The 57,671-nt window shown below is 67.4% G+C and carries 45 protein-coding genes and 11 pseudogenes (1 of these 56 only partly in view); 28 read left to right on the top strand and 28 right to left on the bottom strand.

What is annotated here, in order from left to right; genetic code table 11:
- A pseudogene (locus tag ACFWJX_RS36185) lies at positions 1-393 on the bottom strand (hypothetical protein); the annotation flags it as partial.
- A 1,067-nt stretch (positions 394-1,460) separates the two neighbouring features.
- Between ACFWJX_RS36185 and ACFWJX_RS36190 the strand changes: the two are divergent.
- The 4 genes and pseudogenes from ACFWJX_RS36190 to ACFWJX_RS36205 form a co-directional block, all read left to right on the top strand.
- Positions 1,461-2,057, top strand: coding sequence for a hypothetical protein (locus ACFWJX_RS36190; protein ID WP_383250649.1), 597 nt, complete (start codon positions 1,461-1,463; stop codon positions 2,055-2,057).
- Positions 2,058-2,262: 205 nt separating this feature from the next.
- Positions 2,263-2,713 (top strand): annotated as a pseudogene (locus tag ACFWJX_RS36195) (IS110 family transposase); the annotation flags it as partial.
- Between the two features lie 62 nt (positions 2,714-2,775).
- Positions 2,776-3,531: pseudogene (locus tag ACFWJX_RS36200) on the top strand (ice-binding family protein); the annotation flags it as partial.
- A gap of 120 nt (positions 3,532-3,651) precedes the next feature.
- Positions 3,652-4,083, top strand: a pseudogene (locus ACFWJX_RS36205) (helix-turn-helix domain-containing protein); the annotation flags it as partial.
- 217 nt (positions 4,084-4,300) lie between these two features.
- Here the strand turns inward: ACFWJX_RS36205 and ACFWJX_RS36210 are convergent.
- Entirely contained in the window at positions 4,301-5,365 is a 1,065-nt protein-coding gene (locus ACFWJX_RS36210; RefSeq protein ID WP_383250651.1) for a GNAT family N-acetyltransferase, read from the bottom strand.
- 646 nt (positions 5,366-6,011) lie between these two features.
- On the opposite strand from ACFWJX_RS36210, the gene ACFWJX_RS36215 reads away from it, so the two are divergent.
- Positions 6,012-6,518, top strand: a complete 507-nt coding sequence (locus tag ACFWJX_RS36215; protein WP_383250653.1) for a hypothetical protein — start codon at positions 6,012-6,014, stop codon at positions 6,516-6,518.
- Positions 6,519-6,567: 49 nt separating this feature from the next.
- Here ACFWJX_RS36215 and ACFWJX_RS36220 read toward each other — a convergent pair whose 3' ends face one another.
- Positions 6,568-6,858, bottom strand: a complete 291-nt coding sequence (locus ACFWJX_RS36220) for a hypothetical protein (protein ID WP_383250655.1) — start codon at positions 6,856-6,858, stop codon at positions 6,568-6,570.
- Positions 6,859-7,102: 244 nt separating this feature from the next.
- Positions 7,103-7,837 (bottom strand): annotated as a pseudogene (locus ACFWJX_RS36225) (ISAs1 family transposase); the annotation flags it as partial.
- A 235-nt stretch (positions 7,838-8,072) separates the two neighbouring features.
- On the opposite strand from ACFWJX_RS36225, the pseudogene ACFWJX_RS36230 reads away from it, so the two are divergent.
- Positions 8,073-8,795, top strand: a pseudogene (locus ACFWJX_RS36230) (IS6 family transposase).
- Positions 8,796-8,930: 135 nt separating this feature from the next.
- On the opposite strand, the gene ACFWJX_RS36235 reads toward ACFWJX_RS36230, so the two are convergent.
- The 4 genes from ACFWJX_RS36235 to ACFWJX_RS36250 form a co-directional block, all read right to left on the bottom strand.
- On the bottom strand, positions 8,931-9,590 hold the full coding sequence (locus ACFWJX_RS36235) for a DUF5825 family protein (RefSeq protein WP_383250657.1): 660 nt from the start codon (positions 9,588-9,590) through the stop codon (positions 8,931-8,933).
- 32 nt (positions 9,591-9,622) lie between these two features.
- Entirely contained in the window at positions 9,623-11,524 is a 1,902-nt protein-coding gene (locus ACFWJX_RS36240) for a RiPP maturation radical SAM C-methyltransferase (RefSeq protein WP_383250659.1), read from the bottom strand.
- A gap of 308 nt (positions 11,525-11,832) precedes the next feature.
- The gene (locus ACFWJX_RS36245; RefSeq protein WP_383250661.1) at positions 11,833-13,662 is read right to left on the bottom strand and encodes a prolyl oligopeptidase family serine peptidase; all 1,830 of its coding nucleotides are present in this window, start codon (positions 13,660-13,662) and stop codon (positions 11,833-11,835) included.
- Positions 13,659-14,933 (bottom strand): MFS transporter, encoded by a 1,275-nt coding sequence (locus tag ACFWJX_RS36250; RefSeq protein WP_383250663.1) that lies wholly within the window; start codon positions 14,931-14,933, stop codon positions 13,659-13,661. The genes ACFWJX_RS36245 and ACFWJX_RS36250 overlap by 4 nt, the downstream gene beginning before the upstream one ends.
- A 500-nt stretch (positions 14,934-15,433) precedes the next feature.
- On the opposite strand from ACFWJX_RS36250, the gene ACFWJX_RS36255 reads away from it, so the two are divergent.
- Positions 15,434-15,898: a hypothetical protein gene (locus ACFWJX_RS36255; RefSeq protein WP_383250665.1), complete on the top strand. Its 465-nt coding sequence runs from the start codon at positions 15,434-15,436 to the stop codon at positions 15,896-15,898.
- 590 nt (positions 15,899-16,488) lie between these two features.
- On the opposite strand, the gene ACFWJX_RS36260 is transcribed toward ACFWJX_RS36255, so the two are convergent.
- The 5 genes and pseudogenes from ACFWJX_RS36260 to ACFWJX_RS36280 form a co-directional block, all read right to left on the bottom strand.
- Positions 16,489-17,667, bottom strand: a complete 1,179-nt coding sequence (locus ACFWJX_RS36260) for a dsDNA nuclease domain-containing protein (RefSeq protein ID WP_383250668.1) — start codon at positions 17,665-17,667, stop codon at positions 16,489-16,491.
- 244 nt (positions 17,668-17,911) lie between these two features.
- Positions 17,912-18,113: pseudogene (locus tag ACFWJX_RS36265) on the bottom strand (restriction endonuclease); the annotation flags it as partial.
- A gap of 80 nt (positions 18,114-18,193) precedes the next feature.
- Positions 18,194-19,339, bottom strand: coding sequence for a glutamate--cysteine ligase (locus ACFWJX_RS36270; protein WP_383250670.1), 1,146 nt, complete (start codon positions 19,337-19,339; stop codon positions 18,194-18,196).
- A 4-nt stretch (positions 19,340-19,343) separates the two neighbouring features.
- Positions 19,344-19,721, bottom strand: a complete 378-nt coding sequence (locus ACFWJX_RS36275) for a hypothetical protein (RefSeq protein ID WP_383250672.1) — start codon at positions 19,719-19,721, stop codon at positions 19,344-19,346.
- Between the two features lie 572 nt (positions 19,722-20,293).
- Positions 20,294-20,905 carry a ScbR family autoregulator-binding transcription factor gene (locus tag ACFWJX_RS36280; protein WP_383250674.1) on the bottom strand — a complete coding sequence of 204 codons (612 nt, stop codon included), beginning with the start codon at positions 20,903-20,905 and terminating at the stop codon, positions 20,294-20,296.
- Between the two features lie 391 nt (positions 20,906-21,296).
- Here ACFWJX_RS36280 and ACFWJX_RS36285 point away from each other — a divergent pair, with 391 nt between their 5' ends.
- A complete protein-coding gene (locus ACFWJX_RS36285) occupies positions 21,297-22,007 on the top strand; it encodes an HAD family hydrolase (RefSeq protein WP_383250676.1) in 711 nt (236 codons plus the stop codon).
- Between the two features lie 644 nt (positions 22,008-22,651).
- Positions 22,652-24,143: pseudogene (locus ACFWJX_RS36290) on the top strand (NF041680 family putative transposase).
- Between the two features lie 296 nt (positions 24,144-24,439).
- Here ACFWJX_RS36290 and ACFWJX_RS36295 read toward each other — a convergent pair.
- Positions 24,440-25,111 (bottom strand): annotated as a pseudogene (locus ACFWJX_RS36295) (AarF/UbiB family protein); the annotation flags it as partial.
- Positions 25,112-25,169: 58 nt separating this feature from the next.
- Positions 25,170-25,661 (bottom strand): hypothetical protein, encoded by a 492-nt coding sequence (locus tag ACFWJX_RS36300; RefSeq protein WP_383250678.1) that lies wholly within the window; start codon positions 25,659-25,661, stop codon positions 25,170-25,172.
- A gap of 294 nt (positions 25,662-25,955) precedes the next feature.
- Between ACFWJX_RS36300 and ACFWJX_RS36305 the strand changes: the two genes are divergently transcribed.
- The 6 genes and pseudogenes from ACFWJX_RS36305 to ACFWJX_RS36330 all read left to right on the top strand — a co-directional run.
- Positions 25,956-26,321: a hypothetical protein gene (locus ACFWJX_RS36305; protein WP_383250680.1), complete on the top strand. Its 366-nt coding sequence runs from the start codon at positions 25,956-25,958 to the stop codon at positions 26,319-26,321.
- 3 nt (positions 26,322-26,324) lie between these two features.
- Positions 26,325-27,578 carry a sigma-70 family RNA polymerase sigma factor gene (locus ACFWJX_RS36310; RefSeq protein ID WP_383250682.1) on the top strand — a complete coding sequence of 418 codons (1,254 nt, stop codon included), beginning with the start codon at positions 26,325-26,327 and terminating at the stop codon, positions 27,576-27,578.
- Positions 27,575-27,751, top strand: coding sequence for a hypothetical protein (locus tag ACFWJX_RS36315; protein ID WP_383250683.1), 177 nt, complete (start codon positions 27,575-27,577; stop codon positions 27,749-27,751). Before ACFWJX_RS36310 ends, ACFWJX_RS36315 begins: the two co-directional genes overlap by 4 nt.
- 475 nt (positions 27,752-28,226) lie before the next feature.
- On the top strand, positions 28,227-29,414 hold the full coding sequence (locus ACFWJX_RS36320) for a hypothetical protein (RefSeq protein WP_383250685.1): 1,188 nt from the start codon (positions 28,227-28,229) through the stop codon (positions 29,412-29,414).
- Positions 29,415-29,445: 31 nt separating this feature from the next.
- Positions 29,446-30,015 (top strand): hypothetical protein, encoded by a 570-nt coding sequence (locus tag ACFWJX_RS36325; RefSeq protein WP_383250687.1) that lies wholly within the window; start codon positions 29,446-29,448, stop codon positions 30,013-30,015.
- A 325-nt stretch (positions 30,016-30,340) separates the two neighbouring features.
- Positions 30,341-30,550: pseudogene (locus ACFWJX_RS36330) on the top strand (IS110 family transposase); the annotation flags it as partial.
- A 239-nt stretch (positions 30,551-30,789) separates the two neighbouring features.
- On the opposite strand, the gene ACFWJX_RS36335 reads toward ACFWJX_RS36330, so the two are convergent.
- A complete protein-coding gene (locus ACFWJX_RS36335; RefSeq protein WP_383250689.1) occupies positions 30,790-31,125 on the bottom strand; it encodes a YaaC family protein in 336 nt (111 codons plus the stop codon).
- Between the two features lie 131 nt (positions 31,126-31,256).
- On the opposite strand from ACFWJX_RS36335, the gene ACFWJX_RS36340 reads away from it, so the two are divergent.
- On the top strand, positions 31,257-31,670 hold the full coding sequence (locus ACFWJX_RS36340) for a helicase associated domain-containing protein (protein ID WP_383250691.1): 414 nt from the start codon (positions 31,257-31,259) through the stop codon (positions 31,668-31,670).
- Between the two features lie 648 nt (positions 31,671-32,318).
- Here the strand turns inward: ACFWJX_RS36340 and ACFWJX_RS36345 are convergent.
- The 4 genes from ACFWJX_RS36345 to ACFWJX_RS36360 form a co-directional block, all read right to left on the bottom strand.
- Positions 32,319-32,717, bottom strand: coding sequence for a DUF6193 family natural product biosynthesis protein (locus tag ACFWJX_RS36345; protein WP_383250692.1), 399 nt, complete (start codon positions 32,715-32,717; stop codon positions 32,319-32,321).
- 17 nt (positions 32,718-32,734) lie between these two features.
- A complete protein-coding gene (locus ACFWJX_RS36350) occupies positions 32,735-33,061 on the bottom strand; it encodes a hypothetical protein (protein ID WP_383250694.1) in 327 nt (108 codons plus the stop codon).
- A 570-nt stretch (positions 33,062-33,631) separates the two neighbouring features.
- Positions 33,632-34,054, bottom strand: coding sequence for a hypothetical protein (locus ACFWJX_RS36355; protein ID WP_383250696.1), 423 nt, complete (start codon positions 34,052-34,054; stop codon positions 33,632-33,634).
- Between the two features lie 497 nt (positions 34,055-34,551).
- Complete coding sequence (locus ACFWJX_RS36360; protein WP_383250698.1) at positions 34,552-35,010, bottom strand: hypothetical protein; 459 nt, start codon at positions 35,008-35,010, stop codon at positions 34,552-34,554.
- 273 nt (positions 35,011-35,283) lie between these two features.
- On the opposite strand from ACFWJX_RS36360, the pseudogene ACFWJX_RS36365 reads away from it, so the two are divergent.
- A pseudogene (locus ACFWJX_RS36365) lies at positions 35,284-36,096 on the top strand (IS701 family transposase); the annotation flags it as partial.
- 3 nt (positions 36,097-36,099) lie between these two features.
- Here the strand turns inward: ACFWJX_RS36365 and ACFWJX_RS36370 are convergent.
- Positions 36,100-36,917 (bottom strand): IS5 family transposase gene (locus ACFWJX_RS36370; protein ID WP_383250699.1). Its coding sequence is split into 2 segments (ribosomal slippage): positions 36,100-36,566 and positions 36,566-36,917, totalling 819 coding nucleotides; the frame shifts between segments, so codons are not numbered across the junction.
- Positions 36,918-37,349: 432 nt separating this feature from the next.
- Here ACFWJX_RS36370 and ACFWJX_RS36375 point away from each other — a divergent pair.
- The 4 genes from ACFWJX_RS36375 (at position 37,350) to ACFWJX_RS36390 (ending at position 42,716) form a co-directional block, all read left to right on the top strand.
- The gene (locus tag ACFWJX_RS36375) at positions 37,350-37,676 is read left to right on the top strand and encodes a hypothetical protein (RefSeq protein WP_383250701.1); all 327 of its coding nucleotides are present in this window, start codon (positions 37,350-37,352) and stop codon (positions 37,674-37,676) included.
- A 79-nt stretch (positions 37,677-37,755) separates the two neighbouring features.
- Complete coding sequence (locus tag ACFWJX_RS36380) at positions 37,756-39,834, top strand: NB-ARC domain-containing protein (RefSeq protein WP_383250703.1); 2,079 nt, start codon at positions 37,756-37,758, stop codon at positions 39,832-39,834.
- A 12-nt stretch (positions 39,835-39,846) separates the two neighbouring features.
- Positions 39,847-41,508 carry a hypothetical protein gene (locus ACFWJX_RS36385; protein WP_383250705.1) on the top strand — a complete coding sequence of 554 codons (1,662 nt, stop codon included), beginning with the start codon at positions 39,847-39,849 and terminating at the stop codon, positions 41,506-41,508.
- Complete coding sequence (locus ACFWJX_RS36390) at positions 41,505-42,716, top strand: hypothetical protein (protein WP_383250707.1); 1,212 nt, start codon at positions 41,505-41,507, stop codon at positions 42,714-42,716. Before ACFWJX_RS36385 ends, ACFWJX_RS36390 begins: the two co-directional genes overlap by 4 nt.
- 357 nt (positions 42,717-43,073) lie before the next feature.
- Here the strand turns inward: ACFWJX_RS36390 and ACFWJX_RS36395 are convergent, their stop codons facing one another.
- On the bottom strand, positions 43,074-43,943 hold the full coding sequence (locus tag ACFWJX_RS36395) for an esterase/lipase family protein (protein ID WP_383250709.1): 870 nt from the start codon (positions 43,941-43,943) through the stop codon (positions 43,074-43,076).
- A gap of 1,078 nt (positions 43,944-45,021) precedes the next feature.
- On the opposite strand from ACFWJX_RS36395, the gene ACFWJX_RS36400 reads away from it, so the two are divergent.
- The 4 genes from ACFWJX_RS36400 to ACFWJX_RS36415 all read left to right on the top strand — a co-directional run bounded on the left by ACFWJX_RS36400 (position 45,022) and on the right by ACFWJX_RS36415 (position 49,240).
- Positions 45,022-45,516, top strand: a complete 495-nt coding sequence (locus tag ACFWJX_RS36400; RefSeq protein WP_383250711.1) for a lamin tail domain-containing protein — start codon at positions 45,022-45,024, stop codon at positions 45,514-45,516.
- A gap of 878 nt (positions 45,517-46,394) precedes the next feature.
- Positions 46,395-47,203, top strand: a protein-coding gene (locus ACFWJX_RS36405; RefSeq protein WP_383250713.1) for an IS5 family transposase whose coding sequence is annotated in 2 segments (ribosomal slippage) — positions 46,395-46,734 and positions 46,734-47,203 — 810 coding nt in all. Because the reading frame shifts where the segments join, the coding sequence is not laid out codon by codon here.
- Positions 47,204-47,569: 366 nt separating this feature from the next.
- A complete protein-coding gene (locus ACFWJX_RS36410) occupies positions 47,570-47,851 on the top strand; it encodes a hypothetical protein (protein ID WP_383250715.1) in 282 nt (93 codons plus the stop codon).
- Between the two features lie 474 nt (positions 47,852-48,325).
- Positions 48,326-49,240 (top strand): transposase family protein, encoded by a 915-nt coding sequence (locus ACFWJX_RS36415; RefSeq protein ID WP_383250783.1) that lies wholly within the window; start codon positions 48,326-48,328, stop codon positions 49,238-49,240.
- A gap of 461 nt (positions 49,241-49,701) precedes the next feature.
- Here the strand turns inward: ACFWJX_RS36415 and ACFWJX_RS36420 are convergent, their stop codons facing one another.
- The 3 genes from ACFWJX_RS36420 to ACFWJX_RS36430 all read right to left on the bottom strand — a co-directional run bounded on the left by ACFWJX_RS36420 (position 49,702) and on the right by ACFWJX_RS36430 (position 51,029).
- Positions 49,702-50,031: a transposase gene (locus tag ACFWJX_RS36420; RefSeq protein ID WP_383250785.1), complete on the bottom strand. Its 330-nt coding sequence runs from the start codon at positions 50,029-50,031 to the stop codon at positions 49,702-49,704.
- Entirely contained in the window at positions 49,923-50,189 is a 267-nt protein-coding gene (locus ACFWJX_RS36425; protein WP_383250797.1) for a hypothetical protein, read from the bottom strand. The genes ACFWJX_RS36420 and ACFWJX_RS36425 overlap by 109 nt, the downstream gene beginning before the upstream one ends.
- Positions 50,190-50,681: 492 nt before the next feature.
- Positions 50,682-51,029 carry a hypothetical protein gene (locus ACFWJX_RS36430; protein ID WP_383250716.1) on the bottom strand — a complete coding sequence of 116 codons (348 nt, stop codon included), beginning with the start codon at positions 51,027-51,029 and terminating at the stop codon, positions 50,682-50,684.
- Positions 51,030-51,405: 376 nt separating this feature from the next.
- Here ACFWJX_RS36430 and ACFWJX_RS36435 point away from each other — a divergent pair, with 376 nt between their 5' ends.
- The 3 genes from ACFWJX_RS36435 to ACFWJX_RS36445 all read left to right on the top strand — a co-directional run bounded on the left by ACFWJX_RS36435 (position 51,406) and on the right by ACFWJX_RS36445 (position 55,069).
- Positions 51,406-52,668: a hypothetical protein gene (locus ACFWJX_RS36435; RefSeq protein WP_383250718.1), complete on the top strand. Its 1,263-nt coding sequence runs from the start codon at positions 51,406-51,408 to the stop codon at positions 52,666-52,668.
- A gap of 510 nt (positions 52,669-53,178) precedes the next feature.
- Positions 53,179-54,339 carry an SGNH/GDSL hydrolase family protein gene (locus ACFWJX_RS36440; protein WP_383250719.1) on the top strand — a complete coding sequence of 387 codons (1,161 nt, stop codon included), beginning with the start codon at positions 53,179-53,181 and terminating at the stop codon, positions 54,337-54,339.
- 253 nt (positions 54,340-54,592) lie between these two features.
- Entirely contained in the window at positions 54,593-55,069 is a 477-nt protein-coding gene (locus tag ACFWJX_RS36445) for a hypothetical protein (protein ID WP_383250720.1), read from the top strand.
- Between the two features lie 134 nt (positions 55,070-55,203).
- Here ACFWJX_RS36445 and ACFWJX_RS36450 read toward each other — a convergent pair whose 3' ends face one another.
- The 3 genes from ACFWJX_RS36450 to ACFWJX_RS36460 all read right to left on the bottom strand — a co-directional run.
- The gene (locus ACFWJX_RS36450) at positions 55,204-55,491 is read right to left on the bottom strand and encodes a hypothetical protein (protein ID WP_383250722.1); all 288 of its coding nucleotides are present in this window, start codon (positions 55,489-55,491) and stop codon (positions 55,204-55,206) included.
- Positions 55,492-56,207: 716 nt separating this feature from the next.
- Positions 56,208-56,828 carry a hypothetical protein gene (locus ACFWJX_RS36455; protein WP_383250724.1) on the bottom strand — a complete coding sequence of 207 codons (621 nt, stop codon included), beginning with the start codon at positions 56,826-56,828 and terminating at the stop codon, positions 56,208-56,210.
- 26 nt (positions 56,829-56,854) lie between these two features.
- On the bottom strand, positions 56,855-57,671 hold the 3' portion of the coding sequence (locus tag ACFWJX_RS36460; RefSeq protein WP_383250787.1) for an EamA family transporter. 17 nt of this gene lie beyond the right edge of the window; only the last 817 of its 834 coding nucleotides appear in the window; the start codon falls outside the window, past its right edge; the stop codon is at positions 56,855-56,857.

The raw sequence follows: 57,671 nt of genomic DNA on the forward strand, positions 1-57,671 counted from the left end.
CTCGTCCCAGTCGTCACCGCCGACCGTGGCGAACAGACCTCCACCGGTGTGCACGCCGCCCTTCGGCTTGTCGTGCTCACCACCGGCGTCCTTGTACTCGTCCTTCTTGTACTCGTCCTTGTACTCGTCGTCCTTCTTGTACTCGTCACTCTCGTCCCAGTCGTCACCGCCGACCGTGGCGAACAGACCTCCACCGGTGTGCACGCCGCCCTTCGGCTTGTCGTGCTCACCACCGGCGTCCTTGTCCTCGTCCTTCTTATACTCGTGGTCGCTGCTGTAGGAGTGGTCGTCCTTGCCCGAGTCGCCGGCACTGGAGGCGTAGGCGACCGGGGCTGCGATGGCGAGGGCCGCCGTGACCGTGGCCGCGGCGAAGAGAGTGCGGGCAGAGCGCATGGGTGATTCCTTCCGTCGCAGCCTGCGTCAGCTGACGTCCTGCCAGCTGGTGAGAACCACAGCGGCGACATGGCCAACGACAGCCCAGATGTGCGCGCGCCACCACCCGGGCGGGTATCCGGGTGATGACATGTCAGGTGAATGGATGAGGCCCTCGGCTGTCCGTGTCACGCGAGCAGCCAACGGCACTCATCCGGACTCTTTTATCATTCGGCCGTGTCTCGCTGGCGCATGCCTGCACTGCGGATCAGGCTGGGTGGCGGGCTCACCGACCCGTCTGTCGCCTTCGGGAGTAAGTCCTGGTGCCGCCGCTGTTAACAGCGCGGCGGCGGCACCGATAGTTACGCCGGCCGCACCGGCACTCTCGCCCAGACAGCGAGCAGCACGGTCGCCGGGCTACTCGCCCGGCGCGGCGCGGTCATCCATGGACGGGTCACGGGCCCATGCACCGGCGACCGTTACGGATTCAGAGCGTTGTAGACCTCGACCACCTTCGACTCGAACGGTGGTGCCTCGAGTTCCTGCGCGGCCGGCTTGACCTGCTCTTCATGAAACGCCGGAACGCGTCCTCCGACTCCCATACGTCAATGACCTGCCGGCCGCCCGTCTCGCCGGGCGCCCCGAAGTGGGCGATGAGCCCGGGGAGCGGATTCGTAGGGTCCGGCCGGTCGAAGCTCGTCTGGTAGAGCGCCTGGTTCCAGCCCGCGGCCGTCGGCGGCCTGGCACGGCGGCGGCGCCGACGCGCGACACCGATGAGCGGGCCCTGATCCCCGGCCGCGTCCACGCCGCCCATCCCGCCTCTCCCTCATCCTCAACTCCAGCCAGGCATGGGCGAGGGGGGCGCAACGGGGATGTCAGCGGCCCGACCACGCCGTACGTCTATGGTGACCTGGGCGAACTCCAGGACGCTGTGAGGGTGGGCGCAACACCCGGCGCAACATCTATCGCAACGCCTAGCGGCAACACCCGGCGCAACAGGGGTGGGGCAGAGACTGCTGGAGGACGCAGACGCCGGCGGCCGCCCGCGCCAGGGCCCGAGTGAGGTCGCCGGTGACGCGCTGAAGGCCGTGAGTGCCGCCTTCGGCGTCGGTGAAGTCGCCCTCTTCGGGCAGTGGATCACCTCCCCTGCACCGTCGGACGGCACGGTGACAGACCGTCCGAAACGTGCCCGGTTCCAGGGCGCCCCCGTGCTCGTCACGACGAGCGGCACACCGTCCGCGCGAGGGCGTGACCGCACATCAGCAAACATTCTCGCCGCACGGCTGACCACGGTGGCGCACCCGCTGCACGCGACAGCGCTGACCATCCACGCGGTCACCGGGGCAGACATCAGCCGGCTCGCGCTTATCCGCGGCATCGACATCGACGAAACGGCGACCACCGTCAAAGTCCACGACAGCACAGCCCACCGCCGATGCCGGCTCTACCCTCTACCCTCCTGGGCGCGCCGCCTCATACACGCAGCCAACATCCACGGACAGCTCGAGGACCGTGCCCCGGACAGCCCACTCTTCCCGCTCATCACAGTCCAGGACGGCGAACAACTCCGCCTCACCGCAACAGGAATCCACTACGCGTTCGGCCCCATACGGCAAGAAGATGCTGTCCCCCGTTATGTTTCCGCGGTCCTGCAAGAGGGCCGCTGGCCTCCGGTCCCGGCATGACTGTGTCCCCCTGTCGAAGGCATGACCTGGGGGTGGTGTCACCGGGCCCGGCAGGTGCCGTCGGAGACGCTGACGAGAGGTCCGGCCACCACCCGGATCCGGCGCAACGCCGGACAGCTCGCGGGCGGCAGGTCTGCATAACGTGGATGCGCGCGTACGACACCACTGCCGAGGCCGGCACGTGCAACTCTCCTGGACGGGCGCGATGTTCGACACCGAAGACGTGGGCGTATTTCTCGGCCTGGACGTCGGCAAGAGCTCTCATCACGGGCACGGGCTGACTCCGGCCGGCAAGAAGGTCTTCGGCAAGCAGCTGCCCAACAGCGAGCCGAAACTTCGGGCCGTGTTCGACAAACTGGCCGCGAAGTTCGGCAACGTTCTGGTGATCGTGGACCAGCCCGCCTCGATCGGAGCCCTCCCGCTCACGGTCGCCCGGGACGCGGGCTGCAAGGTCGCCTACCTGCCTGGACTCGCGATGCGCCGGATCGCCGACCTGTATCCGGGCGAGGCCAAGACCGATGCGAAGGACGCTGCGGTCATCGCCGATGCGGCCCGCACCATGGCCACACACCCTGCGCTCGCTGGAACTCACCGACGAGATCACCGCCGAATTCACGGTCCTCGTCGGCTTCGACCAGGACCTCGCGGCCGAGGCCTGCTCGGCGCCGTGCACGCTGGGGACGCTGTCGCACTGCAGGCAAAGTCCGACCTGGTCACGGCTTACAACAACGCGGCCGGCCAGGCCACGGACTTCGCCCTCCCGGCGGCCATCGGCAACGGCCAGACGCTGCTTCCCGGCGTCCACACCGCCGTCTCCGGAGTCGGGCTCACCGGCGACCTGATTCTGAACGCCGGGGGAAACCCGAACGCCGTCTGGGTGTTCCAAATTCCCGAAGCTCTGACGACAGCGTCCTCCAGCCGAGTGCTCCTCACGAACGGCACCTCGGCGTGCAACGTGTACTGGCAGGTCGGCAGCTCGGCCACCCTCGGCACCGACTCCACCTTCGTGGGCACGATCACGGCTCTGACCTCGATCAGCGCCAACACCGGGGCGAACATCGAGGGGCGGGCGCTGGCCCGTAACGGCTCCGTGACGCTCGACAACAACCGGATCTTCCTCGGCGGGTGCGCGACCTTTACCACTGGTGGAACGACGACGGGAACCACCACCGGTACGACGACCGGTACGACGACCGGCACCACCGCCGGCATGACGACGAGCGGCGGCACGTCGGGCAACGTTGCCGGCAACACCGCGGGCAACACCGCTGGCAACACCGCCGGGAACACCACGGGCGGTAACACCGCGGGGAACAACGCCGGGAACACCACCGGCGGTCACGGCGACAAGCACGGAAAGCCGGGCCACGGCGGCAAGCTCGACCACGGCGAGCAGCACGACGAGAACTTCGGCTACGACGACGTGCCCCAGGGCCACGAGGGCGACGACCACTCCAAGGGCTACGAGGGCTAGGTGTTCTGTCCCGGGAGGTTGTGGACGGGTGATGCAGGTCTCGGCTGAGGGATCTTGAACGGGTGAGGGCCTTCCGGGTTCGGTGTGGATTGCGACGTCTACCCCGAGCGAAAGGCCCTCGTGTCCCACCGTAATGCACCCCTGACCGAGACCGGCCGTCTGCGTCTGGCCCGCTGCGTGGTCGAAGACGGCTGGCCCCTGCGCCGGGCCGCCGAACGCTTCCAGGTCTCGCCGACCACTGCTCAGGAGCGATGGGCGGCGCGTTACCGGCTGTCCGGCGAGGCAGGCATGGCGGACCGCACCAGCCGACCGCACTCCAGCCCGCGCCGGACACCGACCCGCACCGAACGCCGGATCATCAAGGTCCGCGTCCTGCGCCGCTGGGGACCGGCCCGCATCGCACACCTGCTGGGCCTGGTGCCCTCGACCGTGCACCGTGTGCTGACCCGCTACCGCCTCGCCCGCCTCACGCATCTGGACCGGGCCACCGGCCGCGTCATCCGCCGCTACGAACGAGACCGCCCCGGCGAGCTGGTTCACGTAGACATCAAGAGTGGCAGGTCTGCGGTGGCCGTGTGGCCTTCCAGCACAGCCGCGGACCGAGCTCACGGAAACGTTCGTATGACGCGGCGCTGAGCCGCAGGTCGCAAGGGGTTGGTGTCTGTGTGCAGGGCGGCCGAGTTGTCTCCCCAATCCGCGGTGAGCTGCTTGACCGTGGCAGCGGGTCGTGAGCGTGCGTCCTACCCGGGAACAGGGTGGGACGCACGCTTCAGACGGGTTCTGCGGTGGCCCGGGCGAGTTCTCCGGGCGGGCCGAGGCGCGCCGGTGGGGGTGCGCTGACGGCGGAGACGGTCTTGCTCCATCGCGGGCGGTACTGGTCCTTGTAGGCGTGTTGTCCCGCAACGGTGCGGCCCAGGTCGAGGTACTCGTATCCGTCCGCGGCCAGGTCCTGTGCGAGGCGCCGCAAAAGGGCGTGGCCGGGAGCGAGGTCTTTGTAGTGGGGGTCCATGGCGGGCACGACGGAGTAGGCCCGGCGGTGTCGTGTCAGGCAGAGCTGAGCGGCGACGGTCTGGGCGTCCACGGAAAGGGTGGCGATGAATGCCGTGTCCGTGCCGCAGCGCTCCAGTACGGCCGGCCAGTAGGATGCGCCGGGGGTATGGGGTGATCCGGCAGGCGTAGTGTGGCCGGCCCAGCGGCGCGCGTGCAGGTCGGCCAGAACCTCATAGGCGGTGAGCAGTTCGTCGCTGTCGCGGGTGCGACGGTAGGTCACCGTGCGGGTTCGGGCCAGTTCGTCCCAGGCGCGCTGGCGTCGTTTGTGATCACGTCGGGTCGAGCGGGACATCGCCTCATAGGCGAGGGGTAACCGGATCTCGGCGCAGTCGGTGACGCTGGTGTGCCAGCGTCCGGCTGGAGCAGCCTCGGTGGGTGTGAGGTGTCGGGCGAGCGCGCCGCCTGCGGGCAGGCCCGCGATGTCGACGTGATGGCCGTCAAAGCCCAGCTCCTCAAGGTATCGGGCCAGGGACGCCGACACTCGCAAGTCCTCAGCTGCCGGGCCTACGGCGCGGACGTACTCCCCCATCGGCGCCGACAGGGCATAGGTCCGCACTCGGTCGCTCTCCTGGTCGCAGGCCAGCGGCAGAGCGGCGAGGACCTGCCGGGCAGGGTCCTCGCATAAGGCGATGACCGGGCGGGCGGTGGGCGGCAGTTGGTGCGCCCACCCGATGAGCCACTCCGGCGACTGGTAGGGCGTCGCTTCGGGGTCCTGCCGGTACAGCTCCGCCCACGATGACGCCAGGAAAGCGCCGGCTGCGGCCCCCTCCAGTACACGCACCATGAAATTCAAGATCACCTTCTTTCTCCCCGGGCGACCACATGCCGCCCCTGACCACGTGATCACGTCACCAGAGCGGCGAATCGTTGCATCAGATCTCAATTCACACGAACGGGACCAACCAGCACGGCGATCACCGATCAATCCAGGCTGCGATGGCCCGAAGGTGATCGACGCCCTCGAAGTTCCGGAGCCGTCCATGACGTGACGCCGGGGCCCGTTGGCGTGTCTGCCTCCGGATCAGTCTTCGTGATTGGTGAGGGCTTCAAGGACATCTCCGTCCAGCGTCAACGCCACCCTTCAACGCTGGCTGACCCACACCCCACGAACCCACCACTTCACGAGCCCGGCATGCCGCAGCGCAGAGCGGACCATGCCAGGCACTTCCACACACCGGGCACGCCGCCCATGTCAAGGTCACACCGCCGCCTGCGGCAGTGCACTGGCGGCAGCGCACTGGCGCGCTGTCGGCGCACCAGTGCGCTGCACGTCGTCGGCCGCAAAAGCGCCACCGTGCGCCACCCTTCCCCCCAGCTTCGAACATCACCCAACATGATCAGGCAGCTGACCTGCACGTATTCACACAACGTCCAGCCGTAGGGGTGGCGTATGCTCCCCTGCCCAGACGACGAGACCTTCAGGAGGGGACATGTGGAACACGGCGTGGATGCGCAGCGTCGAGTGGCTCGCAGCGGCCGCAACGAACCCCCGGGACTGCAAACGGCAGTGGGACCACGGAACGGGCACCGCCCTGCTGGAAGCCGGACGCTACTGGAACGTCCTCAGCGTCCCCGAGGAACTCGGCCTGCTCGCCCTGAACGTCCTCTGGCACGATCCGCTGCGCACCCCCGGCCCCGTCCTGCGGCACAGCAAAGCCCGCCGAGTCGGCTTCTTCCTGCCCCCCGGACCCGACCAGCAATGGATCGGCGCCGGAATCCGTCACGTCGGCAAAGGCTGCTGGATCCCTGTCCCCCCGCCCTACCGCGACACCGGACACCTCGAATGGATCATCCCACCCGACGGCAACGGCACCCTGCACTCCCCCGACCGCCTGGAAGCCGCCCTCCACACAGCCACCAGCACACTCACCCACCTGCAAACCGACCCCCACGAAGCAACCACACGATCGACCACCCCCTGCAGCACGATCACCTGAGCATCCACAGAGCAGACGGACGGCACGCTCACGCGAACGCCGACACACGTCATCCCCACCCCAGGGCAGGACCTGCCCGTCCCAGCCCGCAGCCCTTCGCCGCTGTCTTCTTCTGCGCGGTCTTCGATGCCGTCTTGCCGGCCGGGGTCTTCGCCGGCTTCCTGGCTGTTGTCTTCTTCTTCGGCGTCTCGTGGACGTCGGCGTCGCCCGTCTCGCCGCGAGCGGCCTTTGCCTTGCTCACCGACTCCGTCAACGCCGCCATCAGATCCAGGACCTTGCCCGGCTCCTCCGCCTGCGGGGCCTCCGGGAGCGGCTTGTCGCCCTGCTTGGCCTCGATCACCTGCGCCAGGGCATCGGTGTAGGTGTCGCGGAACTCCTCGCCCTCCAGGTCCTCCAGGGCCCCGGGGAGAGTCGCGTTCGCCCGGTTTGATCATGGAATCCCGTGGGGGGTGAGGGTGGCTGCGGGGAGGGTGTGGGCTCGCCGGCCGCTGGCGATGTTGGCATCCGGAGCGGTGGAGGGTGGCGCGGGCGAGGTCGCGCAGGGCGCTCATGACGGCGGGGGCGCGGTGTCGGCGGATCTGGCTGGCGTCTTCGGCGAAGGTCACGTCTTTGGTCCAGTGGACGGTGTTCTCGATGATCCAGTGCCCACGTGCCCAGGCAGCGATCTCATCGGGAGACGCCTGGTGGGCCGCGAGATCGGTGACGGCGTAGACAGTCTCGGTCTGCCACTTCGTTGTGCCGATTCGGCGGCGTTTGCGGTGGATGCGAACAACCTGGCGGGCATGGGGGAACAGCAGACCGTCCACGCTCACCACCTTCACCTCGCGGACTTCCTCACGGCCAAGTCCGCGGTCGCAGGATTGGTTGAGGATCGGTACCTGCTTCCAGGGCAGTTTGGTTAACTGACGGGCCAGGGTGGGCTGGTTGTTCTTGACCGACAGCAGGTAGTGGGCCTGGCGGTAATCGGGCGTGACGCCCCGACCGTCGTATGCCGACCTGCGGAAACGACCCCAGGGGCCCGGGGATCCCCGGGCCGTGAGGGGTTGCACGAGGCACGGCGCGGAGCGTTGTTCCTCGAGCAGACCCGCCAGGCGGCCACGAGAATGTCGACGGCGCCGCCGGCCACCGCACGCATCTCGTTCGGGTGACGGCGGGCTGGTCCCGGCCCGCGGTCCGGTGGAAGACCGCGGGCCGTGTCTGGGTTCGTGAGAGATCCGAAATACTACGGCGACCGGCTGGTGTACGAGCCGCTGGAGTGAAAGTGGGCCGGGTACCACGCCCAGCACTGCGGGTGCGGCCGGGACTGGCTCGAAGCCCACGCGATCCCGGCCGGGTTCACGGTGATCCCCCCGTTATCTTCTTCCGGTCCTGCAAGAGGGCCGCTGGCCTCCGGGCCCGGCATGACTGGTCCCCCCTGTCGAACGGATGACCTGGGGGGTGGTGTCACCGGGCCCGAGGGGTGCCGTTGGAGGCGCTGATGAGAGGTCCGACTACCGCCCGGCCTGGCGCAATGCCCGGCCGCTTGCGGGCGGCAGGTCTGCATAACGTGGATGCGTGCGTACGGCCCCGAAGACCTGGCCGTCATACAAGGGCTTCCGCTACCCGGCGGAGGTAATCTCGCACTGCGTATGGCTGTACCACCGCTTTCCGCTCTCGTTCCGGGAGGTCGAGGAACTCATGCTCGAGCGGGGTGTCACGGTCTCGTACGAGACGGTCCGGCAGTAGTGCGCCAAGTTCGGCCAGGCCTACGCCAACCAGCTGCGGCGCCGGCGTCCGCGGCCGGGTGACAAGTGGTACATGGACGAGGTGTTCATCAAGGTCAACGGGAAGCTCCAGTACCTGTGGCGCGCTGTGGACCAGGACGGCAACGTCCTGGACATTCTTGTGCAGTCCAAGCGGAACACGCAGGCAGCCAAGCGGTTCTTCCGCCGTCGGCTCAAGGAGTACGAGTACGTGCCCCGGGTGATCGTGACCGACAAGCTGCGCTCCTACGGAGCCGCCCACCGTCAGGTGATCCCGTCGGTGGAGCACCGCAGTTCGAAGTATCTGAACAACCGGGCCGAGAACAGCCACCAGCCAACGAGACAGCGCGAACGCGCCATGAAGCACTTCACCTCGGCCGGTCACGCCCAGAGATTCCTGTCCGCCTTCAGCGGCATCGCACCCCACTTCAGACCCCGCCGCCACCGCCTCACCGCCCACGACTACCGCACCGAAATGCACCACCGCTTCACCACCTGGCGCACCGTCACCGGCTGCGCCCCCGAGGTTGCCTGACGGGTGGAGCACCGGCCACACGATTACACCAGTCTGCCCCAACTGCCCCATTAACTTCATAAGTTGACAGTGCCACCGTTTGTCATCAGGTCTGTCCTCACTGCACGCTGCTGACGCACAACCACGGCCGTGCGCTCAGATCACCAGCGGTGCCTCCGACCAGCGGCGGACCCGGTACGGTGCCCACCACAGATGGTCGCCGAAGCGCAGGACGAGGTGCTCGGAGACGAGGTCGTCCAGGACGGGCCCCGGGATCGCGTCGGCGGGCGCGCCGTCGGCGAGGGCCGCCACGGCCTCGTGGTACTCCGGTTCGTCGATGGTGAAGCGGCGCAGCTCGCCGTAGCGCCGGTCGCGGACCTGCATGAAGCCGGGGCCGTACCGGAAGATGCATTTGCAGATGTAGTACGTGGTGCGCCAGGCGAGCGCCGTCGCGACCGGGTCCGCGGTGCCGAGGACGGCGGTCGGCGGGTGGAGGTGGCAGAAGTGGCGCCAGGCGTCGGGGTCCGGGCCGGTGCGGAGCTGCCAGTCGACCGAGACGGCCAGGCTGGTCAGGTCGCCCACGAAGCTCAGCGCTCTGACCGTCCAGGCCGCGTCGGCGGCATCCGTCAGGTCCACGGGGCGGGGCAGGGTGACGTGCCGGGCCCCGGCGGCGAACAGCCGCCGGGCGGCCTCGCCGCCGGACATGTCGATCTCGTAGCGGCCCAGGGACATGGCGGGCAGGGGGCCCACCTCGGGGTCGTAGTCCCGTGAGGCGGTCACGGTGAAGGGGGCGGTGGCGGTGAGAGCAGGAGTCATCGTCGTCCCTCGGTCGGGCGGTGGCGCGGTCGTCAGGCGGTCGTCGGGGCGAGTTCGGCCTCGCGGGCGGCGGTGTGCCGCATGTGGTCGATCCGCAGAAACTCCTCGTTCAGGGCGGGCGGCGCGATCTGCACGAACTGCCCGCTGTCCTCGAACACGACGCCCAGCTCCCGCCACCGCTTCAGGACCCGGAGCAGGTCGGCCTCGCCGACGGGGTGGTCCGCGTCCAGCTTGCGCGCGGCCGCTTTCACCGTGTGCGGCTGGTCGAGCAGCCGGAACAAGGCCAGTTCGCGCGGGTCGGTCAGTTCCAGGCGGGTCCAGTCGAAGGCCCGGCGCCTGCTGACCAGGACGATCCGGTCCTCCAGGTCGCAGTGGGTGAGGCGGCTGCCGGCGTAGTTCCGCTTCCAGCGCGCGATGCCCGCGTCGAGCCGTTCGACGACGTCCTCGCCGATCCCCCGGGGCGGTACGTCGAAGACGTACGCCAGGTCGAACATCTCCTCGTCGGGGAGGTCGTAGGTGAGCCGGTACGGTTCGGCGGGGCGCAGCTCGGAGAAGCCGAGCCCGGGGTTGTCGAAGTACGGGCTGAACCGCTCGATCGCGATCCGGGAGGACGGGCCGACGGGCGGGTTCAGGTGTTCCAGCGCGGCCAGTTGGTCCACCACGTCGTCGTAGTCCTCGGCGTCCTCGCCCGGGAAGCCGTGCAGGTAGTTCCAGGCGACCGAGAGGCCCACGGTGGCGGCGTCACGGAGCATCCGCACGTTCTGGCCGCCGGTCACGCCCTTGTCCATCAGGGTCAGCACCCGGCTGTTGAGACTCTCGATGCCGGGCTGGACGAAGATCAGGCCCGCGTCCGCCAGGGTCTGGAGCTGTCCGCGCCGCATGTTGGACTTGATCTCGATATGCATGCGCAGGTCGTAGCCGCTGTCGATGATGCGGGGCAGCACCGACTTCACGTACCCCATGTCCAGGATGTTGTCCACGACGTACATGTCCAGGACCCGGTGCCTGCGCGCCAGGTCCATGATCTCGTCGTAGAACACGTCGGGGCTCTTGCTGCGGAACTCCATGAACGAGCCGTTCAGCCCGCAGAAGGTGCAGTGGTGCTTCTCGCCCCACCAGCAGCCGCGCGCCCCCTCGACGACCAGCTTGGGCTCGACCCAGTTCCGGGCGTGGGACGAGGCGAGCCGCTCGAAGTACCCCGAGTAGTCCGGCGGCAGGATCGCGGCGGGCGGCAGCGGCTTGGTGCTCATGGCGTTCACCACGGAGGTGCCGTCCGTGTCGCGCCAGCACAGCCCGGGGACCTCGGACAGGGGCTCGCCCGCGTCCAGGGCCCTGATCAGCGCGGGGAACGACACCTCGCCCTCGCCGCGCAGCACGTGGTCCACGAAGGGGAAGTTGCGGTGGACGGCCTCGCCCTGCTTGCCGTCGCAGTTGGCGCCGCCCATGGCCGTCACGATGTGCGGGGCGAGCCGCTTGACGTATTTGGCGGCGGCCAGGGCGGCGGTGTTCTGCTGGAACGTCGAGGTGAACCCGACCACGTCCGGGGCGAGTTCCACGATGCGTTCCGCTATGTGCCGGACGAAGTCGGGTGCGGTGACGTGCAGGGCCTGTGTCATCTCCATCCGGGCCCCGGGCACCCGGTTGGCCATTGCCGCGGTGAACTCGGCGACGCGCCATTCGGGATCGTCGTAGAGAGCGGAAGAGAAGACCCAGTCGCCGCAGCCCAGGAAATAGGATCCGAGTGCGTAGTAGGAGTAGTCCTCCAAAGTGAATTCCGTGTTCCTGGTGATCCAGTCCACGTATTCGATGTTCGCGTGCAGAACGTCCGCTGTGCTGTTCGGTACGCGCTCGTCGACGCTGCGCTTGAGAATTCCGAGAGCCAGCGACGGGAGATCGATCGGGGCCCAGGGCATGTTCACCAGGAGTACGCGCACGGCTCGCCTCTTCTCATGTGATCAGTGCACGGCATGACGGGTCGGCCGGGCGTCGGCCGGGAAGTCGTCAGGCGCCGGGCGGGGCGCCTGACGACCTCCGTGACGGGGCACCGGCCGGGGAGTCCGGCCGGTGCCCTCCGGACGGGGTCGGCCACGCACGGTGGCGGGACCGGCCCCTCGGCGCTACTGGTCCTCGTCCTCCATCTCCTCCGCGGAGCGGAAGTAGACGACGACGCCGACGCCCGGCTTGCGGCTCTCCTCGTCGCCGTCGAGCGGGTCGCCGTGGATGATGTCCTTCTGCATGGTGTTCACCTCCTCTCCGGGGGTGGTGGCGGCTCGGCCTGATCGGGCCCGGAAGGCAGCCCGCCGCCGAGAAACGCGAGGGACCGTCGTATGACGGCCAGGTGGTCGGCTCCGTCGTAGCCGTCGTGGCCCGAGTCCAGCCACATCACCTCGTGCGGGACACCGCCCGCACGCAGCACGGCCAGGTACGCCTCGATCTGCTCCGGCGGGCACTTGGCGTCCCGGCGCGCGGCGACGACCAGCAGCGGGGAGCGGATGGCGGCGGCGTACGAGGACGGGGAGGCGTGGGCGTAGGCGCCCGGCACCTCGTCGGGAGTGCCGCCGAACAGCGAGGTGTCCAGCGCCTGGAGGGCGGGCGTGGAGTGCCGGAAGGCGGTGGCGCAGTCGGCGAGCGGTTTGACGGCCACCCCGACATCCCACAGGCCGGGGCGGGTCCCCATCGCCAGCAGGGTCAGATAGCCGCCCCACGACGTGCCGCACAGGCCCACGGCGCCCGGGCGGCCGATGCCCCGTTCCAGCAGGTCGGCCCGGACCCGCACCAGGTCGGCGACCTGGGTGTGGCCGACGCCCTCGGAGTACGCGGAGCGCCAGCGCGGCCCGTAGCCGGTCGAGCCCCGGTAGTTGACGCGGGCCACGGCGAGGCCCGAGCCGACCAGGGTCTGCACCATGGGGTCGTAGGCGTCGCGGTCGTGGTCGGCCGGGCCGCCGTGGACGAGGAGGACCAGCGGGTAGGGTCCGGGGCGGTCCGCGGGTGTGGTGACGAAGGTGTGCACGGGGCCGTCGGGTCCCGGCGTCCACAGGTCCCGGCGGTGGCCGAAGCGGGGGACGCGCCACTGGCTCTGCCCGGGCAGCGGCGCACCCGACAGGGACATCGCGCGGGGCACAGTCACCGCGTCGGTCCAGATGTAGTGCACGTCGCCGCCGGCGGTGGGTGACGCGGCCAGGATGCTTCCCTCGGGGGTGGGCACGGGGGTCAGCTCGCCGCGCTCCAGGTCCGCGGTGAACAACCTGCTGCGGCCGTGCCGGTCCTGTCGCAGCAGGACCCGCGCGCTGCCCGGGCCGGGGTACCAGCGGGCGGTCGTCTCGGTGTCGAAAGAGCACCAGGGCAGCAGTTCCAGTCCGGCGCCGGGGCTCCAGACACCGAGGTGGTAGCGGCCGGCCCGCTCGCGCATGACCAGCAGCAGCGTATGGCCGGACGTGCCCCGGGGGCCCGGGGGCGGGGTGGGCGCGGGCGCGAAGCCGAGCGCCCAGGTGCGTTCCCGGGTGCCGGAGAGCACCGCGGCGGTGCTCCCGTCCGGGGTCAGCAGCGTCACGGCGCGGGCCGAGTGGGCGGGGCCGGTCACCGCCAGCAGGCCGCCGTCCGGCGCCAGATCGCACAGGGTAGCGGAGTCCGTCGTGCGCAGGACGGGTGTGCCCCGGCCGCCGCGCCGCCCCAGGTGCACGCTGAATCCCTCGCTCCCGCGGATGCCGACGGCCACCGTGCCCCGTTCCGTCAGCGCCAGCCCGGCGGGCCGCCCGCAGGGCACGTCGAGCAGCGCCGGGCGGTCCGGGCCGCCGTCGAAGTCCTGGGTGCGCCAGCCGCCGCTGCCGCCGCGGTCCTCGTCGAACCACCACACGGCCTCGTCGCCGTCGATGGCGCACAGCAGCGTGCCGTGGGGACGGTCGGTCAACTGCCGTCCGCCGCCGCTGGACCGGTCCCAGGTGAAGATCTCGCACCGGCCGTCGGCGTCCCCCGTGTACACCATCCGGTCTGGGTTGCGGGGACTGGTCACCGGCAGCACCGGGCGGTAGACGCCGTAGCCGCGCGTGACCGTCCGCGGGGAGAACGCCGTCACGGCACCTCCCGGACGACGAGAGCGGACCTGGCCGTCGCGTACAGGGCCAGCGCGGCGAAGGCCCCGGCGCAGCCCCACGCGACCGTGCGGCCGCCGTACGCGGCCACCAGGACCCCGGCCAGCATCGGGGCGAGCGCGGCGACGCCCTGGCCGGCGGTGCCCAGCACCGTGCCCATCCGGGCCAGCAGACCGTCGGGGGTCACCAGCACCGCCCGGGTCTGGAGCACGACCGCCACCGACGGCACGATCAGCGACACCCCGCTCAGCAGCAGCCCGTAGGCCCAGGTCTGGGAGGCGTACGCGAGCCCGGCCGCCGTCGGCACCATGACCCACGAGGCGCCCGTGACGATCCGGGGAGCCGCCACCCGCCGCACCAGCCAGGGCGCGGCGAGCGCGCCCAGCAGCCCGCCGACGCCCGCGAGGGTGAGGATGAGACCGATCGAGGAGGGGCTGGCGCCCTCGGCGTGCGAGGCGAAGACGGCGTGGAAGTACAGCGCTCCCAGCAGGGCGTTGACCCCGGCCGTCCACACAACCACGAAGCGCAGGAAGGGGTGCGCCCACACGAAACGCAGGCCGTCGGCCAGCTCACGGGCGAAGGACGGGGCGGTCGTCTCCCGTACGGGCGTCAGGTCCGCGCGGATCGCCCTGCTCAACACGGCCACCAGCAGGAACGACACGGCGTCCGCGAGCAGCGGCACCCACCGCGCCGCCTGGTAGAGGACCCCGCCCAGCGTCGGGCCGACGATCTGGACCGCCTGGTCCCGTGCCTGGAGGTACCCGATCGCCCGGGGGTACTCCTCGGGGGGCACGAGCCGCCGGATCGTACCGGAGGCGGCCGCCCCGTAGGTGGCGCTGGCCGCCTGCTCGACGACGGCCGCGACGAGTACGTGGAGGAGGACGACATGGCCGAGTGCCACGGTCACGAACACCGAGCCCATGGCGCCCGCGGCGACCAGGGCCGCCGTGTACATCATCGGCTTGCGCGGCAGCCGGTCGGCGAACACGCCCGCGACCGGCGAGACGACGAGCCCGCTGACCAGTGCCACCGAGGCGACGAGGCCGGCGAGCCCGGACGAGTACCCGGCGCCCAGGAGGATCAGCGGAAGGAAGAGGGCGGACGCACAGGTCCCGAGACCGTCGACGGCGCCCGCCATCCAGAAGAGGGAGTAATCCCGTCTTCGGAAAGGAGAAGAAGGCGAGCCTTTTGATAATCGCTCGCCTTCCGCTAATTCAGGGCCGGAAGGCATTGAATTCCGTTCGGCATCGCCCATCAGTCATCCCGCTCGGGGAGTAATTCTGACGCTGACGCACCCACATCGCCCCCTGCAATGAGCGGACTTACGGCCGGTGAGGGTGCGATCGTAGCGAAGGGACTCACGGCGCACAATACCGTCCCTGAAATGGCATTTTCGATCAAGAAATGGCTCGCTCAGGCACGGCGGACGGTCCGCGTTGTGCCACGCCACCTCGCACGGCCGTCGATTCCGGAACGGCGGGAAACGCGCAACGCGCGCCGCGGCCCTCGGTGTCGGGCGGAGGACGCGGCCCGTCGCCGCGTCCGCCGTCCGGAAGGTGATCCTGCCGGGCCGGACGCTCCTCCGCCGCCGCGACACCGGGACCGCCGCCGGGCGCGGGGGCCGCGGCGGACTCGGATCCGCCCGCCCCGTGGAGTACCGCGGTCCCCTTCCGGTTGCCCGCCGGGTCCCGTGCACTGTCGAGCCGTCATCGCCTGCGCCGCGATCGGCGCGGCGCCCGTACGTGAGGAGCCATCATGCCCACCACCAACATGCCGCTCGCCCCGATGAGCCCGGACGCGGCCATCAGCGCGTTCAGCTACCTCCGCGCCGTCCAGGCCGACGACGTCGAAGCCGCCCGCGAGTTCGCCAGCGGCGAGCCGCGGATGCCCGAGCTGCTCGTCGACGTCCTCGAACGGATCGTCGTCCCCGTCACCGCGTTGCCCGGCCCAGAGGCGGGCGAGCCGTGCGCGGACACCTTCGCCCTGGAGGCCCTCGGACGCGTCTTCGTGACCTCGCTGCGGACCTGGGCGCAGGCCGGACCGGACACGGCGGAAGGCATCGCCCGCGCCGTCATCGACTTCGCTGCGCAGTTCCTCACCGAGGACCACGAGGACGTCGCCGACACTCTGCGCCAGCTGGAGGCCGTCGGAGTGGGCCAGGCCCTTGATGCCCACCCCGCACCGGCCGGCTCGCACCCGGTGCGCCTGACCATCGTGTAGGCGCACCCGATGCGCGCCACCGCCGCGCGACGCACCGCATCGCCATCGGGGTGCGTTCCATCGGCATCACCGCACCGCACCGGGCGCGCGCACCGCCGGGCGGGCTCCCCTATCACACACCCCCTTGACCACGACCTGATCGCCAGCCGAAAGGGGATGTGTCAAGGGGAAACGTCCTCGGTGGCGGACCTGGTCAAGGGGTAGCGCACGCCACCGGCCGCACCTGGTCAAGGGGTCGGTCGGCGGTGGGCGCATCGGTGCAGTGCGGGACATCGGACGTGCGGCGCACCGGGCGCGCGCGAGAGTGAGACTCCGTCAACTTGAAGTCGCAGGTCAAAGGGCTGGTGTGATCGGATCGCAGGGTACTCATGCTGGTCGCGGGCGGAAGTCTGCGAAGAAGATCCTCCGTCAGTGGTTGACTTCGAGGTTCATCAGAACGAGCAGGGCGGGCAGAAGGTGGGTGGCGCGGGCGGGGTCGGTGCGGAGTCTCGGAGAAGGCGTCGATGAGGATGAGGAGCCTGGCCTGGGCGTCTGCAGAGGGTGGCAGCTGGTTGGGATGATCGACGGGCGCCGCGGGAGGCGGGGTGACATCAGGCAGGAGACTCATGGGCAGTCCCCCAGTCGAATCGGCACTCGTCGGAGATCGCGCACGCGCGGCCCATGAGCAGAACGCCATCCCGGGCGTACAGGGGCCAGCGGTCGTGGGTAGCGGCGTTGGTTTCGAGGGTGGTCTGGAGGTCGTCGAATACGGCGTTGGCGGGTCGTGGATGGTCGGCGCGGCCGCGGATGGTGCGGCGCGCGACCAGCAGCAGCCGTTCATCCAGGTCCGCTTCGACGGCCGGGGCTGCCGGCCAGGTGCCCAGCGACTGCTGCGTCAGGCGGTGGTGCTCGGCATGAGCCCGGAACATCTGGGCGTCCTCGATCACGTCGTTCGTCGCCGCGCCCCGGCGGAGCTTGCGCACCAGCGCCGTCTCCACTCCGTGGAGCCGCCGCGAGACATCGGTGAGCAGCACGTGGTCGGGGCGCAGGAGCCGCTGTCGAAGGTCCGCGACGGTTCCGGGTCCGATGCGCTTCCTCAGCAGTTTCGCAGGTAGCTCCTGCACCGCGAGCTGCTCCACCCACCGGGGGCCGAGCCGGCCCTGCATCGCCTCCCGGGTACGGCGCACAAGTTCGTCGTAGAGCCCGGTGATCTCCGCGCCGGTCAGGGACGGGCCCAGCTCATGCAGGAAGCGGGTGTTGCGCAGCTCGACGTCCTCGCGTCGCGGCAGTTCCCGGACTCGGACCAAGCCCATGAAGACGGAGACGTCTTTGGGATCGGCTTTCAGGTGGGTCGCTACCCGTTTGAGGCATCGTTCTTGATCAGCACCCATGCCCCGTGCCAGGGCAGTCACGAGAGCGTCGGCCGGATCGAGGTAACCCTCCAGGCCGGCCGTGAGCTGGTACGCGAGCCCCTGGTCCTTCACCGCGCCGTAGGTGCGCCACAAACTTTTCAGCGGGCCTTTGGCGAGAACGTCCGCGAGCGTCCAAGGAACTGGGGTGTCCCGGGTCTTAATCTGCTGGAAGTCCCAGAAGAGACCGCTGGTCGTCGCCTGATCGTCGTTGCGGGCGACGATAATGTCCTCGATGTGTTCGCAGGTCACATGGCGTACCGGCTCGTCAGCCAGCATCTCCAGGACGGCCTGCGCGGCCACATGCACCTGGTATTCATATCGCCGCAGCGTGACCGAACCTGAATCGTCCGGAGCAACGGTCTCAATCGGATCAGCCACACGCCCCCCAGCTACCTGCCGAGCACGCAGCGTAAACGGTAGAACACCGGCCAGTCGATCACTTCAGCACAACCCGCATCGCCAACCTCGGAGCGAGGGACTACGCCCGACATCTGGAATGCCGCCCTGGGCCGGATTCGTCGCCCTATAGAGGCGCTTTCACGCAGTGCGTCGGGGACTGTAAAGGACCTGCGCTCAACCCTCCGCGGACGACACCACAGCGGGTGTTTGCGCTTCGGACTCCTCACTGAAGGGGGGCCCGGGTGGCGGGCGCGGTCTCCAGGCGGTCCAGGCGTTCATAGAGGGCGCGGACAAGGCGGGCGCGGTTCTGGACACAGCGCACGGTGCCCTCCATCGTCGCGGACAGCAGGCCTTCCGCCTCGCGTAGGACGATGTCGGCGAGCGCTGGGCCCGCTGTCCTTCGGCAGCTGGTCGGCGCGGCAACGGAAGCCGCTTTGGAACGGCACCGCTCGGTGGCCCAACGCGCCGTCAGGCCCTCCCGGAGGGGGGCCTGACGCAGGGCCTCTCACCGCACCGAGAGAGGCCCTGCAGCCTTGATGCTGGGAGAGTTCATGGCCTCGATGAGGCCGTCCACGACTGCGTTCAGGCCCGCTCCGGCACTGTTCCAGGAACGCTGGACGTCCGCGCCGGATCCCCGGACCTCCAGTCGCTCCAGGAACGCCTTGACCAGGCCGAGGTCTCCGTACTGCTCGAGAACCGGGCGCAGGTAGGCGACCAGTTGCGCCGCCTGGTCGGCACACGGCAGAACCGTCCCGGTCAGGACATCAATGCCACTTCCGGCCCAGCCGTCACGGGCCGCACGCCAGTACGCGGCGCGCAACAGCTCACTACATAATTCCGGGCCCCGGTCGCCCTCCTCGACCCGATGGGCGGCCATCACCACCATGGCCCTGATCAGTGCGGTGAGTGCGACCGTGTCGTCGACGTCCGCGGGGACGTCCATGGAGCGCACTTCCAGGGTCGGCAGATGTGGGTGGGGGCGGATGTCCCAGTACGGCATGTCGGCAGCCAGCATCGCCTCGGAGGCGGCCATGGCAGCGGCCAGCTGTTCGTGGTGGGCCAGGGATCTGGCGTAGGGCGGGGGGCCCAGGCAGGGGAAGCGTGAGCGGATCACCGACCGCCAGCTGGCGTAGCCGGTGTCGCTGCCGTGGTGGAAGGGCGAGTTGGCGCTCAGTGCCACCAGGAGGGGCAGCCACGGGCGCAGGTGGTTGCCCGTCAGCACGGCCTGCTCCCGGTCGGGAAGGTAGACGTGGGCGTGGAAGGCGCTGATGTCGAAGTCGTCGAGCATCGCACGGTACTGCTTGAGCCCCGCCCGGTAGCGGGGATGATCACCCACATCAGACGCCCGGGCGGCTGCGATGACTGGGGTGCCCGACGCACACAGGCGCAGGCCCTCCTGCCCGGCCGCCGAGATGGCGGCCGCCCGCACACCGACCAGCTCGGCCCGCAGCTCCCTCATCGTCGTGCACGGCCGTGTCTTGACCTCGATCTGGTACCCGGTGAACTCCTCCGAGACCAGATCCCCCACCTCCGCGGCAGCATGTGCCACCACCCGGGGGCCGGCCGACACCACGGACCGCGTCACCGGGTCCACGAGGAAGTACTCCTCCTCCACCCCCACGGTGGGCATCTCCCGCACCTGAACGTCCATCACCTCAGCATCGTGCAGCCACAGCACCCCTGTCCCGCACAACGCGCTCGAGGAAACGGCAAACGCATCCCAGGTATCGCGGGAGACCGCCCGCTTTTTTCAGCTTCTCCGAGAGTGATGATCCGGGGCGGTGGGTGGAGCTGCAGGCGGGCAGCTGGGCGCAGCCGCGTCTGGTCACAGGGCCGGGGCTGTACTCGATGGTCTGCCGGCCGCAGCCCGCGGCCAGCTCCGTCAGGGTGGCTCGTTCGGTGTCGTCGACGGTCAGGTTCCAGCGCAGCTTGGTGGCCACCCAGTGCGCTGCGTAGGTGCAGCGGGCGTCGGCGAGCGGCGGCAGCCACTGAGCAGGATCAGCTGCCCAGCTCACCGCCTGGCCGATCCCCAAGGCCTCATCGTGGTTCCAGCAGCCAGAAAGTGATCCTCGCGGTATAACCATCACCGGGGGCGGTCGTCCAAGGTGGGGCGATGAGCGAGCTTCGACCCGGTGAGATCACTGACGAGATGCGCCAGGCCATGGACACCGCCCTGCGGCACAGATTCTCGAACGAACTGCGCGCCCTCGCGGCCACCATTCGGTCCGACGCCGAAGGTACGCAGGCGCGGAGCCCGGGTGGCAGGCCGGAGTCGAGTGGACGCTGCTGTGGATCGAGAACACCGCCAGCCAGCTGACCGAGGGCCGGCCATAGGCTGCAGCGCCTGCAGGCGACGGGGCGTGTCGCCGGAGTAGTAGAAACGGCAGCTGACGCCGGGGCCGGGTGTGCGGGGCTCGCCGGGACGCGGGTCGACGGGACACGGCCGCCGGGCCACCGCGACAGCTCGGTGGACAGGGCAACACATGCTGGGCCAGCAGGCGGGAGAGCGCAGCCGAGCCGGGGTAGGAGAGTGACGCGGCCCCCGGCAGCCCCAGATGGTCCACGACCACCGCACCGGCCAGCAGAGCCCTCTGAAGTATGTGCGTCACCGGCCTGCCGGGAGGTTCCCGCGGGACGGTTGCGGCTGGAGGGAGGGCAGGGTGAGGTGCCACCAGTCGGTCAGGCGGTCGTCGAGGGCGGTCGTACCCTCGAGGGCCTCGGTGAGGGTGTACATGCCGAAGAACGCGCGCACCAGGGTCCGGGCCGTGCTGGCAGGGCGGACGTGCTCGTTGACATGTCCTGCCAGCCGGGCCTGTGCGAGCAGTCGCGTGGCGGCGGCGGTCCACAGCGCGAAGGGGTCGGGAACGGGAGCCTTGATGACGGTTCGCTCAGCCCACAGACGGGCACCGGCACGCGTCACGGGATCCTGGGTGAGGGCATGGGTGATTTCGTAGCTGAGGGCGACGAGCCGTTCGAGCGGGGGGACCGTCTCGTCTCCGTATCGTGCAGCGAGCTGAGACCAGGTGGCGAACCGGTCCTCGACGACGGCGACGGCGATGCCCTCCTTGCCGGTGTAGTGGAAGTAGACCGCGCCGCTGGTCCGTCCCGACCTTGCGCTTATGTCGTTGACGCTGGTGGCCGCGTATCCCTGTTCAGCGAACAGTTGGGCAGCCGCTTCCAGCAGTGATCTGCGGGTTGCCTTCGCCCGTTCCTGCAACGTTCCGTCCGCCCTCGCTCTGTTCTCATTTCGGCTACGAATTTAGTGCGCCAGCGTACGCCCGGAGCTTGAGGGGCGCTTTCGTGCGGTAATTGCGTAGTTCTTTCGAATGCGAACGCGTGCGAGTGGTAACGGACGCAAAGCGCTCCGGGACCCGCGGGGCCAAGCACGCGTGACAACTGACGTGCAATCACCTGGTGTTGACAGTCTCGACGCTGCGTCACGGCTGTCGCCGCCGCACGGTCATACGCCTGTTTCCGGCGCCCGTCGAGTCACCGAAAAGGGTTATTGCCCGATTTGCCTGGACGGAAATAACGTAGCGGACACTATCTTTCCGTTTCCTGCGGATACGGAAGTGCCGTGCGTACATGCGAATGCATGGGAGGCTCCAGTGACCACCTCGGACCACGATCTGCTCGACTGGTCGCCCGAAGCCGTCGTCTTCGACTGCGACGGCACCCTGATGGACAGCGAACGCCACTGGCAGGAGGCCCGCAGCCGGGCCTTCCTGGAGCACGGACTCCAGCCACCGCCCGGGTTCGCGGAGCAGGCCCTCGGCCTGCACTACGAGGACTGCGGCCGGCTCATGGCGCAGTCCGTGCACAAACCCGAACTGACCGAGGACCTGACAGCCGCGCTTCTCGACCACTTCCTGGCACTCGTCACCGACGAACCGGTGACGATGCCAGGTGCGGTCCGGCTCGTAAGACTGCTCTCCGGCCGGTTACCGCTGGCGGTGGCCAGCAACTGCCCCAGGGTCGTGGTCGAAGGCAGCCTCGAACGGGCCGGGCTGCTCGTCCACTTCCAGCACCTCGTCGTCCCCGACACCGGGGACCGCGTGCGCCCCAAGCCGCATCCCGACGTGTACGCCGTGGCGGCCCGGCTCTGCGGTGTCCCCCCGCACCGGGCGCTGGCGGTGGAGGACTCCCTGACCGGTGTGGAAGCGGCCCGCCGGGCCGGCCTGCGGGTCCTGAGCGTCGGTCCCCGGCCGCAGGGCGATGGCACCACCCGGGCCGACCTGTGGTTACCGGCCCTGGACGCTCCCGAACTGCTGGCCTGGGCCCACGCGCTCGGCAGCCCACGGGGGCCGCAACGGCCCTGACAGCCCGCCGAGGTCCGGCAACGCCAAGCGCTCGCACTCCCCGGTGGACACGGACGGCGGCACGCTGGTGCGGCGGGAGTACGCTCCGCTACCCCACAGAGTGCGGCAGGAAAGGGAACCAGCAGGGCTCCTGTGCTTCTGAGCTGAGGCATCGGACACCCTTCTCAGCGGCACGGGAACCCTGTCCGTCTCGCCTCTCACCCCACGCCACCAGCATCACCGATCCCGGCCACGCCGAGGAGGCTCGGCCGACGTGAGCCCACGGCCAGTCGTCGCCGCGGGCGGTTCGGGGATCGTGGTGCGGCGCCGCCGTCCGGGGATGACATCCTCCAGGTCCAGTTCGGCCATCAGGCGCTCGACGGTGCGGAATTCCGGCGTCGCCCACGGGTTGTACCACAGAGGACCGAATTCGCGAGGCGCACGCAATCTGAATGCGATCCTTCATGCTGCGGCAGTGATCGGCACGTGGCCGGTGCGGGTCCTCGTCGATGACCAGCACGACGGTGTAGATGGCGTCTGGCCAGGTAGGCGGCGCCAGAGCACTCGGCCTCACCTTGTTCTTTAACCTCTGGCGTCGAAATGTGCCTCGAACTGGGTCGCTGACCTGGGCATTCACCGGACGCTGAGGCGGCCCTCGTTTGATCATGTGCTCCGACCAAGGTGCACTGAACAAGACGAAGGCCGTGAGGGTGAGTCTGCTGCCCGGAACCGTTCCAGGGGAAGCGTTCGCGGAAGCGTCACGCTTCCGGGACGAGTTGTACGCGTGTCTGACCGTGCGAGGCGATGAGCTGTTCGAGCTGACGGACGCGGTGTTGTGTGCGCAGGGTGGGGTGCACTCGGCGGTCGAGCTGACGCTGCTGCCTGAGCACCGTCGTGGACACGGAGCGATGTACGACGGCCTGAACCAGGGGCAGATCGACGCCGACCGGCTGAGGTCGCTGCTGGCCGGTCTGCCGCTGCCCCGTTTCCCCGACGGGCGCCTGGTACTGGCCGTGGACGTCTCGCCATGGCTGCGGTCGGACGCGCCGTGCTCGCCGGACCGGTTGTTCTGCCACGTCTACGGGCGGGCGAAGACCGCCTCCCAGTTCATCCCCGGCTGGCCGTACTCATTCGTCGCCGTGCTGGAGATGGGCGCCACGTCCTGGACGCGGTCCGGCTCGGCCCTGCCGACGCGATGCCACCGCGGTGACCGCCGACCAGCTCCGTGACGTCGTCGAACGGCTCATCGCGGCAGGTCAGTGGTCACCGGGCGAGCCGGACATCGTCATCGTGACCGACGCCGGCTACGACGTCACCCGCCTGGCCTGGGTCTTGCGGGACCTGCCCGTCGAGCTGGTCGGCCGCGTTCGCGGCGACCGTGTGATGCGCCTGCCGAAACCACCTCGCGTCTACGACCCGAAGGGCGGCCGGCCCCCGAAGCACGGGCCGGAGTTCCGCTTCGCCAAGCCCGAGACCTGGCCCGAGCCGGCGGTCACCACCCGCACGGCCACCGCGAACTACGGCAAGGCCGTCACGCAGGCGTGGGACCGGGTCCACCCACGGCTGACCTACCGGGCCGCCTGGCTCGACCACAAGGGCGAACTCCCGCTGATCGAGGGCACGTTGATCCGACTGGAGGTCGAGCACCTGTCGAAGGACCGGGCGGCGCCGGCGGTGTGGTTGTGGTCCTCGAAGACCGGCGCCGTGGGCCCGGACGTCGACCGGGCCTGGCAGGCGTTCTTGCGGAGATTCGACCTGGAGCACACCTTCCGACTGTTCAAGCAGACTCTGGGCTGGACCCGGCCCCGCCTGCGGAAACCCGAGGCGGCCGACCGGTGGACCTGGCTGATCGTCGCTGCTTACACCCAGCTCCGGCTTGCTCGTTCGCTCACCCGCGACCTGCGGCATCCCTGGGAGAAGCCGACCGCACCACACCGGCTCACACCCGCGCGGGTCCGGCGGACGTTTCGGAACCTCCGCCAGCACCTGCCCTGCCCCGCCAGAGCACCGAAACCCCACCGCCCCGGCCCCGGACGACCACCCACCGCCCCGGCCCCGGACGACCACCCGGCGCCCCGAACAGACACCGAGCACCCCGCTACGACGTGGGCAAAACCGTCCGCCGCGAGAAGACCCTCATCGCTCTACAACGGTTGAAAGGTTAAAGAACAAGCTAAGCCATCGCCGGCCTGCTGTCCCACCAGCAGACTGCGGACCGGAACCCGACACGGCAGATGTGAGGCCGGGCCACACCGAAGTTCGCGACATCTCACCGCCTACCGTGCACGAGCTCGTTAGCGGAGCTGTGGTGAAGGGGCCAAGCACAACGGGATCTGAGTGCTGGCAGTGACTGCCCCGGCACCGTCAGCCGAGGGCGGGGTATGACGGCGCCCGCACACTGGTTGTCTCGCGCGTGCGCGGGTTCGGCAGGGGGCCGTCAAGGAGTATGGGTGTCAGCCAGGTCGGCGGCGGTGCCCAAGATCCAGCAGTACGAGAGCGAATGCTGCTGGGCTGGCCCGGGTGTCGTTGAAGCGAGTGTGGTTGTGCACGGTGAGCTGGCGGTCGGCTATGTCATTGAGTGCGCGTGTTGTCTGGCCGAGGCCGTGGGTGAGGGCGTGCAGGGCATGGAGGCCGTACTGCGCCAGCTGTTCGGGAGAGGCGATGTCCCGGGTCATGTCCAGCAGGATGTCCTGCAAGACGTCGCGGATGCTGTCGGCCAGTTTAAGGTCCGGGTGGATGTGCCGGACGGTCCCTTCCATGTTGGCCACGGCTTTACCCAGGATCGAGACGTTGGGCGAGGTCTGGATGCCCCGGTTGGTGGAGAAAGTGAGGACTGAGGTGAGGGCGACTCCGAAGTTCAGTTCGGCCAAGGAGGCGTTGGTAACGTGGGGTACGAAGCGTGCGATGTCGGAGGTGAAACCGCCGATGTCGCTCCAGGGGGTGGTGGAGCCCATGCGGATCCAGGAATGTGCGAGTGCCGGGCCGTCGTTGTAGGCCATGCCGATCATCGTGCCGAGCATCGCGGCGCTGATGCTGCGGTCGATGCGGCCCACCATGCCCCAGTCGATGATGTGGACTTTCCCTTTTGGGCTGATCAGGACGTTGCCTGGGTGGGGGTCAGCGTGGAAGGTCCGGTTCGTTCGGCGGCCTCGCCGAGGGCGTCAGGTGCGAGCCAGTCGCAGTTCACACGGCTGAGGGTTTCGTCGAAACGCGCGTCAGCGGTGAGCGGTTGCGGGGTCGGCAGGAGGGCTGCGATGGCGTACTCAGCCCATCGGTGGCTCCTTGGCGCAGGTCGGCGTCCGCATCGAGGGCGTCGAGCGTGGTGGTCATGATCAGTGGCCAGACGGCTGGGAGCAGGGCGCGTAGCTGGGCGTCGTAGGTGCACAGGGTGGCCGCATCGTTCAGCAGCTGCTGCAGGGCGTTGGCGTTGGCGGCGAACGACTGCAGGTGCACGATAAGGGGGTCAGTGCTGTCGTCGGCGGCGAGGGTCAGGGCGCGGACGACAAGTTCGCGTTCGGGGCTGTTGTATCCGGCGTAGCCCTCGGTCATCCAGTGGTCGGCTCCGTTGCGGTGCGCGTCCGTCAATGCCGGGAGCAGGGCGTTGGACTGCTGAGCCAGGCATGTGGTGTGGCGAGCGGCGGTGACGCCGGCGATCGGCGCTGCGAGCCGGTGCACGAGCAGGTCGGTGTGCGGGACAGCGGGCAGCGTGTCGGCATAGGGAGGCGGAAGGAATTCCGGCTGACGGTTTCCGGATAGTCAGGAGCGAGGCGGCAGCCGCCGAGGCCGGCCTGGACGGCAGCCCACAGTGGCTGGTGACGTCGGCAGGGGCCGCCTTGGTGCCTTGAGCTGCTTGACCAGGTACAGCGGGTCGGTCTTAAGAAAAAGAATCTTGAATCGGGGAAAACCCGGCCATCCCCAGGTGGCCTTAGTAAGGGTGTACGGCACCACCACCCCAACCCGGGAGCACCCATGGTCCTCGGCACCCTCATCACCGCGCTGGCCGCCACCGGCGCCGCCCTGCGCTGCGCCGGTGGCGGCATGTGGCAGACGCTGCGCGCCCGCATTGACGGCCGCAACGCCGTCGCCTTCGAACGCGAACGCCGGGCAACCCTGCTCACGGTCGTGCCGGCCCTGGCCACCGGCACCCACATCCACGACCGCCGCATCGACGGCAGCATCCTGGATATCACCGTCTCCGCCGCCCCTGCCTACATGAACCTGACAATGGGTCAGGTCCCAGTTCCCACGGGCGCACCCGTTCCTTACCTGCTGCCCGCAGTCCTTCCGTCCGCGCCCCCCGCGCTGGAAGCCCGGGCCACGGCCCAGGAGCAGTGATCGATGTCCCTCGCACCGCCTCCGTCGCAGCCGCTGCCCGCCGAGGCTGTCGCCCTTCCGGCCGGCACCCGCCTGTGGCGCATTCATCGGACCCGATACAGCCCTGACCGCTTCAGCCCTGTCCTGGACAGCCCCTTCTTCGGATCCCGCTTCGGTGGAACTCCCAACGACCCGTACGGAGTGCTGTACGCCTACCGGTCTGCGGCTACCGCCGTCACCGACCAACTGCTGCGGGACCTCCCATTCGACACCGACAGCCCCCGCGTCCTGCCCTACGCCCAGATCAGCAACCGCGCCTTCGCCAGGCTGTGTACCACCGTGCCGCTGCGCCTGATCGACCTCAGCAGCGTCCAGGCCCTCGCCGCGATCGGTGCTACCGAGGGCCTGACGCAGAGCGATTCCAGCCTGTACGCACAGACCCGGTACTGGGCCAGTCACCTGCGTCGGGAGAATCCCTGGGCCCAGGGACTGGTGTGGCAGTCGCGACGCAACCCCGGCGTAGGCCAGGATGCCCTCGTGTTGTTCGAGGACCGCTGTCCATCCGGGTGCCTGGCTGCCGACGAGTTGGTTCCTCTGTGCTCTCCACAAGGAGCAGGGCTGCTCAACTCCGTGATGGCGCCCTTCCGTGCCCTCGTCGTCACACCCGGGGAGAACGCTGCCGTGGTGATCACCGAGGATGCCGTCGTGACCGACAACTTCCTGGAACGCACTGAGGAAGAACACAGAGCCGACGGCAGCACCGACACCGGCTTCGACAGCTTCTACCTGCAGCATTACCGGACGGTCCGAAACATCCTCAACGCCCGTGCGGACGACTGGGACCTGGCCCAGTACGGCGCCGACAAGGCCTTCCTGATCGCCTACCAGAAGTGGCCGGCCGTATCAGAGATGGAACGACCTGTCGGTTACGTCGTAAAAATCGGCCGCAACATCCTCCAGCGAATCTACGCACGCAACCAGAAACTGGCCCTGCCGCCGGTGCCGCTTGAGACCGTCCTCGAGCACGTTTTGGACAGCCATGGTCATGACATGGCAACAGAGGTGGTCAACAAGATCGTCATCCAGGAAGCCATCAAGAACCTACCCCGTGAAAAGCGGGAGGTCTTCGTCCTCCACGAGGTCCTCGACCACCCGATCACGGTCATCGCAGAGTTCCTCGACATCCCGCAGAACACCGTCAAAACCCGCCTTCGCGCCGCCCGGGCTGCACTTCGCGACACCCTTGGTGAAGAATTCGGTATGGGAGGCACGCGATGACTGCCAACACACACTTCAAGATCGACGGCTTCGACCGCGACATCGACCAGGAAGAACTGCTCGGCCGCCTCGCCGAACTCAAGAGGCAGGCCGCCCACCAGATCCCCATCATGGATGACGACGACGAAGAGGCCGCCATCGAAGACGCGGTCCGCACCATCACCGGACAGTGATCCACCTCCGCTCCAAAACGCCGGGCCCCGGGGACGTCGTGTGCCCCCGGGGCCCATGGTGTGTGTCCGACTCGGGTCAGTTCCCTGCGGCCTCCGTGACAGCGCGCCCCCTGCGGCGGCTTCCTCTGAAGGGAGCCAGCATGACCACCAGCGCCCGCACCTGACCGTGCGCTGCCCGCCCACACCAACTCACGCCATTGTCAGCCAGGTCGGCAAAGGCCACTGATTTGTCTCGAAACGATCTTTCTCAAACGGGCAGTGGTGGTCTTAGGTTAATGCGACTTGCAACTGCGTACTGTCCTGCACAATCAGGAGGTCGGTTGGCAGCCTGATGGACAGTCAGGGAGGGGAATTCATGTCGCGACCCGACCGAAAATTCAGATTATTAGGAGTGAGACGAGCCGCAGCTGTGTCGGCCTTCTTAGCGATACTCGCCGGTGGTGTGGCGCCTGCTCAGGCTGACACTCCGAGTACGATGGAGGCACCTACTGCTGCCGAGGCTCTTTCCTCCGAGTCCCTGACCCTCGTGCCGGAAAACACGCCGGGTTCGGACCAACCTGTGGTGAAGCCCGACTCGGAGATAGCCGGCTCGACTCTCGCGTCCGTAGGATCGGAAACCTGCGGCGCGCCCACTGACGAAGGCGTCTTCGCCTGCCTTGAGGTCAGAGCACCTGGTGACCAGTCAACGCGCGCCCTCGGCGCGACAATTACCGCTGCAAGCGTTGCCCCACCTCAGTGGTGCGAGGAAAGTGATGGCACTCCGCTGGGCAACCGTACTCAGGTGTGCCAGGTGAATGCTGGAATCTACACCACTTACAAAAAGGTGGACGGCGTCACCACCGTAAGCGGTCAGGCCAACGTGTTGTTCATCAACTACAGCTACGGAGATACAGGGCTCGGAACCATCGCCCATCAGGTTGAGGTCTCTGCCTATAACGGGTGGGGAGAGGCCCTGAAGGCGACTGTGAGCGGCAAGGCGACTGCGTCCGATCAATGCACCGTACAGAGTTCCTCCTTCCCTTTGAAGCCCTTGGCACCGCTAAACTCCTGGCGAGTTGGCGAGTCGTTCTTCGACACAACAGCCACCAATGACGGGGACATCGGGAAGTGCGCTACGACGTGGAATGTCCAGTTCCTGAATGGCGCCCAAGCTCCGGTTAACGCTGTCTACAAGATCAACGAGTTCCGCTGCGACAACGCTACAGCCGGCCGGCCCAAAGTCGGATGTGTGGTCCCCTGGTTCCCGTCCCTCATGACCTACAGCAAGGCGAAGACGCCCCATCTCGCCCGGCATGTGACTCTCGCGCAGGGGTCCGGGTTGCCAGGCGCGACCTTCGACACCCCACTGTCGAGGTCCACAAACATTCTCGTCCAGGCCAGGAACCGTGCCCTCGCCTGCGACGACGCGCCCAGCATCACAGGACTGAGCTGCGATGAGTACCCCTTCGCATCCACAAAAAACGGACTGGTCAACGGTGGCACTCGACGCACCTTCACTGACTGCAGCCTGCCGAACATACCCTCCGGTACGGGGGCCACGGGTATAAGCATCTGCATGATTCCCCAGGAAGAGCAGAACGTTCAAGGGGGCACCAACACACAATTCTATCGAGCCGAACGCATGCTTCAGGGCGATCCATTCCGAGTCGGCATCACAGCCTAAGTCGCCGGGTGCGGGTGTTGCAGTCGACGCGATGCCCGCACCCGGAACCCCTGCTGCTCTGAAACTCGATCAATCCACTATCTTTGAATTTGAGGCCAGGATTCCGTTTACAGGGCGACGCGCAGACGAGGAGATGGCCATGCCCAGCTGGCGCCAAGTGTTCATCAGTGAGGGACTTTTCGGAGTTCTGGACGAAGGAGACATCGCTACCGAGTCGGCTGATTTCTCCAACGGCCTGGTCGCCCCCATGGCAAGTGGTGCCTTTATCATGACGGGTATCAACACCGGCTATGTGAGAGTTGAAACGCGGGTGCTGGACACGCCCCCAGATGTAGAGAACGGAGACTGGGAGGAGATTATCGAGGTCAGCGTGCACGCCCCTGCTGGCGACCTCAAGGTGGAGTCATTGGAACTCGGCCCAGACGCTGATTCGGCGCAATCCCTCAGTCCATCAGGGCCTGCCTGGTACAGGCTTCGTGTCCACGCCCGAGGTCGTGAGATCCTCCGCGACAAAGTCAGCATTGAACCTGTTGAAGACTATCTACTCGTCGCTTGGCAAGCTCCCCCCGGAGATGCAACCATCATTCGTACCAGCAAATGAGCCTTTCCCAACCTCAGCTTGCGTCATTGAGGTGGAGGGTGAGGACGGCTTGCTTGAACGAGTGCGGTGATGCGGGTGGCGCCCCACCGGAGTTTACGCAGGAGTCGCCAGTTGTTGACGGTGGCCATGGCCTGTCGTCCGGCGGCTCCTTCTGCAGGTCCCCCTTTTTTTCGCGCCCCGGCGGCATGCTGGTGGGCGCGCACAACGGTGGAATCGACGTTGATGTCCCAGATAATCAGGCCCGTTGCGTCACGGGCCTGCAGTTGGGGGACGATCCGCTGCCAGGTACCGTTTCGCTGCCAGCGGCCGAACAGATCGCACACTCGGCCCCAAGCAGCTCAAACGGGCCTTCTTCCTCTCCGCGTTCGCGGGCCTGGCCGACCCCGCATCACGGACCTACTACGACAAGAAGATCGCCCAGGGCAAGCACCACACCCAGGCCCTGCTCTGCCTCGCCAGACGCCGGGCCGACGTCCTCTTCGCCATGCTCCGCGACGGAACCTTCTACGAACCCCGGCCAGCCTCAGCTGGCTGATCCTCAGCGGCCTCGCTGCACACGGGACAGTCCTGCTCGTCGACCGAGTCCAACACGACCGGATAACCGCAAAAGTCGCACGGCCGCATGCTCTCGCCCGCCGACTCTCGAACAGGCACGTCATCACTCATGACAGCCACACTGCCACCCGACCACCTTGACCAAAGACATAGGGGGCACCCCCCCCGGCCGGTGCTCCAGCCTAAAAGCCCAGGACTTCGAGTCGTACTGACCCTGAGTCAGGCGCTCACCTCGATGATGGTGTCAGCGATCAGGGTGGGAAGGTGCTTGATAGCGCACTCCAGGAGCCGCTCGATCCGAACCGCGTGCTGACTGTCATCGACGCTGATGAGCTTGCCCCAGGTCGCGGGTTCGTAGCGGGCGAGCATGGACAGGGCGTACAGGACGGCCCACCAGGCCATCAGCGGGTGCAACTCCCGGCTCATCCCAGTAAGGACGGGCAGAAAGTACTGGCCCCCGGGGTAGCCGCGACCTATCGCCCGAACGAGTTCCAGATGCTCGGTTCCCGTCGCCGATTCCCCGGGCACGAGCCAGGGAACCCGGCACCTGGGCACAACTCCTCCCCGAACAGCGGGAACGGCTGACCGCGCTCGGCATCAAGGGCGCTGAGGCGCCGTCTTCCGCCCCGGCGCAAGCAGCTCCGTCGAAGGGCTCGGGGAAGGCCGGGAGCAAGGGGCAGGCGGCGTTGCAGCGGGGACTGGCAGCCCTGGCCCAGTGGGTGGAACGGGAAGGGCAGCGGGCCGTCCCGCGCGGCGCCGTCGTGGAGATCACCGTCGACGGCGAGGCCGAGCCGGTACCGGTGAAACTCGGAGTATGGCTTTCGAACACCAGATCGAGGTGGGACAAGCTCACCGCCGACCAGCTCGCCGCCCTCGCGAAGCTGGGCATGGCCTGGGCGGAGCCGGCGCCGGCCGTCGAGGCCACCCCGCAGCCGCCCGCACCACAGCCCGCGCCTTCGGCGGCTGAGGCGAAGCGGCCGGTGCGGGAGCACCACGAGGAGTGCGACGAGGAGCTGTACGAGGGCGGCAACTGCACCTGCTGGTCCATCAAGCGGTTCGGGCCGCCCTCCGAGCGGGAGAGCTACTGGGACAGCCTCTGACCGCTTCCCCTGCCGCCGTGAGACCCCGGGCCCCGTCGACGGGGCCCGGGGTCTCGTACGTCAGCCGCGTGGCGGCGGGCTGCTACGGGCGGCGCGGGACGGTGACCCGGGCCTCCGCCAGGACGGCGCCGGTCGCCGGGTCGCGGTGCACCGGGACGTACAGTCCCAGTCGGCGTCACCGCCCCGTGAGCCAGCCCCCGGCCCACGGGGCGCCGGCGGTCTCCAGCACGCGCCCGGCGAGCGGGCCGCCCGCGAAGCGAACGATCACAGCCGTACCTCCATCCGGCGGGAGCGTCCCGCCTCACCCCTTGGCAGGGTCCAGCGCCCGAAGGACAGCACCAGGGCGCCGACGACTTCCGTCCCGGCCCGGCCGCCGGGGCGTCGGGGCGTCGGCGGGTACGGCGCGGCGGGCCCGGCCGCCGCCGGGCCGGACCGAGCGCGCCCCGGTCCCCGTGAGCCGAAGCTCAGGAGTTGTCTTGTCACCAGCGGGACCGGATAAGCTGGCGAATGGGGACGACCGAGGCAGTCTGGTTGTCACACGCGAGGCATCCGACTTGTCACAGGCGCTCTTTCGGCAGCCTTTCTGTCACCATCGCCAAGGAGATGCGGGCGGTGGTTGGCAGCCACACGGCTCCTCTGTCGGCAAGGTCATCCGCCAGGCGTGACGGGGCCGAGTCCGGACGGCATATGGCGCATGGCCACCGCCACGGCCTCGTGCGCTGTGGCGAACAGGCCATGGTCCGGAGTGATGAACCCTGTCCCCACCCCGTACGTGCCGTCGCTGCCCGCGGTCAGGCACGGTCCGACGACGGTCAGACGGGGGCGGGTGGTGGTCGAGAAGCGCAATACCCAGTGGCTCGTGAACGGGTAGAGGGCACGAAGCGCCGGCTCGGCGTGCGCCGCCTCGATCAGGGCTTGGTACGTCTCCTGCCAGGCGTAGCCCAACTCGCCTGCCTCCACGCGCATGCTCTGCCACTCAGATTCGACCAGACGTGCGGCATCGAGATCGGGCACCTCGAACCGGCCGGTCAGGTGCACGAAGGGCACCGCTTTGCGAATGTCGTTCAGGGCCGCCCCGTCGTGCCAGGCGCGGGCGGCCCCCTGGCGACCTCCGCCAGGTCGTCCGTCCTGCCATCGATGAGGGACAGGCTCTGGAACGGTTCCGTGCCGCGGATGGACCATCGCCGCTCGTGCGACCAGGCGCTGATCTGCAGCGGCTCGCGGTGCGGCAGCATGCTTGTGACGGTCGCGTGGAGCAGCGGATCAAAGTCCGGCGACGTGACGGAATCACCGGCGAGGCCGGCTTCCGCCTCGGCCCGGAGCGCTGTGGCGAGGCTGCCGAAGGCTGCTACATCGGGGTACAGGACAGAAGGATCAGGAGGGGCGGGCACGGTTCCTGATTGTGCCCGAGCCGCTGATTTCCGGGATGGGCGGCCCCAACGACCCGCAGCCTCGCCGGTGACAACAAGCCTGCCTTTGTGGCAACTACCGTGCTTCGGCTCACCCCGGCCGCGACCGTACCGCCCACCCCGCCCGTCCCTTACTCCTTCACTCCAGCCAGGGGACATGGGTCAAGCGGCCGCAACGGGGATGTCAGCACCCCGACCACGACGAAATCGCGTAGTGACCTGTGCGAACACGGAGACGGTCCGTCAGGTCGCGCAACCTCGTGGCGCAACTCCATGACGCAACCTCGTGGCGCAACCTCGTGGCGCAACCTCGTGGCGCAACTTCATGGCGCAACTTCATGGCGCAACGCCGTGCTCCTGGTCGACCAAGGCTGGGTCACGCGGCCCGGACGGCTCCGCGGGCACGAGCCAGCTGGCGCAGCTCGCAGCGCGCCGCCGGCACCAAGGGAACGGTCTCCCAGTACGGGTGCCGCCACAGCCGGACGGACAGGCGCAGCAGGCGGCGGCACAGGGCGGTGGTGTCGCGGGGGCGGGGTGCGGCGAGCGCTGAGGCTACACCCGGCCGTTGACGCAGTAGCCGGAGCGGTAGCAGGTCTGCGCTTTGAGGATATTATCGGGGTCTTCGGTCGTCATGTAGACCCAGATGTTGTCGGACCCACCGACGACGTTCGCGTCAAGGATAAAGTCCGCCGGCCCGGATCGGTTGCACCAGGTGCTGCTGCTCTTCTCGTCCAGTAAGGTGCTGCCGGCCCACGCCACCACGTAGACCCGCCGACAATTGCTGGCCTTGAACCATCCGTCGATGCTGACCGACCGGTTGGACCAGGTGGCCGTGCCTTGGTAGTAGCTCGCCGTATAAACAACCGAGAATTCGGCGGAGCCTGCGGCGGCTGCGGGTGTCGCCGCGAAGACCATCCCGGCAACCGACGCGGCTGCGGTCACGGCCACGCCGACCTTCCTCGTGCGGCTCTTCACCTTCGATGTGTCCTTCAATCCCACCATGACAACCCCTCCCAGGTTCTTCGAGTAACGGTTACACAACTACGTACTCACCGTCGTGTGGAGGCAGATCGGGCAGTGAACGTTGCTGCCGTTGTTCGGCAACATCACTGAACCACACGTGGACCTCGGCGCCGGGAAGCATTCAAGCCGACTCTATTTAGATGGGCTCGACTTACTTGCGATTCAGGCCCGCCGGCAGGCCCTGCTCACCGCCGACCGGTACCGCATTGGACGCAGCAGGCAACGACACGGAAGACTGCCGCACCAGGGCCTCCTGTTGCTCATGGACTTCAACACCCACGAGGTGGGCAGGAGGCCCTACCTCCATGCCCGGCAAGCCGGAAATCACCCGCCCGAGTCGCCGCACTCGAACCCACGCTCACCATGACCGGTACGACAACGGCTTCTCAACGAGGGCAGGATGATGAGCTATCTGACTTTACCCCGTGACTGTGAACGTGGATCCGGACCTAGTCCTCGCAGACAAGGGTTTCGCCCCGAGCATGCCGGGTGCCGTTGACCTCTACCCACCCGCTGACATAGGCGCAGTTGTCATTGGCCCCAGAGACGTAAATACCACCGGCGTAGGTCGAGTAGACGCCCCTGTCGTACCACGAGGTAGTCCACCCAGCGCGACGCAGGCGGATTTCCATGTTGTGGCTGCCCGTCCGGTAGTCGTAGGTCTTAGCACAGTACGTTCCGCTGCCCGCGGGGTCCTTCCAGACCTGGATTTTTGCTAAGCCATCCGGCAGGGGCACGGTTCTTACCAAGTGCCCCTTGCAGTCGCCCGTGAACGGGCCCGCGTAGCCGGGCGGGGCCGCGTTCGCGGACGCGAATGCGGTGCCCGACCCGACGAGCGTGGCGCTGGCCACGATCCCGCAGACGGCGGCGGATAAGACGACGCTTTTTCTCGCCCCGAACTTCTTCATGGACGGCTCCCGTTGTGAGTCTTCATGCGATCTCCAGGATGTGATGGGACGGTTGCGGCTTCACATCCTGGGCGAGTGGGCACCTGCGGTCTAGCTCTTAAGTCACGGCTTAATACTCCAGCCGTAGATCGTGATCTTGCTGGTCAGGGCTGGCGCGGAGATGGCTGCGGCCACCGTTGATCATCGTGAGTTGTGTGGACAAACGAAGATCAGGCGGTGGCCGCGGGGCACAGCGTAGTGCCTGCCCGGTGGCGGGCAATGTTCGACCAACTGATGGGCCGGGTGGCGGGCCGGTTCGCTCGGGTCGAACCCCGACGTCGCGCAACGGCGTTGGTACTTGGGCTGCTGTCGGACCTGCCGCGGAAGAACTGCTGGACCCTGGCCGAGCACGTGGGCGATGCCACTCCGGACGGCATGCAACACCTGCTACACCGCGCGAAATGGGACGCCGACGCGATCCGCGACGACATACGCGCCTACGTGATCGAGCATATTGCCGACGACCAGGCGGTACTCGTGGTCGATGAGACGGGCGACCTGAAGAAGGGCACGGCGACCGTCGGCGTCCAGCGCCAGTACACCGGCACTGCCGGCCGCATCGAGAACGCCCAGGTCGCCGTCTATCTCGTCTACTCCGCCGCCCGCGGACACGCCGCCATCGACCGAGCCCTGTACGTGCCACGCTCGTGGACCGAGGTCCCGGACCGCTGCCGGAGCGCGGGCATCCCGGACGATCTGGCCTTCGCCTCCAAACCCCAACTCGCCGCCCGCATGGTTGAGCGGGCCCTGGACGCGGGAACCCCCGCTCGCTGGGTCGCGGGCGACGAGGTCTACGGCGACAACCCGCACCTGCGGACCGCCCTTGAACACCGTCGGACCGGCTACGTCCTGGCCGTCTCCAGCACCCACCCGATCACCACGCACGCTGGGAAGTTCCAGGCGAAGACCCTGACCGCGCAGATCCCGAAGCGGGCCTGGCAGCGACTGTCGGCCGGAGCGGGCGCCAAAGGCGAGCGGTACTACGACTGGGCACAGGTCGACATCCACGACCCCGCCGGTCGGCCCGGCCACTGGTGCCTGTTACTGGCCCTAACAAAGCCTTTGGACGTGGCGGTGGGTGATCAGGCAGACAGCGAGTCCGAGGAAGGCCTCGTGGATGTCGTCGCGTCGTTCCCACCGGATCCGCAGGCGGCGAAAGCCATGCAGCCAGGAGATCGTCCGCTCGACGACCCAGCGAAAGGTGCCCAGGCCGGTGCCATGGGGCTGTCCGCGTTCGGCGATCGCGGCCTTGATGCCGCGCTGCCGCAGGAGCCGGCGGTACTTGTCGTGGTCGTAGCCGCGGTCGGCGAAGAGCATGTCGGGCCGTCTGCGCGGCCGGCCGACGACGCCCGCAACGGCCGGGATCTTGTCCAGCAGGGGCAGCAGTTGGGTGACGTCGTTGCGGTTTCCGCCGGTCAGCGACACCGCGAGCGGGATGCCCTGGCCGTCGGTGATGATGTGGTGCTTGCTGCCCGGGCGTGCGCGGTCGACCGGGCTGGGACCGCTTTTGGGCCCCGGCGGGCGGCCCGGACGTGGGAGGAGTCGATCACCGCCCGGGACCAGTCCAGCTGGTTCTTCGACCGCAGCTTGTTCAGCAGAAGCTGGTGCAGCTGGTCCCAGACGCCGGCCTCGTTCCAGGCAGCGAGGCGGCGCCAGCAGGTCATCCCGGAGCCGAAGCCGAGCTCCTGGGGCAGGTACTCCCACTGGATGCCGGTGTGCAGCACGAACAGGATCCCGCACAGAGCCTGCCGGTCGGGCACCCGCGGCCGCCCTTCCACCTGCTTCGGCGGTGGCTCGGGCAGCAACGGCTCGATGAGCGACCACAGTTCGTCCGACACGATCCACGGCCGCGACTGACGCTTCCCCATGACCACATCAACGAGCGATCAAGCCGACAGTCACATGATCAACTCGCTTTTGTTAGAGCCAGTAAGTTGTGGACCTGAGATCGTATGTTCAGCGGCCGGTGGGAGCGGGGACGGAGAACCGGACGATACCGGTTGCGGTGCTTCGCTCCGCCGGTCATCGACGCCTCCTCCGAGGAGCAGAACGAGCGCCGTGATCACAGCGGTTGCACAGCCGATGGCGCCGACGACGTCGCCGCGGCTCGCTTCTTTTCGGGACTTGCGCGCTTACCAACCAGGGCGCAGGGTACGGTTGCTACATCTGTGTTCTTGTCTTGAGCGCCGCCTAAAGATCCTCTTCGGTTATCACGCCTGCACAACCCAGCTGGCATCCGTCCAGCGTGCCAGCCCGCCCCGGTCTGTCCGGTCGTACCAAACGATTAGGGAGAGTGACCCGTGACGGAGGCCATTGTGGCTGCTGCGCTCGCCAAGATTTCCGAGGGATCCGGCGCTGCGCTCATCGACCTCATCCGCCGCTACCTTTCCCGAAATCAGGAGCCCGCACAGGAACTGGGATTCCTAACTCGGGCAGAACGCGGAGCTCTCTCCGCGGATGACAAGCGTGAACTCCAGGCCCTGCTATTCATACACGCGAGCCAGGACCCAACATTCCAGGACCATCTGCACAGACTTTCTATGTCCTCTGGCGCGAGCAATTCCGTAACATCCAGCAATGTGCAGAAACTCATTCAGGCCCAAAATATCGGTAATGTCTCGATGTGACGCATAATGTCACCGGGTGCGGAGCGCTAGGGAGCGTCTCTGCCCCGCTTAGATAGCCGAGGACGGGAGGAAATGCTCAGTGAATCCCGAGCAGGAAGGTGCTCCGCATAATATTGCGGAACGTCTGTCGGCGAATCAGCTGCTTCAGGTGGGGTCATCAGGGCCGATATATGTCCAGAGGCCACCTTCATTGAACCGCGCTGAAGTACCCCACATGCTGCCCGGCGGTGTGGGTCGGGTCATCGGCCGATCGCATCTTCTGAAAGCCATGGACGATGCCATGGGATCCTCAGGATCCCGCTTCTGTGTGCTGTGGGGCCTGGCTGGCTCGGGCAAGACCACCCTGGCACTCGCCTGGTCGGGATCGCGGCTGGAGGATTACCCCGACGGGCAGTTCTTCGTCGACATGCAGGCTTATTCGAACGCCCCGAAGGTGGAACCGCGGGACGCATTGCGCACCTTCCTGGCCGCGCTTGGTGTAAGCCGCTCTGATTTGACTGACGACACAGGATGGGGAAACGCGTTTCTCGCAGCGACAGCAGGAAAAAAATGCCTGGTGATCGTTGACAACGTGTCGACCTACGATGACGTGAGAGAACTCGTCCCCGGTGTGGGATCCAGCTTGATTATCACGAGTCGACGCGCCATCCCCGAAATGATCATTCGACACCAGGCTCAGGTCCTCAAATTGCCTCTGCTCAGCATCGAAGAAGGCATCGAACTACTTGCGGAACGCGTGGGCTTCGTCCGCGTCGGCAGAGAAAACCAAAGCGCGACCCGGATCGTCAAATTACTCGAAGGACATCCGCTTGCGCTTGCCATCGTCGCCGCCAAACTCGCCGTCCACACCACATGGGACCTCCAAGACGCCCTCGCAGGGATCCAGTCCGGAGACACCCCCCTACGGTTCCTCGACGATGCTGATCTCGGCATAGAGGTCGGAAGAGTCGTCTCTTGGTCTGTTGAAGACCTCGACCCTGAATCCAAGTACGTCCTGTACGCAGCATCAATGTTGCCCAACACCGAGCTCTCCAGTGCCGTGCTGCGCCTCGTCCTCGACCAGGATGAGTCCAGATGCGACCGGACCCTGCGCGCACTGAGTCTCGCCTCTCTGATCGAAGAGATCAGCCGAGGGCACTACCGCATGCATGACATCATTCGGGCGTACCTGTCAGAAACACGCGCCCAAGTACTCAACGCTGACCAACAGATCGACATCGCCCGCCGAATCCGCACAACCTACCTCGCGGTCAGCTTTGCAGCCGACCAAGCGATCGACCCCAACCGGTCCCCGATCGCGCTGGGAAACACAGCAGAACGGATCGCCAGCGAGGTCCGATTCACCGTTCCCGAGGCACTCACCTGGTTCAGCACCATCACGCCCTCCATGGTCCGCCTGATGGACGAAGCGTCAGACACCCACGACTACGAGTTCGTCACCCGCTTCGCCTGGTGCGTCAATACCTATCTTTACTGGCGACAAGACGTTCCAAAAACCCTCGAGGTCCAAGAACGCGCCCTCCAAGCAGCCGTGGCTGGCGACCACCCGATGGAGGCTCACTGCCGGCGCGGCCTGGGAAGGGCGCTCGCCGACGCCGGACGGCTCGACTCTGCAAAGGAACAACTCCTGGCGGCCCTCAGCATTGAAAGTGCCCGCGGAGACAGCAGCCAGACAGCCTCCACCCAACACGCCATGGCGGAACTCTCACTCCGCTCCGGCGCCTACCGCCAGGCCGTGCGCTGGGGGCTGCGTGCCGCCAAAGAATCCCGGCGCAACAACAACGCCGTGCGCGAGGCGCGAGGCATGTACGACGCCGCACGCGCCCTCATCGAGCTGGGACGCTACACCTGGGCCGAAGACCTGGGCCTGCGCAGCTTGGCGATGTGCGAGGAAAGGGCAAACGCGTATGGCCGCGCGCTCGCCTTGCGAGTCCTGGGGACAGCCGGAGTCAAGTCCGGAGAGCTCGAAAAAGGCTGCACCTGGTTGGAACGTGCGTGGCGAGCCGAGGAAGCACTCGGCAACTCCCGTTCCGTTCGAGCGATTCTGCAGCAGCTCGAAGATGCCTACATTCAAGTCGGGAACCACAGTGCGGTGGCCGAGGTCCATCGCGTCCTCACAGATCTCGACCACTTCGTCAGCGCAGACGAGCTCAGGTGAAACGGCAACCACATGGCTTTGCGTCACACACCCCTCGTCCCCTCCGATCGACTGGCCAGCCCGTCCTCCTACCGTCAGCTGTCGCGCCAGGCAGAGGACGCTCGCTTTCGCGCCACACTGGACAATCTCCTCGGAACGCAAGCCCTTGGCTCCTTAAGTCGAGCGCTCGCCCGCGAGGGGGCCGTCAGCACGACTGGACTGGTCCCGGCGGATCAGTTCGATGACTTCCGGCAGACGTACGACGCAGAGATGCGCGCAGGCGGCAGCCGCGGCACGCTGCACAGTTACCTCAACATTGCCTCGTCGATACCGTTGCTGAGAAACCCTGGCTTGTGGGACACCGTTGCGCACCCCCTTTTCGCCGTCCTGATTGCCTATGCACTGGGCGGCCCGATAAAGATCATCGACATGCGGGCCAAGGACACCTACCCAGTCGACGTCGTCGCCCGGGACAACACTCTGCACCTCGACAACAGCCCCTTCATTGACGAGTACAAAGTAGTTGTTACCTGGAGTCTGGGCAGTACGAAGGGGCCCTCAGGCCAGGGACTGACCTACCTGCCGCGCACGAACCGGCTTTTCAGACAGTGCTTCGTGGAAGCGGACGGGAGCGTCTGGAGTGACGAAGATGCCTGCATTTTTCCGTTCGAAAGCCGAGTTAATGAAGTGCTAGCGGCCCAGGCGAAATTCCTTGAAACACCCGGCCCTCTCGTGGTCCATTTGACCGATCTCGAGACACCATGCCATACGATCTTTGCAGCAAGCAGGTTGGTCCACCATCGATACCGCACGTCGACTGGAGCGGCACGAAGCGCTGTCATGGCGTCCTTCCACCGTACCGATGACAGCGAGGAACAACTGGGCTCGAAAGAGACCAGCAGCACGCCCCTCAAGCAGTTCCTCGTCGCCGGCGGATCACAAGAGCAGTTCCTTTCCGCTGTGCACTATGAAAAACCCGCCATTGAAGCAGCCTTGGACCAACTCTCTGCAAGACCGGACTTTCTGATAGACCCCTGGCGCCACAGGCTCACTGGAAAATCCTTCACCCAGTGGCACTCACGTCAATGCGCCGGCGTCACACTCAACAACCTACGCACACGGCAAATGTCCCAGAACGCCACTGCCCGTACGTCTCCCGTGGGCCGGCTCGTGCAACGACTCCAGTACGATCTTCAAGGCCCTCTAAACATGCCCTTCTTCGCCGACATGAAGGAGACTCGGCGCAAGCGCGCGCGGATCTGGCTTCGGGAAATGTCCCCTGAAGACATCCACGAGGTCATCGAAGCAGAGTGCATCGCATCCCCCCAGGACCTCGCGCCGACCGAAAAGGAAGCAGTCAACGGATGCACCTCCGCCCTCCGCAGCTTGCTGTTGTGCCTCGGTCGGCTGCTGGCCCAATCAGCACCGGCAGCCGAAGCCAATACCATACCGGGGCCGGCGGATTCGTGGGCTGTTCGTTCCTTGCCGCCATTCATCCGGGACCTCACCGTCACAGCAAGCTGGCTAGATGAAGGAGACAAGGACTCGCTGACCACAGCGATGGCATTCGCTCTCCTTGCCTCCGCTCTGAGCTCGAGATGGTTCAGCCTCGGAGACGAAGGCCACCAAATCACCGAACGGCTGCTTCGAGGCTACGCGGCCCTGGTGAACGACACCGCGGACACGCACTCATGACACCAGATCGCCAGAGCCTCGACGTCTATCTTCAGTCGGTCAACGAACAGATCCAAACGACGAAAATGTCATCGGAGATATGGTTTCGAAGCCCTCCCCGGCATCAGATCCGCGCAAACGACCATTTCGTGCGGTCACTCATGAGCGAAGGGCTGGCGCCAGCGGCATCGCCGACCATCATCGAGAATGAACAGGCAAAGCCCTGTCACGGTGCAGTGCGCAGTGCGTACTGGGCTCAGGCCACACGAAGTCGAGACGTCGCCGTCCGCTTCGGGGCAGCCGGCCATATCTCCCTCCTCGAGTACTTCACAGTCGACGCCGGACGAAGCGGCGAAGCTGCCCGCACACGGGTACGACGGACCGTGAGCCCCTCCACGCCTGCGGACTACCTACTACGCAGCATCGACCGACTCACCGCAGCGACCGGCGCCGATCCGGCAGCGTCCTGCCGTAAGAGCGTGCGCATACTGGCGCGGGACTGGCCCCACCTCGTCGATGCATGTCAGGCACGGCCGGACTTCACACTGCCGGCGCGCCACGTCCTGCGCGAGTTCTACCACTCGGCCGCAACAGAAGCCCCGCCAAGCAACGGCCCCAGGCACACGCCACTAGGCGATGGTCCGCCGACGGTACTGCTGACGGAGGCCGAAGCCCGCGAGATGGCAGCGACATACATGCTCGGCCGGCTTCCATTCACGGCTCAGGAATATCGCATGACCGCGGAACTGGTGGCCATGCCCCGACTGCAATCAGCGCTGCTGGCGGTTCAACTGCATCTCATTGCCTCTTCAACAGAGTCGCTGGCCAGGCTCGTGGCGGGCTTCGGGGCACCGCAAGTCCTGCTGCCGTTCACCGAAGCCTTCGTTGACCAGTTCAATTACAGCTCATCGGCACGAATTGAATTGTGCCCAAACCCCAAGCTGCTCACGGTTCTCTGCAATAACGTTGTACCGGCCATCGCTGGCGAACTCCTTCGAAAAGAAGCTCAGGCCGCCGACCTGGACTCCGATTCCATCCGGGCCGGTGTCAACGCAGCGAGGCGACGCCACATCTACGAGATAATGATCGCGCTCTTCAACCGAGCGGACACTCTTCCCCCTGACATGGTGGCGCTATCTGGCTTTATCCGGCGTGTGTGTCCCGCCGCTGTGCCCTTCTCGGCATTCCTCGAAAAATGGCTCCCGTACTACTTCGACCGATTTTCATAAGGTGACGAACCGTAGCCCCCACGCGCGGATGAACCAGACCCTAACTTGTGAGGAGAGTTACGGGCCCCACTGCCTGCATACAGCAGTTGATCACCGTGCTGAACCTCATCCGTTCCGGTGACCTGCGGGTCATTGAAACATGGTATTGGGGCGCAGCGCGAAGAGGCGGCCCATTCCACGCCCCGGGAGATCTGCCAGACCCGGACGCCCGGGAGAGCGTACGAAGCCAAGTAGATCACCGTCGAGCTTTCGCGTGCATGGCCGGTTATGAATCGCAAAACTTTTCGAGCAGGGCAGTGACAGGCTGAAGTAAGGACGGACCGTCAGCGGACGTCGAGTTCCGTGGCGGAGTCTAGATTAGGGCTCGTTCTCGTCGGCAGGCAGAGGTGGAAAGGAGACCTCTACCGTGCCTCCCTGGATGACCGGGCCGTAAGCAGTGCCTCCTCTGATGATGTTGGTCACCGTGCCTCGAGTATCCGACGGCAACGCTTGTGTCGTGGACGGTGGCTGGACGTCTGCGCCTCCGGGGATGGTGAGTATGAGACGGCGCAGGGTGGTGAAGGTGCGGTGGCCAGTCGAGTCGGCTTTGAGGATCGTGGAGTGGTCACCGGGCAGAGCGGCCGTGTCAGGGAACACCGACTGAGCGGACGAGGCCAGAACGACACGATCGCTTTCCCCAGCGTAGACGCGGAAGTCGATCGGGCACGTGCGGTCCGTGACAGCAGCGGCGTGCACGACATCACGCAAAATCGTGCGCAGCGTCGCGGTCACCTGGTCATTGAGCGGCCGCAGATCCTTCTCCTGAGGATGTCCTAGGCCCAGTACGTTGCGGCGTAGCGACAGTAGTAGTTCCGAACCATTGTTGGGGCAGGCCAGCATCACCACCCTTTTGATGCGGGCGAGTTCCTGGCCCGCGCCTTCGGCCAACACGCGAGCCAGATACCGCTGCCCCACAAGGCCGCCCTGGCTATGGGTCACGAACATCAGCCTCTCGAAGTTACCCGCCTCCGTGGCTAGGAACTCCTTGAGGCTGTCGGCGACCATATCGATCGACGGGAAGACGCGCAGGGGATGGAGACGCTTAACTCCGGTTGCGTACTCGAACGGTAGTGTTTCAACGAAGCCGAGTTCCTCGTCGTTTGCAACGAGCTGCTCAAGGGGTTGCCACACCTTGGGCCCGGACCTGATCCCGTGGATCATCACCACACCAAGTCGACCGTCGCTCAACGTTCCACCTCTCGCGCGGCGTTGACGTAAAAAACACACTATCTTCACCCCGCCGCGAAATGCCGCCGGATGCAGCACAGGCTGCTAAACCGGCATATAGCCGAGGCAAGTGACATGCACGAGGTGGCAGCCCTGTTGAGAAGGTATTTGATCTGGGCGTATTGCCCTGTATATCCTGTTCGGCGTAGGACCCGTGACCTGCCGCCCGGGCGATCGTCGACTTTGCAGCCCGTCCACTCCCGATTCGAGCGTTGTCGCTGAATAAGGCATGGCGTAAAGCGCCGCCGCAGGACACGACGCGACTCCTCGCTCGAATCGTCGAGTCGGTGCGGGTTGCTGCCCCTGCCGTAAGGGGCGCAACGGCCGGGTTCTGGGGTAGGGGTCGACTGCTGCGCCGACGATCAGGCTGGTGCCCTGCACCGTCGAACGCGCTATGTGAAGTTGACGCTTCAGGCCCGCGACTATCCGGTGAGCTGCTGCCTCCGCGACCAGCCGCTGACCGCAGGGTCATCGACGCGACGGCCTGCTGGTCCTGGCGTTGAAGGTGGGCTGCGAGGGTGCCGACCAGGAGGTGGCTGTTGGGGAGGGCGTCGGTCAGGGCGTACAGGACCGGGCGCTGCCACTGCTCCATGCTGTCGCCGTGCAAGGCCTGCACGTGCTGGGCGCGGGCGAGGCAGGCGCAGATGCGGCGGCAGTGGTAGGTGACCAGCGCCAGCAGTTCGGGCGGCAGCCGTCGCCGGCCGGGGCCACGGTGCGGAATGCGGGCGCGAGCGGCACGGTGTCGCGGATCTGCTGCAGGCCCGTGGCTCGCTGCATGTCGAGGGTGAGCGGGCCGGGCGGCCACATCCGGGGCTCGTGCAGGGTGCGGCACTGACAACCCGTGAGGCGAGCACGGCCGAGACTGTCATCCGGCAGTGCGGGTGTGGGAGCGCGGGTCGTGCGGCCTTCCAGACCCGACCGGAGCTTGCCTTGGACGCGCCGAGGGGGACCTTCACGATCTGCGCACACCGTCACCGCTTGCTGATCACATTCGGTATGCTCCGTGCGCTCTGTTCGCACCACTGAGGGGGGATTCCTCATGCATATACGCCACGCGCTGGCCGCCGCTGCCGCGGCCGTCTCCGTCGCCGCCGTCACCGCCGGCCCGGCCCAGGCCGCCGAATACACGTCCGCGCTGAAAGTCAAGGGCGTCCAGTACGACGCCCCCGGCACCGACTCCAACCGGTGCTCCGGCGGCAACACCAAGAACGAGTACCTGACCATCAAGAACTACTCGCGCACCGCGAAGGTCAACCTCAAGGGCTACGTCGTCAAGGACGCCGCCGGCAACAAGTACACCTTCACCGCCAACCACACCCTCGAGCCCGGCGACTACATCAAGCTCCGCGGCGGCAAGGGCACCAACTCCGACGCCGGCAACGTCGTCTACCGCCAGAACTGCAACTTCATCTGGAACAACGACAAGGACACCATCTACCTCCTCAAGCCCGGAGGACCCAAGGCCGACGTCCACTCCTACACCAAGCGCGCCAACGACGCCGACGGCAACGGCTACATCAACTACCACGGCTGACTCGGGAAGTCCCGCGCCCTCCTCCCGACCAACTGGGAGGAGGGCACTTCAGCGTTCACGCACGACTCTGCATTGAACAGCACGCCCGACCCCGGAATGAGGGGCAGGCGTGCTGCTGACCGTGCGGTGCCGGCCGTTGACGGACTCAGGCCCTGGCCAGAGAATCCGTTGCCGTGCTGTCCAGCCGTCCGAACGGGTGAAACGACCACCGAATGCCAGGCGGGGCGCGTTCAGGACCGCTACGAAGATCACCGACTGTTCGTGATCTCCGGAGGGATCCCTGATGCGCCCCACGCGCGCCGCCGTCACCGCCGCAGCCGTGCTCTCCGTGCTCGCCGCCCTGTTCACCCCCGCCACCGCACACGCCGCCGGACCCGGCGACACCGTCACCGTGCCCGTCGACGACGCCCTGGCCGCCCTCCCCGTCCCGATGAAGACCGCACCGGATACGAACGCACCAAGTTCCGGCACTGGACCGACGCCGACCACGACGGCTGCTCCACCCGCAACGAGGTCCTCCTCGATGAGGCCGTCACCGCACCCGAGCAGGACGCAGGCTGCCGACTCACCAGCGGTTCCTGGTACTCCCCCTACGACGACGCGAGTGCAGCGCCCACGTTTGTCATGCCGTCGGCGCACGCGAGGACGATCAGGGCCCGCTCAGCCGAACGCCGGTCCGATAATGCTGCCCGACGCATTAGCTCTGTAGGCACGTCATCGGACAGTGCGATTTCCACAGCAGAGGGACCCGGATGTCACATGCCAACAGGCTACTTACCAACCCTCAGAATTTCTGGGCATCACACTAACTGATCATTTCAGAATGAATTTGGCTCACCGGCTTGGCAGTTGGGCTGGCGGACGGCAGAGTTCTGTGGGTGTCGGATGATCTTGTGCCTGATGATCTGTGGGATCGTGTCGCCCCTCTCCTCCCGCCTCGCCCGCCGCGGCGTCAGCGGTATCCGGGCCGGCTGCCGGCGGATGACCGTGCGGCTCTGCGCGGGATCGTGTACGTGCTGCGCACGGGTGTGGCCTGGGCGGACGTACCGACTGAGACGATCGGCTGCAGCGGGGTGACATGCTGGCGGCGTCTGCGGGACTGGACCGAGGCCGGTGTCTGGCCCCGGCTGCACGAGATCCTCCTCGCGGAACTTCGCAAGGCCGGACTGTTGGACATGGAGGACACCGCAGTCGACGGCTCGCATGTCCGGGCCCTGAAAGGGGGGCTCACACCGGACCCTCGCCGGTCGACCGCGGCCGCCGTGGCAGCAAGCACCATGTGATCACCGACCGGCACGGAACACCCCTTGCGGTGTCGTTGACCAGCGGAAACCGTCACGACGTCACCCAGCTCATGCCCCTGCTGGACGCGATACCCCGCATCCGCGGCCTGGTGGGCCGGCCCCGTCACCGGCCACGGCGGCTGTTCGCCGATCGCGGATACGATTACGACAAGTACCGAAGGCTCCTCCGCGCTCGTGGCATCACGCCGAAGATCGCCCGCAAGGGCACCGCCCACGGCTCCCGCCTGGGCAGGACCAGGTGGGTCGTCGAGCGAACCTTCGCCTGGCTCCACCAGTTCAAACGCCTGCGGACCCGGTACGAGATACGAGCCGACCTCCACCTCGGACTGCTCCAACTCGCTTGCAGCATCATCTGCTTGAGACGACTCCGAACCTCATTCTGAAATGATCAGTTAGCGAGGTGCGGGGGCGACGCCGGCGAAGGCCGCCAGGGCGCCCGAGGAGTCGAAGTCGTCCAGGCGGCTTGCGGACTTCGGCGCGGGGGTGAGGACGACCACCTTGCGGCCGCGCTCGGCCGCCCTGAGGCCCAGCGCCGCCGCGGTCGGGTGAAGACCTTCCGCTCCGCCCGCGGGAGGGCTTCCAGAACCTTGCCGGAGCGCGGGGCCGACTGCTACCGCTCGTCATCGCTCATACCGACCATGACGCCACGGAGCCCCTGTGGACAGTGGCCGGGATGCTGGCCCCATGATCCTGTGCTTGTGTGACCTACCCACTATGTGGTCGTTATATCGATCATGACTATCCGACGCATGACCACCGTCTTGGGCGCCTTTGCTGCCCGCGTGCTGCTCGCTGTCGCCGTCCCCACATCCGCCCACGCTGCCGAGGGAGTACTGATCGTCAACGGGGTGGCGCACGAGAACCCGAGCGGCTGCTTCCCGGTGGACTGGTTCCCATCGTCGGTGACCAACCACACCGACGCCATCGCCGAGGTCCACTCGGGCCCCGGCTGCGGTGGGGCAGTCGAATGGCTCGTATACCCGGGCGAGACGTACTACACCGAGACCGCGCAGAGCGTCTACATTCTCTGACCCCCTCCGCAGAGGTCCTCACGGCTGGCCAGAAGCCTCCGCGCTGTGCCGGTACATGGCCGCTCTGACTCCGGGTTGGCCAGCCTCCGATGGAGATCGCCGGAACTGACGGACTTTTACGCGGGGCTCGGTAAAACCGCTGCGCACCGGTGTCCAAATGGAGCTCACGTCACCCTCTACGAGCGGCAGCTGGTCCTTCGTGGGGTCGTGGCGTCCTGGCACGCTGAGCGGGTGCCCCGGGCCCCGTCGCCCTCATTGAGCACGGCATCGCGTGCATGAACATCCAATCCTCCCCGCGGATACGCGAGCGACCCCGACTATCGGTCCGGGTGTGACTGAGCGCGCCAGTTGGCCGATCTGGCCAACTGGCGCGCTCAGTCACAGGTCGCGGTTCAGGTGGAGTCTTTACGAGTTGGTCGTGATAGCGGGTGGGGCTTCGCGCCAGGCAGGTGGCATGATCCGGGTGTGACGATCATGGTCAATCGGGCGGTGCTGGCGCATCGGCTGTTCACTGGGATCTCTCGGCGTCATCTCACTCGCCTGGTTGAGGAGTTGGCGGTGCCGTGGCAGGCCGGCCTCGAGGGCCGCCGTCATGCTGCACGAGGTGGGGACAGGAAACGGGCTGCGGGTGCCGGCGCCCGTCACCAGCTGGTGTTCGTCGACCGGCTGGTGGCCACGCTGATCCATCTGCGCCACGATCTGCCGCACTCGGTGCTGGGGCTGCTGTTCGGCGTCGACCGCTCCACCATCACCCGCGCGATCGGAGAGATACGTCGGCTCCTGGCCGAGCGGGGGTGCGCGGTCCCCGACCGCCCCGGCCTGCGCCTTCGGACGCTGACGGACGTGTTCGCCTACGCCCAGGCCGAAGGCGTCGAGCTGCGGCTGGACGCCACCGAGATCCAGGTCCGCAGGCCACCGGCCAACCGCGGCGGTCGCCGTGCGTTCGTCTCGGGCAAGAAGAAGCAGAACACGATGAAGGCCACTGTGATAGCTGACTGGCGTGGCCGCACGTTATGGACCGATGCCCTCCGGCCTGGTCGTATGCACGACGCCACGGCCGCCCGCAACGAAGGCATCGCCGTCTGCTTCCAGCACTTCCCCGACGTCGAGGTCCTCCTGGACGACGGCTACCTTGGCCTGAACCGCGACCACCGCGGGCAAGCGATCACACCACCCAGAAAACCCCGGCCCGGAGCATTGCCCGGCAGAGTCGAGCAGTGGGAACGCGACCGCCACGGGCACTCCTCCGACCGCAACACCGTCGAACACGCCCTCGCCGACCACAAACGCTGGAAGCAACTGACTCGCTGGACCCACCGCCGCGACCGCCTGCCCGACACCTACCGCGCCATCGCCGGTCTCGTCTCCGACCGCACCAACAACACCTGAGAACAGGCCACAACCAGGCCAAACACGCCCCACCCGCTATCACGCACCAACTCGTAAAGAGAGCATCTGATCTCCATAGTTGGTGTTCTGGATGTTTTTATGACTGGGGTCGTTGGCGATCGTTGGATGAGGCGTGAGTGTTCGTCGTCCATACCGCAGTGACGTGTCCGACGCCCGCTGAGCTTTGATCGAACCGGTCTTCACCGCTTGGCGGGCGAGACGGACCGGCCCCGGCACAGCGGCCCGGGTGCACGACCTGTTTCAACCACACGACCGGATCGCTACGGGCCAAGAACGTCTGCGAAGCCCTCGGCCACGAACTGCTGCCGAAGAACGTCGAAGGCACCCGCGCCAAGCTGAAACGACTGGCCAAACTCGGCATCCTCACCGAGGCCGACCACCGGCAACTTCGCCAGGAAGCAATAGCAGACAGAACTTCCACCAGTGTCCTTGTTCCCACCTCAGCAAGAAACGGATATCACCTCACGAACCGCCCATTTGAAGCTGTAGCCCTTGTCGCCCAGGACATGGTCGGGCCGCACGCGGGGCCGTCCCGGGCCGATGCGGGGCACGCGTATCGCTTGCAACACGGCGGTGAACTGAGTGCAGTCGTTGGTGCCGCCCGTGGCGGTGAACGCCAGCGGGCAGCCGAAGGCGTCGCAGGCGATATAGATCTTGCTAGTCAGGCCGCATCTGGAGCGTCCGAGGCCGGGCTTGCGAAGCCCCCTCTTCGGGCCCTGGCAGCGTGCTGGTGGGCGCGGACGATGGTGGAGTCGACCGACACCAGCCAGCCGACATCGCCCACTGCGTCCGCCTGTGCCTGGGCGGCCTTGAGCATCCGCTCGAAGGTGCCGTCTGCCGCCCACCGGCGGAAGCGGATGTGCAGCGTGGCCCACGGCCGTACCGCTCGGGCACGTCCCGCCAGGCCGTCCCGGTGCGGAACTTCCACACGATCCCGTTGAGTTCTTCCGGTCGTCCAGGCGCTTCGGCCCCTGCAAGGACGCGGGCAGCAACGGCCCGACGAACTCCCACTTGGAATCCGACGTAGTCCTGCCCCAGGGTCGCGAGGACGGCCGCACGGCGCCGCTCCCGCTGGAGGTGCCTGCGCTCCCGTTCGTCGCGCTCGCGTTCCCAGACGGCAAGGTACGGCTGGACCAGGGGCAGGACGTCGGCGGGGATCACGTCGGCGGGCCGCCCCGCGGAGCGCACCGCGCCCTCGGCCCGTCCCCGCTCCTCCTGCCACCCCGGCCGCCTCCGCGCTGCCTAGTGCTGAGGGTGACGCCCGAGCGGGCGGCACCCCCAGCACTGGTCGCGGCCCTGGTCGGCACGTGTGGCACCAGGGGCGAGTGACCAGGGCAGCGATCAGAGCTGCCGCGCCTTTCCTACCGGCGCAGCACGCGCATGAACGCGCTCCTTCCTACGACGCCGCGGTGGTGTCCTCTCACCCGGTGGTCGAGCCGAGGCGCACGGCGAGTGCCTGGACGCCCGTCGGCGCGTCCCACGTGTCTCCGACCCCCACAAGGGCCCACCCGCCGGAACACGAGGAGTCCCCGTACAGGAATGCCATGTCGGTGGTGTCGTTCGAGAACCTGATCGCGCCGCCAGTGAGGGGCAGGCAGGTGTCGCTCGGCGGATTCTCGACCCGCGAGCCTTGACCCGCGGGAGTGATGTATATGTACGAGCCGCTCGCCCCCTGTGCGCTGCCCGGCAGTACCGCCAGCAGCATGAACGCTGAGGCCACTGCCGGGGCAGCCTTGCGGATCCGGCGCAGAACTCTTGTCGATGTCATGAACACTCTCCACTCTCAGGTGTCAGCGCTACCCACGCTGACCGGATGAAGCAGGGCTGGGAGCGAGCTTGCGCATGGGTGTCTCCTCGTGATCGTGAGCGGCCCTGTCCCGGCGCCTGCCTGGACCGTAAGGACTGATGGGCCGTTCGGGGCCGGGGCGTCCCCCGAGTGGGGACAGTGCGTTGGAGCATTGCCGGGGGCGCGGTGGCGTGTTCGGTGGCGGCTGTGTGCGCCGTTGTGTGCTGCCTGTGCTTGGCGTGGTTGGTGGGGCGGGGGCATGCCGCCGTACGGGTGACCTGGCGGGCATTGCCGCCCCGCGGGCCGGATGGCGCCGGTACACCGGTTGCACCAACGAGCAGTCGCAAGGAGGCCGTTCATGACAACGTCAAGGCGCCGGTTTCTGGGCATCGGCATCTCCGTGGCCGGTGCGGCGGTGGCGGGTGGCACGCTGGGCGTCGATACCGGTGCGGCCGCGCCCCTTGCGGCGCCGGTGTCGCAGAACCCCGACAGTATCCGTGGCATCAAGTGGCGTACGGTGCGCCGCCCGGCGCAGCCGGGTGACACCACCGACACCTTCGGCGTCCGGTTCGACACTCAGGGCCTGGCCTACCGCACCGCTGTCGCGTCGCTGTACAACAACGACTTCAAGACGGTTGTCCTGCGCGTCGCCAACATGAGTGACCTGCCCCGCGGCACCACGAAGACGCAGCGCGACAACGAGGTCATCAAGGTGCTGCACGAGCTGAACCGCCGGGGCATGAGGGTCTACCTGTGGAAACGGCAGTGGCTGCAGCGCAGCGACCGCTCCTGGGGCGCTTACAACCGGCACCCCGGGGCGAACGAGTTCATCACCGACATGAGCGCGCTCATCCAGCGCGCGAAACGCGAAGGGATCGCCGGCTCTCTGCAGGGCGTGATGCCGGTGGAGACGAACCTCAACAACTGCGCCGAGGTCCGCAACCGCGCCCTGTACATCGCCAGGGGCATCAACGCCCGCACCGGCAACTGGCTCAAGACCCACACCTTGATGGTGCCCGGCGCCGGCATGGGCCCGTACTTCAAGGGCATCCACAACGGCGGCGCCACGTGGCTGCAGCAGATGCGCGCGCAGACCGGGCGCTTCGCCTTCCTGTACAAGCACATGGTCAGCCAGCCCGAAGCCGTCTGCGGGCTCGGCCGGCTGAACAACCAGTGGCTGAGCAACGTCGGCTACGAGGCGAAGAAGACGGTTCAGGAGCAGATCCACTTCCTACGCACCACGATGGGCCTGTCGGACCTCGAACGCTACCTGCACGGGCACCGGGCCCAGTTCCCCAACCACACCCACGTCGTGTTCTGGGGCGACATCGGCGACGGCATCTTCAGCATGTCCGCGCTCGACAACCAACCACGGTGGAACTACAACACCGTGCGCGCCCTGCACCGGCTCCTTGTCCAGCAGAACCACTGGCACGGCCACTTCTTCAACTTCCCCTTCACCCACAAGGGCGCCGCCCGCACCGACCTGTGGGGCTACCTCATCACCGTCGACCGGCAGCACGGCTACACGCGGGCAAAGAACCACGCCTGGAACCGCGCGAAGACCCACTCCGTATGGAACGAGTGGCACATGTGGTCACGCGAGAACGCCGCGTTCTGACACCTGGCGGCGACATCGGCCGACGCGCGGAGCCCCCTGCCGCTGCGCACTTGCCAGACCCCCAGGTGCAGCCGGCGAGCAGCTGATCCGCGCACGCTCCGGTCAACAGCACCCGTCACCGCGCTGCGTGCGGCAAACGGGCTTCTGGGACCAGGCGCCTCGCGAGCCCCAGTCCCGCACCCCGCACTCACCCATCAATGCCGCCGGCCGCTGACCTGCTCTTTGCGGTGCCCTCGCCTGGACCGTCGGGTGCCCTCAGCCGGACCGTCACAACCGGCGAGCTCAACAGCCGTCAAGCCGGAGACGTCACACCACCCCCGATCAGCACGCTACGGCCAAAGGAACGTGATGGACGTGAAAGCGAGACCGATGAAGTTTCTGCCGCTGCTTCTGGCGGCTGTGACGGCAGCAACCACCCTAGCCGCCGCACCACTGTCACCGGCCGCAGCAACACCCGCGCACAACCACGCGGGACCCAGCATCACTGCACAACCCGGCGCGGCTGCAGCGGTGTTCTGGCGGGGCAGCTGGGCCGCAGCGCAGCAACCGCTCAACCCGAACGCGCCCGGCTGGGCCAAGCAGGGCTTTGCCAACCAGTCGGTGCGCCAGGTCGTCCGGCTCACCGTGGGCGGCACCATGGTGCGGGTACGGCTGTCCAATCTGTACGGCACCACGCCCCTGCGGCTGACCGGCGCCACCCTCGCCCGCACCACGGCCGGCGCCGCCGTCAAACGCGGATCCCAACGTCACCTCACCTTCGGCAGCCGGCAGTGGACCCAGATTCCCGTCGGCAGTGAACGGGACAGCGACCCGCTGCGCATGAGCACCGCAGCGAGAGAGAGGCTCACCGTCACCCTGTACTTCGCCCAGCGGACCGGCCCGGCCACCTACCACAGCCGGGCCATGGCCAACAGCTACCGGGCCACCGGCGACCACCGCGTCGATCCCGGCGGCGGCGCATACACGAGGGCCGAACCGAGGGCGAACTGGTACTACCTCACCCGCATCGACGTCCGCAGCGCCCAGGCGCAACCACGCAACGGTATCGTGGCCCTGGGCGACTCGATCACCGACGGCCCCGGCTCGACCCTTAACGCCGACAACCGCTACCCCGACCAGCTCGCCGAACGCCTGGTGGCCAACGGGACCCCACGTCCCGTCCTCAACGCGGGCATCAGCTCCAACCGGCTGCTGACCAAGTCGCCCTGCGGCGGCGAGTCGGCCACAGCGCGGTTCCGGCGTGATGTGGTCCTCCAGCCGGGCGCACGCACCGTGATCGTGCTCGCCGGGACCAACGACATCCGCCAGCAAAGCGGGACCACTGGCTGCGCTAAGGGCGCCCCCAGGATCAACGCCCAGCAGCTGATCGACGGACACCGCTACCTGATCAAGTGGGCCCACGAACGGGGACTCAAAGCAATCGGCGCGACCCTCCCGCCCTGCAGCTGCATCGGCCGCAACGAAACCATCCGCAACCAGCTCAACCAGTGGATCCGCCGCACCGCCGGCACCCGCAACGGATACGACGCCCTGACCGACTTCGACCGCGCCCTGGCCAACCCCCACAAACCCAACACCCTGCGCCCCGCCTACGACAGCGGCGACCACGTCCACCCCAACGACGCCGGCTACCAACGCATGGCCCAAGCCATCCCCCTCACCAAACTCTGAACCGTTCCGCTGCACGCGCCACCGCAGCCCCGGAACGCAACCACCGCGGCCCGGCAGGGCCACCCACTGCCCGGCCGCGGCGCCCAGACGTCAGACACAGCACAGATTGTAGGGCGAGACCGCAACGCACTTCACCGGCTGCGAAGTCCATGTTCGCCGCCCGCCGGCTGTAGGCGCCGTGGGCGCTGTGCCCGTCGACCACCGAGGCCGACATCGTGAGTGGCTGACGTGGGCGTCGGTCGGGATGGAAGCTATGGTCTTCAAGAGGCTGGGCGACGCCGACCAGCCCTCGGTGAAGGGCTGGCATAACTACAAGGTCTGCGAGACGACCGAGACGGTCGTCGGTGCGGTCACCGGCCCTGCGGCAGCTCCCCGCAGTCTGCTGCTCGGCAGGTACGACGGGCGCCTTCAGCGCACCGGCCGTACCACCAACCTCGCCCGGACAGCCAGCAGCACGTTCGCAGGCCTGCTCAGTCCGTCCGGGCGCGGCCATCCCTGGACGGGCTGGTCGTTCTCCGCCGGGTGGGGCACCGGTGGCGCCATCCCGCACGCCTGCACCGTACCCGCCTGGGCCCAACCCACCACAGTCAGCACGCGGCCCATTGCAGCGAAGCCGCTGCTGGAGCGGGACCACCATGACGAGTGCGACAAGCCGCTGTACGGGGGCGGCACCTGCACCTGCGACCTCATCGAGCAGTACGAGCCGCCCTCCGAACGGGACGACTACTGAGACGGCCTCTGACCGCTCCCCGCTCCGCCGAACCCCGGGCCCTTCGAGGCCCGGGGTCTGCCGGTCGGCAGGTGACTACCGCAGTGAATGTCGGAAGCCCTGGAACCGGTCAATCAGGATCTCCCCTTTGGAGATCAGAACGTGAGGCTCGTGCGCTCCCATGTCGGCCAGCAGGTCGGAGACAAGTGCGCAGGCCACGACGACGGCCTCCGCTGGTCGGTGACAATGGCGAGATCGCCGGTGGTCTGTGCAGAAACTGCTGGGAACGGCATCGCGGGGCCGTGGCGGAAGGCGTGCTCCGACGCGATCAAGTGCACGGGCTTGTCGCCGTCGTCGAAGCGGTGGAGTGCGGCGGACAGCATCATGCCGCCGGCCGCTCCGGTTTCCACCGCCCAGGCTGCGGCAGCCTGCACCAGCGCCACGAGGTCGAGTCCGCTCTGGTATAGCCGCTTGGGGGCCGTCGGAGTTGGAGTGGTCGCTCTGGAGGTTGATGGGCAGCGCGGCGTAGAAGCTGCCGTCCTGGTGGAGTTGGACGGTCGGTTCGCCCTCGAAGCGAGCCTGGCGGCGGCCGGACGTACTCCCCATGGGCGCCGACAGAGCATAGGTCCGCGCTCGGTCACTCTCCTGGTCGCAGGCCAGCGGCAGAGCGGCGAGGACCTGCCGGGCAGGGCCCTCACATAAGGCGATGACCGGGCGGACGGTGGGCGGCAGTTGGTGCGCCCACCCGATGAGCCACTCCGGCGACTGGTAGGGCGTCGCTTCGGGGTCCTGCCGGTACAGCTCCGGCCACGACGACGCCCAGGAAAGCGCCGGCAGCAGCCCCCTCCAGCACACGCACCATGAAATTCAAGATCACCTTCTTTCTCCCCGGGCGACCACATGCCGCCCCTGACCACGTGATCACGTCACCAGAGCGGCGAATCGTTGCATCAAACCCCAATTCACACGAACGGGACCAACCAGCCCGGCGATCACCGATCGATCCAGGCTGCGACGGCCCGAAGGTGGTCGACGCCCTCGAAGTTCCGGAACCGTCCATGACGTGACGCCGGGACCCGTTGACGTATCCGCCTCCGGATCAGACTTCGAGATTGGCGAGGCCTTCAAGGACATCTCCGCCCAGCATCAACGCCACCCTTCAACGCTGGCTGACCCACACCGATTTTCGAGCTCCAGCCGGTACACTGCTCCCGCGCATCGTCTCCGCGGCCGCGGCGACGATGCGCGGGACCCGGAGGTCCGACACCGTGGTGGCGTTCAGCCCGAACTCCGCAACCAGAAGCACCGCCAGCGCGGCCGCCTCCCCCGGGCTGAGGAACAGCCGTTGCGAGGCCGCCACAGCCCCGCCGCCGCCCAGGGCCTTGCCGTACCGGTACGGCACCCGGACGTACCCGTCCACCTCCCACTGCGGCAGACGGCCGGTCTGGGCGAGAGCGTCCAGCACCTCTCCCACCAGCCAGTCCGGCAATCCCTGCTGGCAGGCACCGGCCCGCCATGCGGCGAGCAAGGCAGCGTTGTGCTCGATGCGCACCGCCGCGTGGAAGGCCCGGCGTGCCACCGCGCGTATCTCGTCGAACTCCTGGGGAGAAAATGCCTCCTCCTTTGCCGGCAGCCGCACGATCCGCCGGGACAGCGCCTCCCGCGCCGACATCGTCAACGCTGGGTCGCTACGCAGAAACGACGCCAGCACTGCCACCTCGTTGCGGCCTGTGGCCGTCTGCTGGCGAGATATCCGGTAGGCGCTCCACACCCAGCTCATCGACCTGACGCACCGCAAGCACGCCGTCACTGACCAAGACGGGACCATGCGAGCAGACTCACGGCCGCCACGGCCACCGCGAAGCCCGCCTGGTGCACGCGAGCGATCCGCTCGTGAAGGACAGTGCGCGCCAGGACGACAGTAACGGCCGGATAGAGCGCGCTGATCACCGCTACGACGGACAGCGGCCCCTGGCGCACGGCCAGAAGGAAAGCGACATGAGCGAGAGCTGCGACCAGCCCGGACATCGCTGCGGCCGTCCGCATCCCGGGCCGCGGACCGCTGCGGATTCTCGCGACGAACTCTGCGGTGACAGTGAGCATGGCGTTCAGCGCCACGGAGACGACGACGGGAGCCAGGGCACTATCGGGCGGGGCGTGGTCAAGAGTGATCGCCTGGGTGGCAACGGCGCCTCCCGCACCGACTGCGCACAACAACGCCACGGGCAACGGGCGCCGTGCCGGCTGACGAGGTCTGGCGCTGATCAGCACGACAGCTACGAACGCCAGGGCGATGCCCATGGCGGCGAGCCCCTCCAGTCGCTCACCCTGGGCCAGGGCGACCAGCAGTGGCAGGACCGCGCTGATCACGGCGGCCAGCGGGGACAGTACGTTCATGGGGCCCAGCGCCAGACAGCGGTAGAGCAGGACACTCGCAGCCACACTGGCCAGGCCGTTGGCCATCCCCCAGGCCACGGCCTGCGCGGAAAAATGCGCACCGATCAAAGGCAGCGCGCAGAGAACGCCGGCCAGGCCAGCAAGCGCTGCGATCGCCACGACCCTCAGCACGGGAGCGTGTTTGGCCGCCAGTCCGCCCAGGAAGTCGGAACTGCCATAGGCGAAG

Source organism: Streptomyces sp. NPDC058335 (assembly GCF_042723915.1).
Taxonomy (GTDB): domain Bacteria; phylum Actinomycetota; class Actinomycetes; order Streptomycetales; family Streptomycetaceae; genus Streptomyces.

Excerpts from the sequence above, each read along its gene's own strand:
- ACFWJX_RS36210 (WP_383250651.1), bottom strand. The coding sequence starts at position 5,365 with ATGGTGCGTGTACTGGAGGGGGCCGCAGCCGGCGCTTTCCTGGCGTCA.
- ACFWJX_RS36215 (WP_383250653.1), top strand. The coding sequence starts at position 6,012 with ATGTGGAACACGGCGTGGATGCGCAGCGTCGAGTGGCTCGCAGCGGCC.
- ACFWJX_RS36235 (WP_383250657.1), bottom strand. The coding sequence starts at position 9,590 with ATGACTCCTGCTCTCACCGCCACCGCCCCCTTCACCGTGACCGCCTCA.
- ACFWJX_RS36250 (WP_383250663.1), bottom strand. The coding sequence starts at position 14,933 with ATGGGCGATGCCGAACGGAATTCAATGCCTTCCGGCCCTGAATTAGCG.
- ACFWJX_RS36255 (WP_383250665.1), top strand. The coding sequence starts at position 15,434 with ATGCCCACCACCAACATGCCGCTCGCCCCGATGAGCCCGGACGCGGCC.
- ACFWJX_RS36270 (WP_383250670.1), bottom strand. The coding sequence starts at position 19,339 with ATGGACGTTCAGGTGCGGGAGATGCCCACCGTGGGGGTGGAGGAGGAG.
- ACFWJX_RS36305 (WP_383250680.1), top strand. The coding sequence starts at position 25,956 with ATGGTCCTCGGCACCCTCATCACCGCGCTGGCCGCCACCGGCGCCGCC.
- ACFWJX_RS36310 (WP_383250682.1), top strand. The coding sequence starts at position 26,325 with ATGTCCCTCGCACCGCCTCCGTCGCAGCCGCTGCCCGCCGAGGCTGTC.
- ACFWJX_RS36315 (WP_383250683.1), top strand. The coding sequence starts at position 27,575 with ATGACTGCCAACACACACTTCAAGATCGACGGCTTCGACCGCGACATC.
- ACFWJX_RS36320 (WP_383250685.1), top strand. The coding sequence starts at position 28,227 with ATGGAGGCACCTACTGCTGCCGAGGCTCTTTCCTCCGAGTCCCTGACC.
- ACFWJX_RS36325 (WP_383250687.1), top strand. The coding sequence starts at position 29,446 with ATGCCCGCACCCGGAACCCCTGCTGCTCTGAAACTCGATCAATCCACT.
- ACFWJX_RS36360 (WP_383250698.1), bottom strand. The coding sequence starts at position 35,010 with ATGAAGAAGTTCGGGGCGAGAAAAAGCGTCGTCTTATCCGCCGCCGTC.
- ACFWJX_RS36385 (WP_383250705.1), top strand. The coding sequence starts at position 39,847 with ATGGCTTTGCGTCACACACCCCTCGTCCCCTCCGATCGACTGGCCAGC.
- ACFWJX_RS36390 (WP_383250707.1), top strand. The coding sequence starts at position 41,505 with ATGACACCAGATCGCCAGAGCCTCGACGTCTATCTTCAGTCGGTCAAC.
- ACFWJX_RS36400 (WP_383250711.1), top strand. The coding sequence starts at position 45,022 with ATGCATATACGCCACGCGCTGGCCGCCGCTGCCGCGGCCGTCTCCGTC.
- ACFWJX_RS36410 (WP_383250715.1), top strand. The coding sequence starts at position 47,570 with ATGACCACCGTCTTGGGCGCCTTTGCTGCCCGCGTGCTGCTCGCTGTC.
- ACFWJX_RS36415 (WP_383250783.1), top strand. The coding sequence starts at position 48,326 with ATGGTCAATCGGGCGGTGCTGGCGCATCGGCTGTTCACTGGGATCTCT.
- ACFWJX_RS36430 (WP_383250716.1), bottom strand. The coding sequence starts at position 51,029 with ATGACATCGACAAGAGTTCTGCGCCGGATCCGCAAGGCTGCCCCGGCA.
- ACFWJX_RS36435 (WP_383250718.1), top strand. The coding sequence starts at position 51,406 with ATGACAACGTCAAGGCGCCGGTTTCTGGGCATCGGCATCTCCGTGGCC.
- ACFWJX_RS36445 (WP_383250720.1), top strand. The coding sequence starts at position 54,593 with ATGGTCTTCAAGAGGCTGGGCGACGCCGACCAGCCCTCGGTGAAGGGC.
- ACFWJX_RS36455 (WP_383250724.1), bottom strand. The coding sequence starts at position 56,828 with ATGAGCTGGGTGTGGAGCGCCTACCGGATATCTCGCCAGCAGACGGCC.